Origin of the sequence: Flavobacterium beibuense F44-8 (assembly GCF_000769915.1) — a bacterium.
Lineage (GTDB): Bacteria > Bacteroidota > Bacteroidia > Flavobacteriales > Flavobacteriaceae > Flavobacterium > Flavobacterium beibuense.
Map to the genome: position 1 here is coordinate 57,672 of NZ_JRLV01000006.1, position 57,428 is coordinate 115,099.

Sequence of the window (57,428 nt, forward strand, 5' to 3'; positions counted from 1 at the left end):
TGCAGAAAATTTAAAGCGGTGAACTTAGCGCAATACACAAAAGAATTCTCTTATAACATTAGGCTGGCCTATCCGGTAATACTGGGTATGTTGGGCCATACCATTACAGGTATTATAGATAACATCATGGTAGGGCAGCTGGGTGCTGCCGAACTCGCTGCTGCCTCACTGGGTAACAGTATGGTGTTTGTAGCTATGTCTGTAGGGATTGGTTTCTCCACAGCAATTACACCTATTATTGCAGAAGGTGATGCCGAAAAGGATACCGCTAAGGTAAGGACGGTTTTCCATCACGGGCTGTTTTTATGTACCATGCTGGGCATAATGCTGTTTGCCGTGGTATGGTTTGCCAAACCACTTATGAATTTAATGGGACAGCCGGATGAGGTGGTTGCTCTTGCAGCTCCTTATGTGGACTGGGTAGCTTTCTCATTACTGCCTATGGTTATATTTCAGGGATACAAGCAGTTTGCCGACGGACTTTCGCTTACCAAATATGCCATGTATGCCGTTATAGCCTCAAATGTTATTAATGTAGTAGTAAACTACCTGCTTATATATGGTATTTGGATATTCCCTAAAATGGGTATTATAGGTGCGGCACTGGGTACGGTAGTTTCAAGGGTATTTATGCTTATTTATATGCATATTAGCCTTTACAGAAACTCTAAACTGCAAACCTATTTTAAAGGTTTTACTTTTAAGGAGATTACAAAACCTATACTAAAAAAGATTACTTCGCTTGGTGTACCGTCGTCAATGCAAATGTTGTTTGAGGTAGCCTTGTTTACGGGTGCGGTATGGCTTTCGGGCTCTATTGGGGCAAACAGCCAGGCAGCAAATCAAATAGCCCTGAGCCTTGCTTCCATGACATTTATGTTTGCTATGGGACTTAGCGTTACAGCTATGATTAGGGTAGGGAACCAAAAAGGACTTCAGGATTATAAAAAGCTGCAACTGGTGGCGCGTTCTATATTCCTGCTTGCTATTATACTGGAAATAGTGTTTGCATTATTCTTTGTACTGTTCCATGATTACCTGCCAATGTTCTTCCTTAATATGAAGAACCCCGAACTGGCGCTTGAAAACAGCGAGGTTATAAGTATTGCCTCTACCTTATTACTGGTGGCTGCCGTTTTCCAGATTACCGATGGTATTCAGGTTGTGGTACTTGGAGCACTCCGCGGACTGCAGGATGTAAAGATACCTACCTATATTACCTTTGTAGCCTACTGGGTTATTGGTTTCCCGGTGTCTTATTATTTAGGGTTACATACACCTTTAAAAGCCACCGGAATATGGATAGGACTGCTGGCAGGATTAACAGCTGCCGCAATATTTTTGTATATTCGCTTTCACGTACTTACCAAAAGGCTTATTGCTAATGCTGTTAGCAAAGCCGAAGTAGCGTAAAAACGATTTATTGTAAGACTTATATTTTATAAATTATACTATGGAACTACCTAAATTTTTATTGGGAGATAATACCGATCATCCGGAAGATATTTACATTATTCACCTTGACTATCCTCGATTTATTATCAATTTAAAAGATGATGAGGTAGAGTTCCTGGAAGAGCCGGAAGATCTTGACGAAAACGAACTTAACAGTGAAATGGAAGGCCTTATTGAAATGGCTAACAATTTTTACGACAGGGAAATGGAACGTTATGAAAACGAATAGGTAACTTTATTTACCAAAATATTTTTCTAACAATATATGAGCGGCTGCAAACGGTGATATTTCATTGTTTTGCACCGCTTTTTTATTTTGGCTAAGCAGTTCGGCAATATCAGGCCTGTTGTAAAAACGGTTTTTAAGCTGTTCGTTTATAGTTTCGGTAAGCCAGTGGCTGTTCTGCTCGCTGCGTCTGCTTTCAAAGTATTTGTTCTCTTTAGTAAGAGAGAAATATTCGTTCATTATCTGCCAAACATCATCTATGCCATCGTGTGTAACGGCGCTACAGGTACTCACCTTAGGTTGCCATCCTGAAGTTTTTGCAGGGAACAGGTGTAAAGCTCTATTGAATTCGGTTTTGGCAAGTTTTGCCTTTTTAATGTTATCACCATCGGCTTTATTGATTACAATTAAATCGGCCATTTCCATAATCCCGCGTTTAATACCCTGAAGTTCGTCTCCGGCTCCGGCAATTTTAAGCAGCAGGAAAAAATCAACCATACTGTGTACGGCAGTTTCACTTTGTCCAACCCCTACGGTTTCTATTATAATAGTATCAAAACCACATGCTTCACAAAGTATAATGGCTTCGCGGGTTTTGCGGGCTACACCACCCAGTGTATCACCCGATGCTGACGGACGTATATATGCGTTTTCATCTTTTACCAGTTCTTCCATACGGGTTTTATCGCCCAGTATACTACCGTGTGATAACGAACTGCTGGGGTCTACAGCGAGTACGGCAACCTTTCGCCCCTGTGAAGTTAGGTGTTTACCAAAAGCCTCAATAAATGTACTTTTCCCTACACCCGGTACTCCCGTAATCCCTATTCTAACCGACTTATTTGCATGCGGAAGGCAGGTAGCAATAACCTCGTTAGCTTTTTCAAGATGCGAGGGGTTAGTGCTTTCTATAAGTGTAATGGCACGGCTAAGCGCAATTTTATCTCCGTTAAGTATACCGTCAGACAGTTCTTTGGCAGAAGGCTGTTTTCTCCTAAGATTGGTAATATGCTCAATGGAAGATTTACTGATGCTTTCCGGCTGGTTAACACCTTCTTTTTCGTGCAGGGCAGTTTTATGGGCTTTCGGGTTATTCACTTGTAATTTCTTAGTAGGGTAAAATTACGTTTTTTTGTACAAAAAGCCATAGCTGTTGGGTTAAACATAAAAAGGAATGCATGTCCATTCCTTTTTAATATCCTGATCTGATAAGTTATTAGTAAGCTGCGGTAAAACGTTGCTGGTGGTGTTTTGGGTTTTCGGCCTCATCGGCAATAACAACGGCAACATCTTCTCCCGAAAGGATACTTCTTTTATCATCATTAAACACAGGATTTTCCAGTCCTAAGCGGTAGTTACCTGTACGACCTGTATCAATACCCTGGTGCATCTCTATAGCAGGACTAAAGAAAACCCAGTCAAGCTCTTTTTCGTCTCTAAGTATATTAAGGTAGTCTCTTGCAGCAGTAGCGCCTGCTTTGTAATCTTCAGGGAATTCAGGAGTATCTACAAGTTGTAGATTAGGAGCAATGTAAAGGCTTCCTGCACCACCAATAGTGATAAATCTTTTCACACCCGATTTCTTAACGGCTTCCTGTATAGACTGCGATCCTTTAATAAAATCATCATAAATGTTTGGGTTAGTCCATCCTGGGTTGTAAGCATTTACAACAGCATCGCTTCCTTTTAATGCTTCGGCAAGAGCTTCAGTATCAAAAATGTCTGTTTTTTTCCAGGTAACACCGGCAGTATCTTCTTTTGGGTTACGTACAATGGCTGTTACTTCATGATTTCTTGAAGTGAACTCTTTTACCAGATGAGAGCCTAAAAATCCGGTGGCTCCGATAATTGCTATTTTCATAATTTATATGTAATTAAAATTGTTACAGTTTAGGATAAAAAAAATCAGAACTTATCAGTGAATTCCATAAGGCTGATGTCTTTTAACTGAGCGCTTATTTTAATGTTTATACCATCATATAACGCATCCAGATTTTGGTTTATTTTTTTTCCTACAGGGCAGGCAGGATTAGGATCATTTTTTGCATAACCAAGGCTTACCTTTTGAAAAGTCATTTTGAAAATATCGTCAAGGGTAATATCCTTAACTGATTTTGCCAAACGGGTACCACCGTTTTTTCCTTCACGGCTTTCTACCATATTATGTTTTTTCAGGTTAGCAATTTCCTTGCGTACCAAAACAGGATTAATATTCATACTCCCTGCCAAAAATTCTGACGAAAGGTATTCGTCCGGAAATTTGGAAAGGAGTGTGAGTATATGTAATGTTATGGCAAACTTACCTGAAATCATACTGTAATAAAATATGTTACAAATGTACGACATTATTTGAAATAAACATAATTGAATGTTTTTATTTAAAAATTAGGTGAAAAAAAATTAAAGTTTATATTTGCTTTTAGCATATTCTAAAAACACTACCACCTATAAGAATGAAAGGAATACAAGGAATCGCCCCGTTTTTTGTATCAGGATTACGTTTTGGTTTTCCGGATATCACCTTACAGATTGTTTTAATTATTAGTTTTTACATAGCTGTAAGTTTCTCTGGAGATCCTGTTGTTTTTCAGTCGTCAGGATTTACATATTCCTTTTTGGTAGTACTACTTTTTGCATTGTGTTTCCGCAATATGCTTCCTCAAAAAATAAACATTTGCCATTTAACTAATACAGGTTTATAATGGGGAATGTTATATTGATTTTTATATGCCTGATGTTAGGGGTGGTACTGCAAAAAATTAAAGTATTCCCTAAAAACGGACATGTAACTTTAAATCAATTTGTGATTTATATCTCACTGCCGGCACTATCACTTTATTTTATACCTAAGGTAGTAATGCGTAGTGAACTGCTGTTTCCCTTATGTACTTCGTGGATAGGATTTATTCTTGCTTATATATTTTTTACCTTATTAGGTAAGTGGCTGGGCTGGTCCAAAAAACTAATAGGCTGTCTTATTCTTACGGGAGGACTGGGTAATACGGCATTTATCGGTTTTCCTGTGGTGGAGGCACTTTTTGGTAAGCAGGGACTTAAAACGGCTATAGTACTGGATCAGGCAGGGACCTTTGTGGTAATGGCTACACTGGGGATACTGGTTGCAACCACACATTCTGCCAGTTTGAAAGACAGCGGAGCAAGTGTGATTTTAAAACGGGTATTTACATTTCCGCCATTTGTCGCCTTTCTAATAGGTGCAGCAATGAATGTTAGCGGATTTGATTTTACGGAAGATATTCAGGAAGTTATTATGAATATATGCCGTACTACCGCACCGGTAGCATTGGTTGCGGTAGGGATGCAGTTAAAAATTGACAGAAAAAGCAAATATTGGAATTCACTATACATCGGATTGTTTTTTAAACTAATTTTGATGCCGGCTATAATATTTACCCTTTACAAGGTAATACTTGGGGGTAAAGGCCTTGAAACCAATGTCTCTTTAATAGAGGCTTCCATGGGACCCATGGTAACCGCGGCAGTGTTAGCATCGGCATATGGTTTAAAGCCTAAACTTGCCGGTATGATGATAGGGGTAGGAATCCCTGTTTCTTTTATAACACTGGACTTTTGGTATTGGTTAATACTGAATTACTAATTTTCTAGTCCGTTGTTTTTTTTATGGATAATGTTCTTACAGAGAAGCAAAAAGAAATTGCTTCTAAAACCGTTTATTCGATACTCTTTTCCATAAGTTTTGCCCATTTGTTAAACGATTTACTACAATCGGTTATTCCGGCATCTTATCCTATACTTAAAGAAAATTACAATCTTAACTTTACTCAGGTAGGACTTATTACCTTTTCCTATCAGGTAGCAGCGTCTATACTACAGCCTTTTGTAGGTTTTTTTACCGATAAAAACCCTAAACCGTTCTCTAAGGTTATAGGTATGCTGTTTACCCTTTCGGGTATCATTACGCTTTCCTATGCAGGGTCTTTCCCTGTTATACTACTTTCGGTAATTATGGTAGGTATTGGTTCATCTATATTCCATCCTGAAGCATCGAGGGTGGCTTATCTGGCATCGGGAGGTAAAAGGGGACTGGCACAATCCATTTTCCAGATAGGAGGTAATACAGGTACGGCAATTGGTCCGTTATTAATAGCATGGGTAGTGGTGCCAAACGGACAGCGTTACATTGTTTGGTTTGCTATTGTGGCTATATTGGCTATTATGGTATTAAGCCATATTGGGAGGTGGTACCAGGAACATTTGAACCTTACTGCCCGTAAGAAGAAGGTAGAACAATTGCCTGATTTAACGCAAACTCAGGTAGTGGTTTCGGTAATTATACTGCTGGTACTCATATTTTCCAAGTATTTTTATGTGGCGAGTATTTCCAGTTACTTTACCTTTTACCTAATGGATAAGTTTTACCTTTCGGTACAGGATGCACAGTTTTACCTGTTTATGTTCCTTATCTCGGTAGCTGCGGGTACATTACTTGGCGGACCATTGGGAGATAAGTTTGGGCGTAAATATGTAATATGGTTTTCAGTACTGGGGGCCGCACCGTTTACATTGATGTTACCATTTGCTAATTTGTTTTGGACAGCCATACTTATAGTGATAATAGGTGTAATAATCTCATCGGCTTTCCCGGCAATATTAGTATACGCACAGGAACTGCTTCCTAAAAAACTGGGAATGGTATCGGGACTTTTCTATGGTTTTGCCTTTGGTATGGGCGGACTGGGTTCTGCCTTGCTGGGTTACCTTGCCGATAAAACCAGTATTGAATATGTATATAACATTTGTGCCTTTTTGCCACTAATAGGTGTTATTGCTTATTTCCTTCCGAACCTAAAAAAGAAATAAATAAAATCAGTTATAATTTTAACAGGAGCCGGTAATATTGTTTTATTATCGGCTTTTTGTTCTTTTTTGTAGTATTTTAACTAAGTTTATGAAATCCATCTAAACTCAAAACAATATGTCTGTAATAAAGTTAACAGCAGGCCTTGTACTTAAGGTATTAAGGGCTGCAAGGCTGGTGATTTTTGAAATTATCGGCAGTAAGTATCTCCCCAAAAAAACACCTGCTATGGTACCTATACCTGTAGCGAATAAAAAGTTTCCCCCACAATGTATAAAGTAACTCCCCACTTAACATTTAAAGGAATTTTTCATTATGTGGATTTTTGATACTACGAGAGATAAAAAATTATACAATTTCGTTCTTTTTTTAATCAGGATTACAATAGCCCTTTTTATGCTTACGCACGGGTTAAAAAAAATAGAGCTACTGCTTAGTGACGAGCCTATACAGTTTGCCGATCCCTTTGGTATAGGGGCAACCGCTTCCCTTATGCTGGTGGTGTTTGCAGAGGTGGTGTGTTCTGCACTGTTAATATTAGGTTTGGCCACCAGACTGGCGGTATTACCGCTAATAATAACTATGGTAGTGGCAGTGTTTATGATTCATGGTTCTGATGGTTTTGAACGACAGGAGCTGGGAAGCATATACTTAATGGTTTACGTACTGTTACTCATTACAGGTAGCGGTAAATATTCGTTAGATCATTTGATATGCAGGAAGAAAAGGAAGATGTTTTATTAGTACTTTTATATTTTTCAGGCTGGTTTTTTGTAGTACTTTTGATGTAAACTTACATTAATACTATGATGACTAAGCCGCTAACACAAGAAATGATTGCCTCACTTGAAAACATAGTTGGGCAGTCATTTCTTTTTTTAGATACAGAGACCAGAAACCATTACGGACATGACGAAACTGAGGATTATGTTTTTCCACCCTCGGTTGTACTAAAGCCGGGCAGTACCCAAGAGGTGGCTGCCATTATGAAACTGGCAAACGAGTATGGTGTTCCTGTAGTGCCTATTGGCGGACGTACAGGCCTTAGTGGTGGTGCGCTTAGTATTTATGCGGGTATCGGCCTTTCAATGGAGCGCTTTAATAAGATTGAGATTGATGAAAAAAACCTTCAGGCAATTGTAGAGCCCGCTGTAATTACTCAGGTTTTTAGGGAAGCAGCTAAGGAGAAAGGACTTTTTTATCCGCCCGATCCAAGTAGTCAGGGGAGTTGTACCATAGGGGGGAACGTAGCCGAAAATGCCGGAGGTGCTCGCGCCGTTAAATATGGTGTTACTAAAGATTATGTGCTTAACCTTGAAGTGGTACTTCCTAATGGCGAAATTATATGGACAGGTGCTAATACACTTAAAAACTCTACCGGATATAATTTAACCCAACTTATGGTGGGTAGCGAGGGTACACTTGGTATTATTACCAAAATTGTAATGAAACTACTGCCTGACAATTCCCATAATATATTAATGTTAGTACCTTTCTTTAAGGCGGGACAGGCTTGTGAAGCTGTGGCACAAATATTCAGGGCCGGGGTAGTGCCCAGTGCGTTGGAGTTTATGGAACGTGATGCGATAGACTGGACCCTTAAATATGTAGATGGTGTGAGCCTTGATATTAAAGATGAAGTTGAAGCTCATTTACTTATTGAGGTAGATGGTAATTATCCTGATGTGCTTTTTGCCGAAGCTGAAAAGATAACTCAAGTACTGGAACAGTTTGATATTGACGAGATTTTATTTGCCGATAGCGAAGATCAGAAAAATGCACTTTGGAAACTTCGCAGGGCTGTAGGTGAAGCTGTGAAGTCGAACTCGGTTTATAAGGAGGAAGATACAGTGGTGCCGAGATACGAACTTCCTACACTTTTAGAAGGGATAAAAACAATAGGTAAAAAGTATGGTTTCCATTCGGTTTGTTACGGTCATGCCGGAGACGGTAACCTGCACGTAAATATCATAAAAGGCGATATGACCGATGAGAACTGGAAAACCGAAGTGCCTAAAGGGATACGTGAAATTTTTGAACTAACAGTATCATTAAAGGGAACACTTTCGGGAGAGCATGGTATTGGTTATGTACAGAAAAATCATATGGATATTGCTTTTAACGATCCCCAGCTTCAATTAATGAAAAGCATCAAAAAGATATTTGATCCGAATAATGTACTTAACCCGGGAAAAATTCTTCCTGATAGCCTGGTTTAATTATTTTTTGGATAGCAATTTTCCTGCAATCTTAGCGATAGACAGTCCCTGTACTAAAATGGAGAATACCACTACAAAGTACGTAATAGCGATTATATCATTTTTATAGGGTACATCATCTATTGATAAGGCAAGGGCTATGGATACACCACCTCTCAGTCCGCCCCATACCAGTATTTTTATGGTGCTGGAGTTGAATTTCTTTTTAAAGGGTACAATAAGGGTAGGCAACCATATAGATACATAGCGTGCCAGTAATACTACCACAACACAGGTAAGTCCCGGTAACCAATAACTGTTGATGTTGTTTACCATAAGTAGGTTGAAACCTATAAAAAGGAATAATACGGCATTTAGTATTTCGTCGTTAAGCTCCCAAAACTTCTCTAGGTAGTCTTTTGTTTCTGCCGACATGGCCGACTTCTTTTTGAAGTTACCTATAATCAAACCGGCAAACACCATGGTAAGCGGACCTGATATATGCATAGCCGAAGCAATTAAATAGCCTCCCATAACAACAGCCAGTGTTATTAGTACGGTTACTTTATAATCGTCAATTTTACGGATGGCAGTTGCAGCAACGGCCCCCAATAGTGTTCCCATTAAAAAGCCACCACCCGCTTCTCTTAAAAATAACCAAACCACATTAAAAACGGTAGGGGTGTATTCGTTGTCCTGAGCGATGTTCAGTATAACGGCAAAGGCAACAATTGCCATACCATCGTTAAAAAGGGATTCTCCGGCAATTTTTGTTTCCAGTGATTTACGCACTTTAACTTCCTTTAGTATACTTAGTACTGCTACAGGATCTGTAGGAGATATAAGTGCCCCAAAAAGCAGGCAGTACATATAAGGTATTTCAAGATGTAAAAAGGGTGTAAGGTAATACAAGAATGTTCCGACGGCAAACGTTGAGATTACAACACTTACGGTAGAGAATATGATTATGGGTAGTCGTTGTTCCCTAAGGTCTTTAAGGTTAATATGAATAGCTCCCGCAAAAAGCATGAAGTTAAGCATGGCACCCATTAGGAGTTCAGTAAAATCAAACTGGGAGATAAGTGTTGATATTCTGTGTAATGTATCGGGAACTACATGGCCAAACACTACCAGAAATATGGATACGGCCATTGCAATAACCATGATCCCAATAGTGGAGGGTAGTTTAAGAAAACGTACATTAAAATAGGCAAAAAAAGATGCTAATACTATCAGTACAGAGAGAGAATAGTATAATTCCATAGGTGTTTAAAGGTATATGAGTAATAAATGCGGGTTTCCCAAAAATACAGAAAACCAAAGGATTTACCTATTCTTTTAAAGCACAAAAGTCCTTTAACTAAAGGGCTTTTGTGTTAAATTTTTTATGCGTTTTATAATCCCAGTTCTTTTATTACTTCGGGATCCAGAATCTGGTTCATAACCTCAGGTTGTGCTGCGCCAATAAATCTCCATTTGTTATTGGTTAGATTGTTAGCAATGGCTATATAATCTATTCGCTTGATAATATTTAATGAATTGTCTTTTGCATTAAAGGTAACATCTTCGGTATTCAACATCTTTTTATACATATCAATAAACATTTCTGAACTATCTTCAGGTATTACATCTTTAAAGATCATTTTAAGGGCGTAGTTTTGTTTAAGTGTGGTATAATATCCGTTGTTTATTGTTTTGATGTCTCCAACTTCTATATCTAAAGCAGTGTTGGTTATTTCCATTTTAAAATCATCATTACCTTCAAGCATTTGCTTCATACCTTCAACCATTTGTTCTTTTGGAAGTATTTCAAAAAATTTAGGGTAAATAAATTCGGTTACGGCTTCAAAATCTTTGTTTACACTGTGCTTATACATTTCTTCAGCCGTAGTTTTTAGTGCTTTTACATCCTGAGAAAATCCTGAAATGGCTGTGAATAATAAAACAAAGGCGATAAGATGTTTTTTCATGGTTGTTTGGTTTTTGATAAAGATAAAAGGTTTGTTTTAAATAGCAGGTATAAAAAAATCCCGACTAATAAGTCGGGATTTTTATTTATGGAGCTAATATAATTACTCGTTTACTACAACCCATTCACCGGTTGAAATAAGGCTTTCTGCCTTTTTGAATTTCATGGTTTCGGTTTTACCGCTCATAACATGTTTAATAGTAACGTTGTCATTACGGTTAATTTTTGGAGCATCCCTTACAATGGTTTCAGTAACCTGAGGGCGGCTTTGGCTTTGTTGTGACACCTGACGTGCTTTTTCGGCCATCTCCTCAGTGTTTAAAACTTCTTCCTTGCTTTCAGTGTACTCTTCTTTTCTCTGAACCTGTTGTTCTGCATCCTGAATTTGCTGAGCGTTTTGAGCCGGAAGCTCTCCTTTAAACAGGAATGAGATTACATCTTTATTGATGCTGTCTACTGTCTTTTTAAACAGTTCGAATGCTTCAAACTTATAGATAAGCAGCGGATCTTTTTGTTCGTGTACTGCAAGCTGTACCGATTGTTTCAGCTCATCCATTTTGCGAAGGTGTTTCTTCCATGCTTCATCAACAATAGCAAGGGTGATGTTCTTCTCAAAATCACTGATAAGTGATTTACCTTCGCTTTGGTAAGCTTTTTCAAGGTTTGTAACCACATTAAGTGATTTCACACCATCGGTAAACGGTACTACAATACGCTCATACTGTCCCTGGTTGTTTTCGTAAACGTTTTTGATTACGATAAATGCTTCGGCAGCAGTACGCTCTGTTTTATCATGATAGGCCTGGCTTACAACTTTGTAAACTTTACCTGCAATTTCTATAGGGTTTAGTTTACCAAATTCGGCTTCGCTAATAGGAGAACTTATAGCAAAGTTACGGATAAGCTCAAACTCAAAGTTTTTAAAGTCGTTTGTGGCTTTGTTGTTTTCGGCAATAACCTCAGCAGTATCATACATCATGTTGGCGATATCCACTTTAAGACGCTCCCCAAATAATGCGTGTTTTCTACGCTTGTAAACTACCTCACGCTGAGCGTTCATTACGTCATCATATTCAAGAAGACGCTTACGTACACCAAAGTTGTTTTCTTCCACTTTTTTCTGTGCACGTTCAATAGACTTGGTCATCATAGAGTGCTGGATAACCTCACCCTCTTTAAGTCCCATTCTGTCCATTATCTTAGCAACTCTTTCAGAACCGAATAAACGCATCAGGTTATCTTCAAGAGATACATAGAACTGAGAACTTCCAGGATCTCCCTGACGACCGGCACGACCACGAAGCTGTCTGTCCACACGTCTTGAATCGTGACGTTCTGTACCAATAATTGCTAAACCTCCTGCAGCCTTAACTTCCGGAGTAAGCTTAATATCGGTACCACGACCTGCCATGTTTGTAGCGATGGTTACAATACCCGGTTTACCTGCTTCGGCAACAATTTCTGCCTCTTTTTTGTGAAGTTTCGCATTCAGTACATTGTGTGGTACATTTCTCATTTTAAGCATACGGCTTAATAACTCTGAAATGTCTACCGATGTTGTACCGATAAGCACTGGTCTTCCTGCCTGAGAAAGTTCTGTTACATCTTCAATAACAGCGTTGAATTTCTCACGCATTGTGCGGTATATAAGATCGTGTTTGTCTTTACGTGCAATTGGTCTGTTAGTTGGAATTTCAACAACATCCAATTTGTAAATTTCCCAAAACTCACCTGCTTCTGTAACAGCTGTACCCGTCATACCACCCAGTTTGTTATACATCCTGAAGTAGTTTTGCAGAGTAATGGTAGCAAAGGTTTGAGTAGCAGCTTCGATTTTAACGTTCTCTTTAGCCTCAATAGCCTGGTGTAAACCGTCTGAATAACGTCTACCATCCATAATACGACCAGTTTGCTCGTCTACAATCATGATCTTGTTGTCCATGATTACATACTCAACGTCTTTTTCAAACAGGGTATAAGCTTTTAAAAGCTGAGTAAGGGTATGGATACGCTCACTCTTAATAGAGAAGTCTTTAAATAATACTTCTTTCTCTTCTGCCTCTTCTTCTTTGCTTAATTTTTTCTTTTCAATGTTGGCAATCTCAGTACCGATGTCCGGAAGTACAAAGAAGTCATTGTCGGTATCCTGAGAAAGGAACTGAATACCGTTATCAGTAAGTTCTACCTGATTGTTTTTCTCTTCGATTACAAAGTAAAGAGCCTCATCAATTTTATGCATTTCACGGTTGTTGTCCTGCATATAGTGATTTTCGGTTTTTTGAAGCAGTTGCTTCACACCTTCTTCACTCAAAAATTTGATAAGTGCTTTATTTTTAGGTAAACCACGGTGTGCTCTTAGTAAAAGGAAACCACCTTCTTTAGTATTACCTTCTTTTATCAGTTTTTTAGCCTCTGCAAGTACACCGTTAATAAGTGTTCTCTGCATGTTGTAAAGGTTGTCTACCTTTGGCTTAAGTTCGTTAAACTCATGACGGTCTCCCTGCGGAACCGGACCGGATATGATAAGCGGCGTACGGGCGTCGTCAATCAATACCGAGTCAACCTCATCGACAATCGCATAGTTATGCTTTCTTTGTACAAGGTCGCTAGGAGAGTGAGCCATGTTATCCCTTAGGTAGTCAAAACCAAACTCGTTATTTGTACCATAAGTAATATCTGCAGCATAAGCTTTTCTTCTGGCGTCAGAGTTAGGCTGGTGGTTATCAATACAGTCAACCGTCATACCGTGGAATTCAAATAAAGGAGCTTTCCACGTACTATCCCTACGTGCAAGGTAGTCGTTCACCGTTACAAGGTGAACACCGTTTCCTGTAAGGGCGTTAAGGTAAAGCGGAAGGGTAGCCACAAGAGTTTTACCTTCACCCGTTTGCATCTCGGCAATTTTACCCTGGTGAAGTACTATACCACCAATAAGCTGAACATCGTAGTGAATCATGTCCCAGGTAATTTCCTTACCTGCGGCATTCCATGTGTTAGCCCATAAGGCATTATCGCCCTCAATGGTAATGTATGGTTTAGTTGCTGAAAGTTCAATATCTTTTGGAGTAGCTTTAACCGTAACAGAGCTGTTCTCTTTAAATCGGCGGGCTGTTTCCTTCACTACCGCAAATGCTTCCGGCAGTATATCCATTAATACTTTCTCACTTATCTCATATGCTTCTTTTTCAAGAGCATCGATAGATGCATAAATATCTTCTCTTGCATCAATGTCTTCTGTTTGTTCAACTTCCTGCTGGTAAGACGCGATTTTAGCATCTTTATCAGCACGGGCATCACGTATCTTCTCCTTAAAGTAGATAGTTTTAGCTCTAAGCTCATCGTTAGAAAGTTGCGCTAAAGCTTCTTCGTAGGTTTTAACCTTATTGATTAAAGGCTGGATTGCCTTTATATCCTTTTGCGATTTGTCACCTACAAAAGCTTTTAGAATGCTGTTTATTAAACTCATTATTATATAATTACTTTTGTTTGTTTTTCTCTGTTAGGTACAAATTTAACCAAAAAAAAAGCCTCATTGAAGAGACTTTTCAGTTGATTTTATTTTTCCTAATATTCATCCTCGTTCCAAAGATAGTCTTCGTCTGTAGGATAGTCAGGCCATATTTCTTCCATTGATTCGTAGATTTCTCCTTCATCCTCAATAGATTGTAGGTTTTCTACTACCTCAAGTGGTGCTCCTGTTCTGATGGCATAGTCAATCAGCTCATCTTTTGTAGCCGGCCACGGGGCATCACTCAAATAGGATGCTAGTTCTAATGTCCAATACATCTTATAAACGATTTAATTTTATGCAAAAATAAATTTTATACTGAAATAGTCAAGTAAAATTTTGTTTATTTTCTGTAAAAAGTTAAGAACGTTTTCCCGGTGCCCTATATACGGGGTTTACAGGCCGTTTAAGACTGCTTAGATCCCCCGATTTTACTGCTAACCGTAAGGGTTTGCCAACTAATACTTTTCAGGTATCCACTTCACTTCGTCAGCCTTAAGGTCATGGGACAACTTTCGTGCCAACACAAAAAGGTAGTCAGAAAGTCGGTTTAAGTATGTCAAAACCCTCTCATCTGTAGGTTCAAGCTCATGTAAATGTACCGATAAACGCTCTGCACGACGGCAAACACAACGTGCTATGTGACAATATGACACAGTTGTATGACCTCCCGGAAGCACAAAATGTGTCATTGGGGGTAATTCAGAATCCATAGCGTCAATCTCATTTTCAAGATATTGAATATTCTCCTCAGAGATTTTAGGGATGTTAAGTCTTTCTTTTCCGTTTTTCAGGATTAGTTTTTCGGGATCTGTTGCCAATATGGCACCTAAAGTAAACAGGCGATCCTGAATATGTTCCAGTACTTTTTTGTAATGGGGGTTCATATCCTGATCACGGATAAGCCCAATATGTGAGTTAAGTTCGTCTACCGTTCCGTAGCTCTCTATGCGTATATGGTGTTTTGGTACACGAGTTCCGCCAAAAAGGGCAGTGGTACCTTTATCTCCTGTTTTAGTATATACTTTCATTTTGTAATGCTATTGAAAGATTGAAAATTTAATGATTAAAAATTTAATGATTAAAAATATAGAGCGGTGTCATCCTGACGAAGGAAGGATCTCTTTTACTGATTTAGATTCTTCACTCCATTTGCATTTCGTTCAGAATGACAGCGTGTTTGATGAATATTGCCAACTGTTAACCGGATACTACTTAAATACTACCTGTGTGGATTAGGATTAATGTTGTCGCTTTCTATAACACCATCTCTAAGACGGATAACCCTGTGAGCATAAGCAGCAATGTCTTCCTCGTGGGTTACCAGTATAACGGTATTGCCGTTTGCGTGTATTTCGTTAAAAAGTTTCATTATCTCTACCGATGTTTTACTGTCCAGATTACCCGTAGGCTCATCGGCAAGAATGATAGATGGGTGGTTAACCAGTGCGCGGGCTACGGCAACCCTTTGGCGCTGTCCTCCCGAAAGCTGGTTGGGTTTGTGGTCCATGCGGTCTTCCAGTCCTACCTGTGTTAGTACCTGTGAGGCGCGCTCGTTACGCTCGGGTTTTTTGTAGCCGGCATATACCATAGGCAGGGCTACATTGTCTAGCGCGGTGGTACGAGGCAGTAGGTTAAAGGTTTGGAAAACGAAGCCTATTTCCTTGTTACGTATTTCGGCCAACTCGTTATCGCTCATTTTACTCACGTCCTTTCCGTTCAGGATGTAAGTGCCCCCGGTAGGGGTGTCCAGGCAGCCTAACAGGTTCATAAGGGTTGATTTACCAGATCCCGACGGACCCATTAATGCGACATATTCGCCTTTGTTTATGGTTAGATCAATGCCTTTTAAAACTTTTACCACCTCATTGCCCAGCGGAAAGTTTCGGGTTATGCTTTTTATATCGATAATTGGTTGTGCCATACTTTTATTTTGAGGCTTAAAAGTAAGGAATTTTTGTTGGAATGTAGAATGGTAATATTTGGATTATTATGTAGTGTGCTATTGTGGCGGTTTTCTAAAAGACCGATTTATGGATAATATGATAACCTGAAACGCAATCCTGATTTACGCCATAATCGTTTAGATACAGGTAGTAAGAAATGGTAGGCATTTCTTTTTCCATATTATTTTTAAAATGATAGGTGTCATCCGGTTGCTTTTTGCAATATCTGTTTAGGAAAGAGTCAAAAGAATATCTGTTGTAATATTGGGTTATTGAATCGGTAAGGGTGAAGCATTCGTTAGGGTAAAAGTAAAGTCCGGAGTCAAATATTGTTTTTTGGTTTATGGCGTTGTATATAAAATCTTCAAGAGTTCCTTTTTCAGCGTTTGAATGTAAAGAGCTATATACATAATGAAGGTTTAAAATATCTGTTTTACAGATGCTGTCACCTTCAATTTTCATATATATCCCTGAATGAGAAATAGGTGGTGGGGGGAGTGGGGAGTCTTTTTGTGAAAACTGTTGTACGAGTTCTTTTGAAATTTTTTTTGAAACCTCATGACTATAGTATTCCTTTTCTGTTTTTTGAGTACAGGAAACGATAAGTATGGCGACTATAAGTAAAAGGTGTGTTTTCATGGTTTAGTAAAAATAGTAAAATAAATAACTTGGGTGTCGCAGCCTGCGACTTTACAATTTCTTTACATAAAACTGCTGTCGAACATTTTTTTTACTATATTTATAATGTTGATAGTCAGTATATGAAAAATCATTTCCTACTCATACTTTTTATTATCAGCATGCCTGCATGCCTGGCACAAGATGGTTATCCTGAACCTCCCGATAGCCACAAACGTCTTTTTTATATTCAGCATAGTAAAAATCACAATACCTATGTTTATGATGCTAATATTATTAGCAATACCAACATAAAAGATAGTGATCCTATTGATGTGTACCAGATAGATTATAAAAAGGACGGTACCCGTGAAGAACTTACCGGACTACAGCGTAAAATGGCTTACGGGATTACTTTTAATAAAGTAGGGGAAAACAAGTTTGAGTTTACCCTTGCGGCTTATCCCGAAAAAATACTTACCCTTGCCATGCAATCAGGCAAACCTGTAGTTACCGTAAATATTAACGGTAAGGAAATGGTGCTGGAGCGTATGTTTTTACACTGTAATGCCCTTGGTACCAATGTTTCTAAAATTGACTTTTACGGCAGGGATGTAAAAACACACAGGGATCTTGCCGAAACCATGTACTTAAGCAGGTAATCTTTCTTCATTCTTAATGTTTAAAGTCCTCAAGTCGGTATGGGGTAATGGGATTTATGGCTTATAATCTTCAATTTTTGATTTTTACTTCGTTAAGTATTTCTTAAAAATCTTAATATATTCTTTAAGTGTATTAAACTATTCTTAATAATTTAACCAAAACTTTGAAATGTCATGATTGTGATGTTACCTTTGATCTATCAAGTAACGAAATAATTACAAGTAACAAATCAAATAATTAAATGACTATGAAAAGATTAAACTTATTATTAGGAGCAGTGTTAGTAGCAGCGGGTGCAACGTCTTGTAAGACTGATACCGAGCAAATGGCAGAAAAGAATATTGACCGTTATGAGTCGTATGTTGACTCAATAGGAAACCTTGATGCTACCGAAAGGTCGGCTAACTGGGCTCAGATTGAGGCTGAATACCAAGCCAGGCTTGCAGAGGCTGAAGCTGCACTAAGCGACGCTAAAGAAAGCCAAAATGCAGAAACTCGTATTAACGACACGAAAACTAAGTATGAGAACGTAAAAACTGAAACGGAGAAGGAAGCTAATGAAACAGCTGCTGATGCACTGGTAATTTCATACTTCGGTCCGGACAACATGGTTGGTGACGATCTTAACTTTAACTGGGTAAACAAGGATAACATTCTTAGTGTATACCAAAACTTTGTAGATACCTTTAATAAAAATAAAGATAGCTACTCAAGACAGGATTTTGATAAAATCAAAGCTTGGTATGAGGCACTTGATGCCAGAAAAAATACAGTAGAGAAAGAAGGTCTTTCGTCAGAAGATAACCGTAAAATTGCGGCTCTTAAGTTAGAGTTTGCTCCTAAATTTAAATGGGAGCGTATGACAGCTAAAAGTGAGGAAAACCAAGAAGCTAAAGAAGAAGCGACAGAGTAATATAAGGTTTTATATAAATTTGTGTTTGTGGAAAAAAGCCGGCTATATGCCGGTTTTTTTAATTTTATTGGGTTTGTTTTAACCGGGGTTTAACGTGTTGCTGTTTAATGGTTTGCTAACTTTATGTAGTAAAACCGATTAAAAATATATGTTATGCCAACAGGAAAAGATACTAGACCTCAAATAAAAAATGAAGAGCAGTATGAGGCGTTAAGAGACAAAGGTTACAGTAAAGAGAAATCGGCACGTATAGCTAACAGTGAAGGTGCTGAACACAGGGGCGGTAAAGCTAAAAAGTATGAAGACCGCACAAAGCAAAGCCTATATGATGAAGCTAAAAAAGTAGGTATTGAAGGGAGGAGCAAAATGACCAAAGCGCAACTGGCTTATGCTTTGCGACACAATTAAGCGAGTAATCCCCATAGGTTACGGATGCCTAAAACGGCATCGAGGAAAAAGGAGCGGTAAGGTCGGATAATAAAATCTTGTTTTGCCTGTCCTTTACGGAAAAAGATAAGGCCTAAATGGTATGTGTCTATAGTGATGGTAACATTCGGGTCTTTTTTTATGGTTTCCCAAGCCTTTTCCATTTCTGGTGTTTTATGGATATCAGGTAGTACAAACAGGTTTTGGTCGGTTACGTCTTTGCGGAGTTGTTCAAAGGCTTTCATAATACTTTGAGTATTGCTTCCGCAAATAAAACCAAGGTCGAGCCCGCCGGGTACAGGTGCCATAGGAGAAAAGAACCATAGTTTTGTTTTGGTTCTTTCGCCTACTTCACGAATGGTTTCGGTAACCTCATTAGAGTTTTCTCCATATACCACCAGTTTAAACGACTTGCAGTGGTTAATGGTTTTAAATAAAATGGTGAGTACCTTACTGCTGAGACCGTTTTTGTCATTTCCTGATATTTTCTTTCCGGAATAAAATCCTTCGGTTACCAACTCATATACAAAAGGCGAATGTATGCCGTGTGCATTGCTTGATTTTAAAAGAAACGTTAGGTATGACATAGTCTCAAAAGTGTGTTAGGGTTATTCTTCCATTTTAGCGCTTAACTCAAACCAGCGCTCTGTTTTTTCGTCTATTTTATCCAGTATCTCTTGTAGTTCATCGGCCTTTCCGGCAATTGCATCATCGGCTACCTTACCATCAGAGAAAAGCTGTTCGATGTCTTCCTTCTTTCTTTCCAGATCTTTAATTTCCTTTTCTATTTTTTGGTATTCCTTCTGTTCGTTAAAAGTAAGTCCGGCTTTTACCTGATTTTGTTTCCAGGCTTTTTTATCGGCTGCAGGTTTTGTTTCTTCCTTAACAGGTTCGGCACTGTCTTCATAAGCACGGAAGTCACTATAGTTACCAGGGAAGTCTTCAATAACGCCTTCACCGCGGAAAACAAACAGGTGGTCTACAATCTTATCCATAAAGTAACGGTCGTGCGATACTACAAGTAAACACCCCGGATAGTCCAATAAGAAAGCTTCCAGTACGTTTAGTGTAACAATGTCAAGATCGTTTGTAGGTTCATCCAGTATAAGGAAGTTTGGGTTTTGTATCAGTACGGTACACAGGTAAAGGCGCTTTAACTCGCCACCGCTAAGTTTCTCTACAAAATCGTACTGCTTTTTACGGTCGAATAAAAAACGTTCCAACAGTTGTGCTGCCGAAATGGTTCTGCCTTTTGTAAGCGGAATGTATTCGCCAAACTCCTTAATAATGTCAATAACCTTTTGTTCCGGTTTCGGGTTAATGCCCGACTGGGTATAGTAGCCCAGTTTTATGGTTTCTCCAATAACAACCTTACCGTTATCGGGCTGCATGCTTTGAGTAAGTATATTAAGGAAGGTAGATTTTCCGGTTCCGTTTTTACCTATAATGCCTATACGCTCGCCACGCTTAAAGTTGTAACTGAAGTTATCCAGTATGGTTTTGTCCTTAAATTTTTTAGATACATTATGTAACTCAACCACTTTGCTTCCCATGCGCTCCATGTTTATTTCGAGCTCAACTTGGTGCTCCTTGCGGCGGCTGTGTGCTTTTTCCTTAATTACATAAAAGTCATCCTGACGGGATTTTGACTTGGTGGTACGTGCTTTTGGCTGACGTCGCATCCAGTCCAGTTCTTTTACAAAAAGGTTTTTTGCTTTGTCAATACTTGCGTTTTCGGCAGCTACACGTTCCTCTTTTTTGTTTAGGTAGTACGAGTAGTTACCTTTGTATTGGTATAGGTTTCCGTTTTCAAGTTCTATTATTTCGTTACATACACGTTCCAGGAAAAAGCGGTCGTGAGTAACCATAAACAGCGTCATGTTCTCTTTGGCGAAATAATTTTCCAGCCATTCTATCATTTCAAGGTCAAGGTGGTTGGTAGGTTCATCCAGTATTAAAAGGTCGGGCTTATTGATAAGGATGATAGCCAGTGCCAAACGCTTTTTTTGCCCTCCCGAAAGGTTTTTAACCTTCAGTTTAAGGTCTTCAAGCTTTAGTTTAAAGAGAATCTGTTTGTACTGTGTTTCAAAGTCCCAGGCATTATTGGCGTCCATACGCTCAAATGCTTTTTGGTAAGCCTCTTCGTCTTCGGGGTTTTCAAGTGCTTTTTCGTACTGCTCAATTACTTTCAGTGTGTCGTTGTCTGATGCGAATATACTTTCTTCAATAGTAAGCTCAGGGTCAAGATTAGGTTCCTGTGAAAGGAAAGCCATTTTGATTTCTTTGCGTATCACTACCTGTCCGGTGTCGGGAGTGTCTTCTCCGGTAATTATTTTAAGTATGCTTGTTTTTCCGGTTCCGTTTTTGGCAACAAAGGCAATTTTCTGGTCTTTATTGATCCCGAAAGAGATGTTCTCAAAAAGTGTGCGTTCGCCAAATGATTTGGATATGTTTTCAACTGAAAGATAGTTCACTGCTGTATGATTTTGTGCAAAAATAGTCTTTTTGTGTCATGTATTTAAGGTTGTGAAATGATATTTTTTTAACTAAAACCGACAAAAAGTCATTTAAGCTGACAAAATGACATTGTTTTTTCTATTGGAACAGAACTTGACTATTACTAAGCAAATATTTGAAACTAAAAAATTAAACGATATGAACTTAGTAAAACGTAACAACACAAACAGCTTTCCATTTGTAATGGACGAATTATTTAAAGATTTAATGGGCGGTACACAGTATGTAAATAAAACAGCGCCTGTTAATATAAAAGAAACAGAAAATAATTTCCTTGTAGAGCTTATGGCTCCGGGATTTAAAAAAGAAGAATTTAATATTGAGTTAGATAATGATATCCTTACTATTTCTAACGAAGTGAAAACGGAGAAGACAGAAGGAGAAGAAGGTAAGTTTACCCGTAAGGAGTTTAGTTATTCTTCTTTCAAAAGATCGTTCACTTTGCCTGAAACAGTAAATCAGGAAGGTATTCAAGCTCAGTATGAAGACGGTATCTTAAAAATAATGCTTCCGAAAAAAGAGGAAGCACTTCCAAAAGAGAAAAAAGTGATTAGTATTTCATAATGATTTGAGTTAGTTGGTTTGAAAAGCGTCCTGATGAAGGACGCTTTTTTATTTTGGTGCATTAGGTAAATAACCAATTCAACATAATAATTATATTTGCGCTATGCAGCTATCGGTTATTATTCTTAATTACAATGTCCGCTATTTTTTGGAGCAGTGCGTGCTAAGTGTGCAAAAGGCTCTTAAAGATATTGACGGAGAGATAATTGTGGTAGATAATAATTCTCCAGATGATAGCTGTGTAATGATGAAAAGGCGCTTTCCTGATATTACCCTTATTGAAAGCAAGGAGAATTCAGGTTTTCCAAAAGGTAATAATATAGGTGTGGCTGCGGCTAAGGGTGAGTACATATGTATACTGAACCCCGATACGGTAGTGGCGGAAGATACTTTTACAAAAGTGCTACATTTTGCTGGAGGTAAACCTGATATTGGGATTACCGGAGTTAAACTGGTAGACGGTCGCGGTAACTTTTTACCCGAAAGCAAAAGGGGAGTGCCTACGCCTTGGGTGGCTTTTACCAAAATAGCCGGAATGTATAAGTTTTTCCCTAAATCATCAGTATTCAATAAATACTATGCCCAGCACATTACTCAAAATGAAACTGGCGAGGTAGATATACTGGTTGGCGCCTTTATGGTTATGAAGCGCGAACTGTATTTACAGGCAGGCGGTTTTGATGAGGGGTGCTTTATGTATAGTGATGATATCGATTTGTCGTATACTATACAGCAAATGGGTAAGGTTAACTACTACTTTCACGAAACTACGGTTATACATTATAAAGGAGAGAGTACGGTTAAAGATGGTACTTATATGAAGCGCTTTAGGGAAGCGATGCAGTTTTTTTATAAAAAACACTTTAGAACTTCTACGGTTTTTGATTTGTTTATGCGTACGGGGACTTTGTTTTTTGCTGTAGTAAAGCGCAGTAGAAAAGGAGAGGTAGTTGTTCCGGAAGAGTATGTGCTTTTCTCGGGTGATGAGAATTTACGTATTGCTCTGGAAGACAGTCTTGAAAAAAAAGTAACGCGTTATGCTAAACCTGATGAAAAATTATTAAATTCGCAATCGTTTTCCGGATACGGACAGGTTGAGGTGATTTTTGATAATAATTCGGTTGATTTTTTTGAGATAATTAAATTTATGGAAAAATTCAGCCAATCAGGACTTACCTTTAAGATCAGGCCGGAAGGCAGCCGTTTTATTATTGGTAGTAACGATAGTAACGACAGGGGGCAAGTAATTACAATTAAAGCTTAAATAATTGTAAAAGTGCTCACAAACCTGTTGTGAAACGGGCAAAAACTGATTTTTTTTAGTAATTTCGCAAGCGGAAAGATTAATTTTACCTTTAGGTTAACGATATGGCAAAATTTGAATTAACATTACCCAAAATGGGTGAAAGTGTTGCTGAGGCAACGATTACAAATTGGTTAAAAAATGTGGGAGACCGCATTGAAGCTGATGAAGCGGTTTTAGAAATTGCCACAGATAAAGTGGACTCAGAAGTTCCGTCGGAAGTTTCGGGAGTACTTACCGAGATTTTATTCCAGGTGGATGATGTGGTTCAGGTGGGGCAAACTATCGCTTATATCGAAACTGAAGGCGGTGCTGCAACCGAAGCTCCAAAAGCAACCGAAGCTGCTCCTGCTGCTGCAGAGGCTGTAGCCAAAACGGTTGAGGTGGCTCAGGAAACTGCTGCTACTGCTCAGGTAGACTTCTCTGAGTCTGACAAGTTTTTCTCTCCGTTAGTAAAAAACATTGCAAAAGAAGAAGGTATATCCCTAGCTGAACTTGAAGCCATTAACGGCACAGGTAAAGACGGAAGGGTAACTAAAAACGATATATTAGATTATATTAAGAACAGAGGTTCTCAACCAGCTGCACAACCGGCTCAAACTGCTGCTCCTGTTGCTAAGGCTGCTCCTGCAGCACAACCGGCGCAGGCTGCTAAAGCTGCTCCTGTATCTGTAAATGGTCAGGATGAGATTGTTGAGATGGACAGGATGAGAAAACTTATCTCAGGTTACATGGTACAGTCGGTACAAACTTCGGCACACGTACAGTCGTTCATCGAAGTAGACGTAACCAACATTGTAAAATGGAGAGATAAGGTAAAAGGTGCATTTGAGAAGAGAGAAGGTGAGAAGCTTACATTTACTCCTATATTTATGGAGGCTGTGGCAAAAGCACTTAAAGATTTCCCTCTAATGAACATATCTGTTGACGGTGAATACATCATCAAGAAGAAAAATATAAACCTTGGTATGGCAGCTGCATTACCAAACGGTAACCTTATCGTTCCGGTAATTAAAAATGCAGATCAGCTTAACCTTGTAGGTATGGCAAAAGCGGTTAACGATTTAGGTAACCGTGCAAAGGCTGGTAAACTTAAGCCGGATGATACTCAGGGAGGTACTTATACAGTAACTAACGTAGGTACATTTGGTAGCGTGTTTGGTACACCAATCATTAACCAGCCTCAGGTAGGTATCCTTGCTCTTGGAGCAATAAGGAAAGTACCTGCAGTTATCGAAACTCCGGAGGGTGACTTTATAGGTATCCGTCAGAAGATGTTCCTTTCTCACAGTTATGACCACCGTGTGGTAGACGGAGCGCTGGGAGGTTCATTCGTTAAGCGTGTTGCTGAATACCTTGAAGCATTTGATCCAAACAGAGATATATAAACTGTATATTATAAATAAAAAAAGCGGCTTTAAGCCGCTTTTTTTATTTAACCGAAACAGGTTTGTAATATAAACTTGTAACTCCTGATTTAGAAGGTTTTGCTTCAATGAGTTCAAGGTTTAATCGTTGTTTGATACTTTGAAATAATGGTTTGCCATCGCCCAATATAACAGGGTGGACCGCAAGTCGGTATTCATCAATAAGGTTATTATTGATAAAGTCTGTAATTAGTGAGGCACCTCCAAATAGCCAGATGTCTTTTCCTTTCTGGTTTTTTATTTGATTTACTTCCTTGATAATATTATCTCTTATTACTGTATGCTCCCCGGCATTCTTAAGGGTTGATGAAAAAATATATTTTTTCATTCGGTTTATCTTATCATAAAAGTCTTTAAAACCACTTTCTTTTTCTGGTTGGTAGTTACCATATAGTTCATAGCTTTTTCTTCCGTAAAAAACAGTATCTATTTCTTCAGGAAAGGTTTCCAAAAAACTTTTCTCTCCTGCTCCAATATCGGTATCCATAATGCACCAGTCAATCTCTCCGTTTAGCCCTTCAATGAAACCATCAAGCGTAACGGCAAGGTCTAAAATTACTTTTCTCATAATTAAAGTTCGTTTATTATCTCAGTTTATTCTCTTGCAAAAAAAACTCTGTTATGGCTATGTGATATTACTTTATTTGCTTCAATAGCATTTTTATTAGATGGCGTTGTATTCTGCTATAGTGTTAAGATAGCGTTCATTAATAATATTCATATGGTGGCGTGCATGTCCTATAAGGGCATAACCTACTGCTCTTGCAGAAACGGCATCCTCTCCGCTTCCTAAGCATAGTTGTAACTGCTTTTCGGTAAGTCCTGAAAAGAACTCTATACTGTAATTGCGAATTACATTAAACTCTTCCAGTAGCTCGTCAATATCATGGCGTTCCACTTCAGCATTTTTAATATATGCTTCATGGTTGGTGAATCCAAATGGGGTTTGGTTGTCTCCTCTGGAGGCTGCCAGGGCGCGGTACTGCATTATTCGTTCTACATAATTTATATGCATTAATACCTGCTTAATGGTCCATTTCCCTTCGGCATAGCGATAGTTTGCTATATCGGGGCTAATGTTTTTAAAAAAGTTGTACGTCTGTTTACGATCCTGTCTCATAAGCTGTATAAGCCCGTTTTCTTTAGTTAGACCTATATACATTTCTAATCTTGGCGGATACTCGTTTGTTTCGGGTTTGGTAATCATACTGTTTGTTTTTTGATTGATTGTTGAATGTTTAAACTAATTCCTCGCAGTTTAATCCGTTTGCCTTAAAGAGGTTGATAACCTTTGTTGCTATTTCCTTATTGCTTTCAATTCGTACAATGCGGTCGCAGTCTTCGGGGTCAAAATCGACCCTTAAAACCGAATCGATAGCAGCAAGTATACTGCTGGCAAAACGTATTTGTTTACTGGTACGGACAGAGGTTTTAAAAACGAACACTTTTTTCATAATTGTTGGTTTTTAGATGATGATTGATGATGATTATTAAGTAGTGTAAAGTTACAATAGAATCAATGATAAAAATTGTACATTAAAGTGTTATGCCTGTCATTTTATCTGGCAAAGCCATACAAAATTATTTTACAGCTGTTTATGGTGATAAATATCGTGTTGACAATAGTGTTGACAATACTATAAATAGTAGAAAACAGGCTTACTGGTCGTCCCTGTATTTATCTGAAGCCTTATGTAAACGGCGTGCAATTATATCCCTGAGTTTTTTTGGAGATAGTACTTCTATAGTTTCTCCAAATCCTAATATTTCTCTTTCCAGTTCAAAATTATGCACTACATCTATACGTATAGTTATACCGGTTTCGTTTTCGCTTAAAAGTTGTTGGGAAGCATGTATGGGCTTGGTAATAACATAAGGTGCGTTGTACTTGTTTACGTGTAATATTATTTTGTTGGGTCTGTCCTTGTGTGATTTGGTTACACCTAGCAAATCGTCAAAATAACGGTCAAAGTTAACCCCTTCATATTCTACATATAGTTCTTTAGGTAACGGGTGAAACTCAATAATCCTGTCGAGCGCCAGGGTTAGCAGGTTTGGGTTAGATTTTGGCCTGCAAACCAAAAACCATCTGTTCCTGTATTCCTTTAAAAGGTATGGGTAATATATTTCCTTGCTTGGCTTTAATGCTTTAAACGATTTGTATTCTAAAAACAATGGCGTTTTATTAAATATAGCCTGATACAAAGGGGTTATGTGTTCCCTGCCTTTCAGTTCCTTGTTGTCTTCAAACTGTATAAAGTTCTTATTACTGTCGGCCGATTTGTTTACGTTGTTCTCCAGTTTTGCAATCAGGTCACTCATCTCGTCAAAATAGTTAAACCCGTTAAGCTGTTTGAGTACACTTACAATCTCCTTCATTTTGTCCATATCGGCAGTATTGATAGGGGAATTGGTAATGCTGTAATCAGCATCCTCATACGTGTAAAAGCGTTTATCGGTAACTATTATGGGGGCATTATAACCCAGCTTGTCACTACGCATGGTTTGTATGTCTGACTGAATCGTACGTTTGCTTACTCCTGTGGTGATGCCTTCATATTCGTACAAAGCATCTGATACTTTTTCAATAAGATCTTCCAGTGTCCATTTCCTAAACCTGTTTTTAAGGCATTGGTCAATGGTTTTGTATCGCAAAAGGGCAAGCTTATTTGTAGCCATATTGATGGTTTTGTCGGTTTTGGCAAAAATTGATACTTCAAATGTAGGTAAAATTCATTTTACTGCGCAGTGTAATTGCGTACATTTTATTTTTTGATAATTTTTAAAAATTATTTAAAGTTTTAATTTGTTTAAAATCAGTTTTTTATATAAAATTTTTCAAAAAATATTTTACTGCGCATATTCATTGCGTATATAGGTAGCCATCTTTGCAATGTCAGGATGAGACATTAAAACCACACCTTACCAATTTTAAGTTTAACCATAAAGATTTGTATTATGAAATTCAATTTTTTAGCCAAAACCAAAAACACAACTGTGAATTACCAAGGGGCAAAAGCTTATAAAGTTACTCCCGAAATAGAACTGTATACAGCGGTGGTTACAACCGGGCTGAGTAATACATTTTACGAATCGGGTGATGACAGACTTAAAAGGATTAAAAACCTGATAACCCAATGTGATGCTGAGTTTGTTGCAAAGTTAGCCGTTTATGTGAGAACACAAATGTATTTAAGGAGTATACCACTGGTGCTTTCGGTAGAGCTTGCAAAACAGGCATCGGGCACATCAATAGTGAGTCAGACTATAAACGGTGTAGTGCAGCGTGCAGATGAGATAGCCGAGCTTTTGGCTTACTATCAAATAGCAAACCAGCGTAATGGTGTAAAAAAACTGAACAGGCTTTCTAAGCAGGTACAAAAAGGACTTGCAGCATCATTTAACAGGTTTGATGAGTATCAGTTTGCGAAGTACAGCAGGAAAACAGAGGTAAAACTAAAAGATGCCCTTTTCCTGGTGCACCCAAAAGCAAAAGATGAGAGCCAGCAGGCAGTATTCAATAAAATTGCTGCCGATACTCTGGCTACGCCTTATACATGGGAAACAGAGCTTTCTGAACTGGGTAAAGCCAAATTTGAAAACGAACATGTTAAGCAGTTAGCGATAGCCCAAAAATGGGAAGAGCTTATAGAAAGTAAAAAAGTAGGTTATATGGCAATTATGCGTAACCTGAGGAATATACTTGATGCTAATGTTTCGGCAAATCATTTATATATGGTTTGTGATTATATAGCAAACGAACAGGCTGTGGCAAATTCAAAACAATTGCCTTTCAGGTTTCTTGCAGCATACAGGGAGGTTAAAAAGCATGACTCTAAATATGCCTCTGTAGTACTGGAAGCTCTTGAAGATGCTGTGATGCACAGCGCACGTAATGTAAAGGGTTTTGATGCAGATACTTCGGTAGTTATTGCCTGCGATGTTTCGGGTTCCATGCAGCAACCTGTTTCAGCAAGAAGTAGTGTAATGCTTTATGATGTGGGGCTTATGCTGGGTATGTTGCTACAATCGCAATGTAAAAACGTGGTTAGTGGTATGTTTGGCGACAAATGGAAAATAATAAACATGCCACGTAGAAATGTACTGGCAAATGTACAGGAGTATTACAGGAGAGCTGGTGAGGTAGGTTATTCTACATACGGTTATCTGGTTATAGACGACCTTATAAAAAGAAAACAGGTTGTAGATAAGGTGATGCTGTTTACCGATGTACAGATGTATAGTAATGATGGATTTAATTCGTTTGAAAATTCATGGAAAATGTACAAGCAACTGGCACCAAAAGCTAAGCTGTATATATTTGACCTTGCAGGGCATGGTAGTATGCCTCTGGATATAAAAAGAAATGATGTGTATTTGATTGCAGGCTGGTCTGACAAGATCTTTGATGTTCTTAATGCTGTAGATGATACGGCGATTGCTATGGAAAAGATAAGCCAAATCAAATTGTAGACCGCTCCCGCAGCCGGGGATGCTGCGGGAGCTTAATAAAAGTTCATAAAATATTGATAATATAACAGGTGTCGTTGATAAGAGTTACTTCGTCCAGTTCTGTGTCACAGGTTCGAATCCTGTCATTGTAAAATGTAGCTCAGTCCGGTAGAGCAAGAAAAATAGTCTCTTTTCGTTTGTAACCCTGTTTTAAGAAAAAAGGATGCCGTAGGTAAGGGATACTTCGTCACAACTTTGGGGAGGAATAGCGTAGTCATTTTTATATGGCAAGGTTATCCGGTTCGACTCCGGCTAGACATGCCCTGTTCTCTTACCGCTTTTTGCTTCTTTGTTCTTTTAAAATCTGTCGGGTGCCGTAGTGAAGTGTTACTTCGTCCAACTGATTAAGGCGGGGCCAAACCCTGCCAATCACTTCACGATTTAGCCCCGGTAACAAAAGAGTGCCGTTGTTAAGTGTTACTTCGTTTCTCCAAAAATTCAGTCACTTTACGCTTATTGCCTCTTTTTATAAAAAAAATAAATTTTAGTTTAAACGCATGTATTTGCATACATAATAAAATTATGGAACGATTAATTACCGGAACCGATTTGTTAAACATAGGTTTTAAAGAAAATGCAGTTTTAGGGATGACACTTGATCTGGTGAACAGAAAATATGCTTCGCAGGATAAAGAAGAAGTATTGGTTTTACTGAAAAACCTGAATGATGCTCCCGAAAGTTTTCTTGAAGATGAAGCGTTAGGGAACCTGGCTCAGGCTATAATTGATGAAGCTAACAAGCCGAAAAATGAAGTGATTCCGCTGGTTGAAAACGCTAACGGATATACCATATACGGAGAGCAGAATATTGAAGAAGGCGCAAAAAACCAGATGAAGGTGGCTATGAAGCTTCCGGTAACGGTAGCAGGTTCATTAATGCCCGATGCGCATCAGGGTTACGGATTGCCGATTGGTGGTGTGCTGGCTGCAAAAAACGCCATTATTCCTTATGGAGTAGGTGTAGATATCGGGTGTAGAATGGCTTTGTCTATATATGATATTCCTGAAAGTTTCTTTATGGAGAATCAGGCAAAATTTAAAAGGGAGTTAATTGCCCAGTCTAAATTTGGTGCCGGACAGGGATTTAAGGGTAAGGAAAAAGCAAACCACGATGTGCTTGACCGTGATGAGTTCAATATAAATCCGTTATTAAAAAACTTAAAGGATAAAGCATGGTCGCAATTAGGTACATCGGGTGGAGGTAACCACTTTGTGGAATTCGGTATTATAGAATTTGAACATAGGGATGAGATGCTTAATATTGATAAGGGTAGATATCTTGCCCTGTTAACCCATTCGGGTTCGCGAGGATTGGGAGGTATTGTTGCGGGTCACTATACTAAGCTGGCAAAAAGTATCTGTAAACTGTCAAGAGAGGCAGAGAACTTAGCTTATCTTGATATGAACTCGCAGGAAGGTATGGAATACTGGATAGCCATGAACCTTGCCGGAGATTATGCATCGGCGTGTCATCAGGTTATACACGATAAAATGACGAGGGCTGTGGGAGGTAAAGTACTGGCTAAGGTAGAGAATCATCATAATTTTGCCTGGAAGGAAATTTTAAACGGTGAAGAGGTAATTGTACACCGTAAAGGAGCAACTCCTGCAGGGAAAGGTGTTATGGGTATTATACCGGGGAGTATGACCGCGCCCGGATTCCTTGTTAGAGGTAAAGGTGAGGAAAACGCGATTAATTCGGCCTCACACGGTGCCGGAAGGTTAATGAGCCGAACACAGGCCATTAAGAATATTACAAGAGATGATATGAGGCAGGTGCTTAAAGATCATGGTGTGACCCTTATCGGGGCTGGAAAAGATGAAGCGCCAATGGCTTATAAAGACATCAATACAGTGATGGCTTCTCAAAAAGACCTGGTGGATGTTGTGGCTAAGTTTACCCCGAAAATGGTAAGAATGGCAGACGACGGAAGTCGGGAAGATTAAACAATGCGGTGCTAAGGGAGACAGTTTTTTTCTGTCTCCCTTTTTTATTTGTCTTTGGTCATTAATTCAATTCCCTATCTTTGTGATATAAAACAAAAAACCGGTGAAAACTATTTTGACTATATTAGGTGTTTTGGTACTGTTGGTGCTTGGTACAAGTACGGTTACAGATCAAAAGCGTACAAATGATTTTCATCAGGAATTAGTTATGAAAGACAGTAGCGACTGGCAGGAAATAAATATGGATGCTAAAGGCATGGTCAATAAAATGGCTTATGCTGATACGGCTAACTTTATGAGGCAGAAAATTTATCCCTGTGCCAAATGTTTCCTTAGGCCGGAAGTTGCTCAGGCTTTAGAAAAAGCTAACACACTGGCTAACCAAAAAAATCTTAAATTGGTTATTTTTGACTGCTATCGTCCTTATGGGTATCAGCAAAAAATGTTTGAAATAGTAAACAATCCAAAATATGTAGCGCCTCCGGGTAAAGGTTCAAACCATAACAGGGGGGCTGCCGTAGATTTGTCTCTGGCAGATAATGAGGGGAATTTACTGGATATGGGGAATGAGTTTGATGATTTTTCGAGTCTTTCTCATTATATTTCCGATAAGATATCGGCGAAAGCCCAAAATAACCGCAAACAGCTGCGCGATATTATGAAGGAAGCGGGATTTACTCCCTATGATAATGAATGGTGGCATTTTGATTACAGAAAGAAACGATATGAAACTTCCGACTTTAGGTGGGAATGCGACGAAAAAACACAACAATAAATAAAAGAAATGGAACTAAAACTGAACAGGCCTATCTGTTTTTTTGATCTGGAAACAACAGGAACAGATATAACCAAAGACAGAATAGTTGAAATATCTATATTAAAGGTATTCCCAAACGGAAACAAGGAAAGTAAAACATGGCTGGTAAACCCTGAAAGACCTATCCCGCCACAGTCTACTGCTTTTCATGGTATAGATGATGCTAAGGTGGCAAACGAACCTACGTTTAAGGAACTTTCTCATCAGGTATATAATATGATTAAGGATTCTGATTTAGCAGGATACAATTCAGACCGATTTGATATTCCGTTACTGGCAGAAGAATTATTAAGGGCTGATGTTGACTTTGATATGAAAAACAGGGTAACGGTAGATGTGCAAACCATTTTCCATAAAAAAGAGGAACGTACCCTTAGTGCGGCTTTTAAATTTTACTGCGGACAAATACTTGAAAATGCCCACAGTGCCGAAGCCGATGTGAATGCAACATACGAGATACTTAAATCGCAATTGGACAGGTATGACGATTTAGAGAATGATATGAAATTACTTTCGGAATTTACCACACGTAAAAAAGCGGTCGATTTTGCCGGTTTTATAGCGCTTGATGATGACGGTAATGAGATATTTACCTTTGGCAAGCACAAGGGTGCAAAAGTGGAAGAAATACTGGAAAAAGAGCCGGGTTATTTCGGGTGGATACAAAATGCCGATTTTCCTTTGTACACAAAAAAAGTGCTTACGGCTATTAAATTGAGAAAATTAAACAATAAATTAGTATAAAATAATCCCCGTTTATATAACGTTACAAGAATGAAAATAATCTGCATTGGCAGGAATTATGCCCGCCATATAGAGGAGCTTGCAAACGAAAGGCCGGAAGAGCCGGTTATTTTTTTAAAGCCGGACACAGCGCCTGTTCTCAGAAAGTTTCCTTTTGTTATCCCTGAGTTTAGCAACGATGTGCATTATGAGGTGGAAATACTTGTAAAAATTAATAAGGTAGGTAAGTATATAGATGCTAAATTTGCCCACAAGTATTACAGCGAGATAGGGCTTGGTATAGATTTTACCGCCCGCGATTTGCAGTCCAAACTAAAGGAAAAAGGATTACCTTGGGAAAAAGCAAAAGGGTTTGACGGTTCGGCAGTAATAGGGGAAGAGTTTATTAATAAGTCGGAGTTTGCCTCGGTAGATGATATTAACTTTGAGCTTGTTAAAAACGGAGAAGTAGTGCAAAAGGGCAATACGCAAAACATGCTATGGAAAATAGATGGACTTATTGCTTATGTTTCTCAGTACTTTACGCTTAAAAAAGGAGATATTATATTTACAGGTACGCCCGAAGGAGTAGGTAAAGTAAATCCGGACGATGTGCTGGAAGGTTCGATTGAAGGAAAAAAAATATTCAGGATACAGGTAAAATAATGGCATTACACTATAATTTATCTAAAGTTTATGCAATTTCTGATAACGATGTGGAATTTGCAAAACAAATAATGGTACTTTTTACGGAAGAGGTTCCGCCAGAGGTGAAAAACATAAGACGCGGGCTTAAAGAAAAGGATTATGAAATGGTATACCATGCAGCACATAAAATAAAGCCAACGCTGGATATGCTGGGTATGGATCTGGCTTATGAAGACGTACTCTCTATAGAAACATGGAGCCGAAGCGAAGGAAAGAAAAAAGAAATTAAAGAGGTTTACAAAAGCCTCAAAGATAAAATAGAACACGCGCTTAAAGAGATAAAAAAAGATTACAGCCTTTAATAAAGTATGAAAGCAGCAGTTGTTACCGTAGGTGATGAGATTTTAATAGGACAGATAGTAGATACTAACTCAGCCTTTATAGCTAAATCGTTAGATAAGATTGGAATAGGAGTAATAGAGATGCTTTCCATAAGTGATGACCGCGAGCATATACTGGAAACGCTTACTTCACTCCAAAATCGCGTAGACCTTGTTATTATGACAGGGGGGCTTGGGCCTACAAAAGATGATATTACCAAAAAAACACTTTGCGAGTATTTTAATGACGAGCTGGTGGTTGATGAAGCTGTACTGGAACACGTAACAGAACTTATTGAAAAGGTAATGAAACGCCCGGCTTCACAAATGAATAAAGATCAGGCGTTGGTGCCATCAAGAGGTACGGTGCTGTTTAACAGGGTGGGTACTGCACCGGGTATATGGATGGAGAACCAAAATACGGTTTTTGTATCGCTTCCGGGAGTGCCTTATGAAATGAAATACCTAATGGATAATGAGGTTATCCTGAGGCTTATTTCAAAATTCAAACGTCCTTTTATAGTTCATAAAACCATACTTACATACGGGCAGGGTGAAAGTCTTATTGCTGAGCGTATAGAGGAGTGGGAAGACAATCTTCCGGAGTTTATTAAGTTGGCTTATCTGCCAAGTCCGGGCAGGGTAAGGTTGCGCCTAACCGCAAGGGGTATAGACGAAGATTTTTTACGCAAAAGTATTTTAGAAGAAGCCGAAAAGCTGAAAGCAATTATAGACGATATTATTGTTGGTTATGATGAAGATGAGACCCTTGAGGTGGTTTTAGCTAAACTTTTAACCGAAAAGAAGTTTACCATATCGGCAGCTGAAAGCTGTACCGGCGGAAGAATAGCACAAATGCTAACGACACAACCGGGGTCTTCGGCTTATTTTAAGGGTAGTGCGGTGGCTTATGCAACCGAAGCCAAAGTGAATATGCTGAAGATAGACCAGCAACTCATAGATATATTTAGTGTAGTTAGTGCTAAGGTAGCCGAAGCTATGGCATCGCAGGCAAAGAAAATTTTCGGTACTGATTATGCTGTTGCCACTACCGGAAATGCTGGGCCAACAAAAGGTGACTCTGATGCCGAAGTAGGTACTGTTTTTATAGGTATAGCTACTCCAAAAGGAGTTTATAGTGAGAAGTTTGACTTTGGTCAACCGCGTGAAAAGGTCATAGAACGTGCGGCAAACAAAGCTTTAGAAATTATTTATCAGGAAATTTTAAAAAACTGATTGATTATGTTTGTGTAATAGTTTTATTTTTTGTTACTTTGCACCCTGATTTTGAATAACGATATAAAAGCGATAAATAATGTCAAGAGTTTGTGCCCTTACTGGTAAAAAAGCGATGGTAGGAAATAACGTTTCCCACGCGATGAACAAGACTAAAAGAAAGTTTAGTGTAAACTTAGTGAAGAAGCGTTTTTATCTTCCTGAAGAGGACAGATGGATTACTCTTAGGGTGGCTGCTTCTACTATCAAGACGATTAATAAAAAAGGTTTAGCTGCAGTTCTTAAAGACGCTAAAGCTAATGGATTTATTAAATAATATCCTTACCTAATAAATATATAGCAAGATGGCAAAGAAAGGTAACAGAATACAGGTAATTTTAGAGTGTACTGAGCATAAGGCTTCAGGTGTACCGGGAACTTCTAGGTATATTACTACTAAAAATAAAAAGAATACTCCAGACAGACTAGAGATTAAAAAATTCAACCCTGTCCTTAAGAGAGTAACTGTACATAAAGAAATCAAATAATTATACGTCATGGCAAAGAAAACCGTAGCAACGTTACAAACATCTTCAAAAAGGCTTACTAAAGCTATAAAAATGGTAAAGTCTCCAAAATCAGGAGCTTATACATTTGTTGAGGCTGTTATGGCACCAGAACTTGTGGATGAATTTCTAAAGAAGAAATAATAATCCAATACATATATAGAAAAGCTACTTTCAGTAACGGGAGTAGCTTTTTTATTTTCTATATTTACCATCGGAAAAACGAGACTTAAAAGCATATGAACTTCTTTAAAAAAATATTTTCTTCTGAAAAGAAGGAGACTTTAGATAAAGGGCTTGAGAAAACAAAAACTTCTTTCTTCTCTAAGCTGTCAAAAGCTGTTGCAGGTAAATCTAAAGTTGATGATGAGGTACTTGATAATCTTGAGGAAATACTTGTATCGTCTGACGTTGGTGTAAATACTACCTTAAAAATAATAGAGCGTATTGAAGAGCGTGTGTCTAAAGATAAATATCTGGGTACAGATGAGCTTAACCAGATATTAAGGGAAGAGATTGCCGGATTATTATCTGAAACTAATACGGGAGAAGCTACCGATTTTGAAATTCCTGCTAATAAAAAGCCTTATGTGCTTATGGTGGTAGGAGTAAACGGTGTGGGTAAAACCACAACAATTGGTAAGCTGGCATATCAGTTTAAAAAAGCGGGACACAATGTAGTACTTGGTGCTGCCGATACCTTTAGGGCTGCTGCTATTGATCAGTTACAGGTTTGGGCAGACAGGGTAGGTGTTCCTATTGTAAAACAACAAATGGGAAGTGATCCTGCTTCTGTTGCTTTTGATACGTTACAGTCGGCTGTTACTCAAAATGCCGATGTTGTGATTATAGATACTGCGGGAAGGTTACATAATAAAGTAAACCTGATGAACGAACTTTCTAAAGTGAAAAGGGTAATGCAAAAGGTAGTGAGCGATGCTCCGCATGATGTGTTGCTTGTACTGGATGGTTCTACAGGGCAAAATGCCTTTGAACAGGCTAAGCAGTTTACGGCTGCTACCGAGGTTACTTCGCTTGCGGTTACTAAACTTGATGGTACTGCTAAGGGAGGTGTGGTAATTGGTATATCAGACCAGTTCCAAATACCTGTAAAATATATTGGTGTTGGTGAAGGGATAGAGGATTTACAGGTATTTAATAAATATGAATTTGTAGATTCATTCTTTAAATAAAAACCAAATAATCAATATTAACTAATTAATCACCTTACGAACAAATGAAATTTTACGTTCTTTTGGTAGCATTTTTCTTTGCTGCCATGGCTTGTTATGCTCAGGAAAATAAAGGCTACTACGTTACTAATGGCGACGTGAGAATTAACGGCTATTTTAAATCGGATGATTTTTCTAATCCAAAAGATATTGAATTTAGAAAAGATGATTCAGACTCTTTTGAAAAATTAGAGCTTCAAACCATAAAAGAATACGGTATTGATAATCGTAGCAGGGTGATTAAGAAAACACTTGAAGTGGATAGGTCACGATCTTCATCGGTGAAATTTTATTCTAATTTCAAAGATCCTGACTGGCAAAAAGCTACACTGTTTCTTAATGTGGTAGTGGATGGAGATGCTTCTCTGTATTCTGGTGTCTTTAACGGAGAAAATAAATTTTTTTACGAGATTAAGTCAAAACAAATACGACTTAATCAGTTAGTGTACAAAAAATATTTTTTTAACAATAACAATGTAAAAGAGAATATTACTTACAAACAGGATTTGTATAATAATGTTAAATGTGATGATTCTGATATTAATTATAATTCTTTAAGTTATACCGAAAGCTCGCTTAAAAAAGTATTTGTTGCCTATAATGAATGTTATAAAGGAGATTATGCGGTGTATGAAAATAAAGTGGCTTCAAAAATTGTACTCTCAGTTAGTGGTTATGCAGGTCCAACGCTTAATATGTTGTCTACTGAAACACAAGGAGGAAGTGCTGATGATAGTGGCTTTGGACTTAACATAGGTACTGAAGTTGTTGTTTTGACATCTTCGGGTAATTTAGGTGGTTTTTTAAGGCTTGAGTATGCAATGTTGGCATCTGAACTTGAAACAATTACACCTTCTGCAAGTACAGATAGGCTTGAAGAAGAGTCTAAACTTGACGTTAGTTATTTTAGTATTGTATTAGGCCCACGATATTATTTTAACGAAAAGAAAAGCAATAAAGGATTTTTTCTGGATGCAGGTTTTGGGATGGGTTTTGCTTCGGGAGAGTTAGTGAAAACCAGGTATGGAACAGCAGAGTATTTTGTAGGTTCTATAACAAAGTATGATTTAGCACATAATTTTTACCTGAGTGCTGGGTTTGGTTATGCTTTTTCAGATAAAATGGGGGTAGAAGTAAGATATGATACTCCAAGAGAAGTTGTAGATTATAATAGTAACTACAAGTTTAGTAAATTAGGAATGAATTTTAAATATAGATTCTTATAAAAAAAGAGCCGCTTAGTAAGCGGCTCTTTTTTTATTCAATCACATCGTTTATTTTTTGCCAAAGTTCGTTGTCAAATCCCGATAGTGCAAAGTTTTCACCATCGGCAGCATTACCCATTCTTATAACTACCATTTTTTTGGACGGGATTACATAAATCTTTTGATCATTTTTTCCAAGTGCCATGTACATATCGGCAGACCCCGACGGTATAACCGAACCGTTAAACTTAAACTGTGTTTGTGGCAGGTGATAGCTTTCCTTTCCGTTTAACCACCATAGGTATCCGTAGGCTTTGTTGATGTCCTGAGAAGTGTTTATGGCGTTGTTAAAATAACTGCTGTTTATAATTTGTGTTTCTTTCCATTTACCATTATTAAGTGCCAGTAGGCCAAAACGTGCCATACTGCGTGTAGTACTCCAATATACACTAAGGTCTTCTCCGCTTTCCAGCCATGCTCCTGTCATTCCTATTGGATTCCTTAGTTTGCTGTTAAAGTAAGTGCTCCAAGATTGTCCGGTAGCCTGTGCTACAACATCCTGTAGTTTTACATATACATTATGGTATGCCCAGCGGCTACCGGCATCTGCAATGTATTCAAGGTTTGCGGGAGAAACATCGTCACCTAAAGAGTCGTCTAACCCTGATGTCATGGTTAGTAAATGTTTGCAGGTAATAAGGTTTTCTTTTTCTAACGGTGCACTGGTCCATCCGGTACCTAAGTAGTCAGAAACTTTATTGTTAGTATTGATAAAACCTTCCTGTTCCACAATACCCGTTAGTGTTGCTGTAAGGGTTTTGCCGGCGCTGGCCCAATACCACGGAGTAGTTGCTGTGTGTCCGTTAAAATAGTTTTCCATTACAATACGCCCGTTAACAAGTATCATAAAAGATTTGGTGTTTTTGGTTTCTAAGTATTCCAGGAGTGGCGGAATATTACTTTCGTTCCACCCCAGTGTGGCGGGAGACTTGGTTTCCCAAGTATCGGTTCCGTTATCAGGGAAGTACATGGCTTCCTCTGTGGGAGGGTTAGTTGTTCCTCCCGATTCGGTTTTACTGTCGTCTGATGAGCTACAGGCGAAAACCAAAAAGGAACTTAATGCTATAAGTGATAATTTTTTCATACGGTTATAGTAACTGATGCTAAAGATATTAAATACTTGTTTTCGTTAAACTCGCGTTTTAAAATTTGCAGACATTTTTAAATGCTTAAATTTGCTTGTTCATAACTAAAAACTAATCATGAAAAAATTATACCTTTTTTTGTTTGTAGCGATTGCTGCTGTATCATGTTCGCAAAAAATTGAGAAAGCTGATTTAATAAAATTAAACGGTTACTGGGAAATTGAAGAAGTTGTAATGCCAGACGGGGAGAAGAAGGAATATAAAGTAAATTCAACTATTGACTTTTTTATGTTAAGCGGCGAGAAAGGTTTTCGTCAAAAAGTAATGCCGTTGCTTGAAGGAGGTTACAGGACTAATGGATTGCGAGAAAAAATGACTATTACAGAAGAAGAAAATAAAACTTATATTGCTTACAAAACTGAGCATGCTGAATGGAAGGAGCAGATACTTGAGTTGAACGAGGAGAAGCTTGTTGTTAAAAATGAGCAGGATATAGAATATCATTATAAAAGAGAGAAACCTTTTAGTAATAAGAAATAATGGCAAAACGATTAAACGATTACAGTTCTGTAAGCGATGTGCTGAAACAGTTTGTAGAGTCTAATAACCTGCAAAAAGGTATTGATAAGATAGATGTTAGGGATGCATGGAAAAACCTTATGGGTAATGGTGTAAATAACTATACCCGTGAGATAATGCTAAAGGGTACTACACTTTATGTAGAGCTTACATCGGCAGTGTTGAGGGAAGAGCTTAGCTATGGTAAGGAGAAAATCGTTAAGATGATTAATGAGGAAATGGGAAGGGAAGTAATTAAGGAAGTTATATTGAGATAAATAAAAAAGCCGCTTATAAAGCGGCTTTTTTTATATGTTGTCAGTTCAGGATATTTATTAGAACTGCTCTCTTCCTGCAAAGTGGAAGTTGCTCTCGATAGCAGCGTTTTCGTCGCTGTCTGAACCGTGAACTGCGTTTTCACCTACAGAAGTAGCATATTTTTTACGGATTGTACCTTCTGCAGCGTCAGCCGGGTTTGTAGCACCAATTAATGCTCTGAAATCTTCAACAGCATTGTCTTTCTCAAGGATCGCGGCTACGATTGGTCCTCTTGTCATGAATTCAACTAGCTCACCAAAGAAAGGTCTTTCTTTGTGTACTGCATAAAATGCCTGAGCATCAGCTAAAGTAAGTTGAGTTAATTTCAGAGAAACGATTCTGAAACCAGCTTCAGTTATCATAGATAAAATACCACCGATGTGTCCGTTTTCAACAGCATCCGGCTTAATCATTGTAAATGTCCTGTTAGTTGCCATAGTCTTTTTAAATTTTGTGCAAAAGTAGTAGTTTTTACATAAATAACTTTAATAAATTATTAATGTTTTTTACTTTTTTACAGCACAACGATATTAAAGTCGTGTTCCAGTGGTTTAAGGCTACTAAACAGTTTGTCAATAAGTTTACCATCGTACTCCAGGTAAAACTGTGAGAAGTTGGCTTTTCGTTCCTGCAGGCTCCTGCCGGGGAACAACTCATTTTGAATTTCGGTTATACGCTCCAGCTTATCGGCATGATTTTGTTTCTCTGCCCTGCGGAGTTTTTTTTCTAAATTATCCAGTCCTTTTAACTGCTTTGTTTCCTGTGCTTTTACGGCTCCGCCAAAAGTAGCGTCTGTTTTGGTAGCCATAGCATGGAGCTTGGCAAACTGTTGCTGTAAAAATTCTCTTTGCTCACTAAAGTCAAGGCTTAGTTCTGAAAATTCTACTGTTTTTTTATTTACTAGCTTATCCTGTTTCATAAACACATCGGCCCAGCTTAGGTTAAGCCTGTCCAGTTTTTCGGCTTGTTTTTCGGTGGCAATCAGTACCGAGTTACGCAATAACAGCATAGGGAAAGTAACTCCAGCCGACTCAAAGTAGGATTTAAGTTCCAGCCAGTAAGCCAGTTCTCCGCCTCCGCCTATGTAGCATAGGTTAGGCAGTATCACCTCTTCATAAAGCGGACGCATAATTACATTAGGACTAAACTTCTCAGGGTTAGTTTCCAATAGAGCCAGTATTTGTGCTTCGCTAAATTTAACCTCGGTATTGTTTACATAGTAAACGCCATCCTGTAAAATGATGCGCTCTCTTATGCTATCTTCTATATAAAACAGGTTTATTTCCCTTGGGTTTACCTGTATGTTATAATCTGTAAGGTTATCGGCTGTTTCGGCTACTTTAGTGTGCGATGTTTGGTTTAAAAGCTCTTCTTTAACATGAGGAGCAAACATCTTTTTCAGGTTAGCGTTGTCCCCGTCAATAATTACCAGTCCGTTTTTACCGAATATTTCATTTGCCAGATAACGGGTAGCGTCGGCAAGGTTGCTGTGTTTTATATAGGCTTCCCTAAAAAGTTCTTTTAGCCATGCAGCATTGTTTCCCGGACCAAGTTCTTTTTCAAAAACCTCTAAAACAGCTTTAAGCCCCAAGGTAGATAATCTCCCTACCGGACCCGTGCTTTCCCTGTTCCAGCTTATTTTTTTATCCTTAAAGTTAAAGTAGTTTATTTCGTCAAAATCATGATCCTCTGTAGCCATCCAGTATACCGGTACAAAGTTGTACTCAGGGTAGGTTTCGCTAAGCTGTTTGCTAAGGTTTATGGTGCTTACAATTTTGTATAGAAAGTAAAGCGGACCCGTAAACAGATTTAATTGGTGACCCGTGGTTATGGTAAAGGTGTTTTCCTGTTTTAGTAAATCAAGGTTATGTTTTGTGGCTTCGGTAGCATTGAAGCCTGTATATTGTTTTTCTAAAGCATTGATTAAAACACTGCGTGAATCACTACTGTAGTTTTGCTGTTTTTCCTGTATTTGCTGCTTAAAGTTTTGCAGGGTAGGGAAGCGGTTGTATAACGGCTTCAGGTTTTCTTTTTGGTTAAGGTAATCGGTAATAAGCGGGGTGAAATATCCTGAACTTTGGAAGCTAATACAGTCTGACGGCATTGTAGTAATTTATTTTCCTGTAAAGTTAGGGAAAAAAGGAATACAAACTGTATTATTGATTGTGCCAGTTTTGAGAGGAATAGAGGGATAATACTAAATGTTTTATTAGTTAACTTTTTTGAAATATTCTCCATTAAATTTATAGCTGTTAAAGCTGTTCGTTACATTACCATCATCATCAGTTTTGGCAAAACGGAGTATGAATTTTTTTGGATCAAAATCAATGAGTTCATCCGGTGCATTGGGATTATCAATAGTGCTGAGAAAATTATATTCAATGCCCGGAGTGTCTCCGTTTTCATCGGTTTCTATAAGTGACGGTATTTCAGTGAGACTGTCATTTTCTGTTGTAAAGAACAGTACAGTTGTGTAGCTGTATATACTGGAGAGTTTGGCGTAAATAACGGCTATGTATATAGTTTGCTGTTTGGTTTTAAACGAATGTATGGCATTACACCAGTATATAGCGTCTTCAGGTTCATTATCTTTTCCGGTAAGTTTTTCTGCTTTTACTCCATTTTTTGTTTGGTACTGAAATACGGTTTGAAAATCCCGCATAGTACCACCCATATTAGTATCCCAGCTGTAGGCTCTAAGCTTTTTGTCGGGTGAGGAAACTGTATGTATTATAGTGTCAAAATTATGATATAAAGTTTCCGGATTGTTATTTAATACTTTTAGCAGGTGTTTTTCAAACTGAATGTTTGCTGCTTCCAGCGAATCATATTTACTGTTTGCCGAAGCTTCATAATACCAGTAGTTAATCTGTTTTATGTCGGATTCTAATTGTTTATTAATCTCCTCTAGGCTTTGAGCCTGTAACGCAGAGTAAGACAGGAAGAATAAGATTGCCAGTAGTTGCCTCATGCTTAGATGTTACTTGTATAATTACATTACAATTTAATCTCAAATATTTTTTTGATGGCATTATAAAGAACATCCAGTGCAGCATTAGCCGCTTTTTGCGCTATGGCTTTAGATATTATGGCTATAGCATGCAGTTCGGCCTCAAAAACAAGTTTTTCATCTTCAAGCCTTGATTTGAGTTTTTCTATAGGGAGGTCGCCTGTAAGGGTAAGTTCAGCTAAAAGCTCCAGCCTTTCCTTACGTCGGTTTAAAAACTCATTAGCTACTGATTTTACTTCTTCCCAGTTATCGGTTACCGTATCTTTAACGGTGCCCAGCATTTGAGCCAATACTTCGTTGATATCAAATATAGGGTCGTTGGTTTGTAGGTTTGTCATTTTTATTCGGGTGGATTGTTTGCTATTTGTTTTCCTTTTTCTGCCGAGAGCATGGCGAAGAACAAGTCGTCAAAGGTTTTACGGTTCAGTTTGATTTCGCCGTCACTTAAATAGTCCTGTTCCTTATGTTCGGCTTTGTATTTCCTCCAAAGCTGCAAAGTGATTTCGCATATCCTGGCAGAGTGTTCGTTAACCGGCTTTACCTTGTTTTTGGTTAGTAAGGAATTCAACTCAACTTCAAAGTTAATGTACTGCTCCTGGAATGTTGCGTAAGCCCTTCCGTTTTCTTCTTCCGGTGTAACTTCAAGCATAATCAGGTAAAATCGGTCTATCTCTTTTGCGGTGGTTTCAATCTGTTGTACCATTCCGTCGTCATAGGGAGCTACAAGCTGTACTTTGCAGGAGATAAACGACAGACTTAATGCCAAAAGGATAAGCAACGACTGTATTTGGAGTCTGGATTGTAATAACATGGTTTTGATTTGCGGTTGGTTTAAGTAAATATACTTAAATTAGAGAGTGTAATAAAAATAAAAAACCAAAAATATCTCCTACTTTTGCAGGCTAAACCATTACTGTTTTGAGTACTAAAGTATTATTAATAACACCACCTTTTACCCAGCTTAATACGCCTTATCCGGCTACAGCATACCTTAAGGGATTCCTTAATACTAAAGGTATTAGCTGTGTTCAGGCCGATTTAGGTATTGAAGTGATATTAAAACTTTTCTCAAAACAGGGACTGTCAAATCTTTTTACCCGTATAGAGGAGGGGCTGGAAGCAGGGAGCCTGCAACCATCGGCCAATTCAGAACGTATTATTGCGCTTAAGGATGAATACCTTAAAACCATTGATGCGGTAATGCTGTTTTTGCAGGGTAAAAACCCTACACTTTCCCATCTTATATGTCAGGAAGATTTCCTGCCTGAGGCGTCGCGCTTTGCACAGCTTGAGGAGCTTGATTGGGCTTTTGGTAGTATGGGAACTCAGGATAAGGCCAAGCACCTTGCAACGCTTTATCTTGAAGATATATCTGACCTGATTGTAGACTGTATAGATTCTCATTTTGGGTTTAGCCGTTATGCAGAACGACTGGGGCGTTCGGCTAATTCGTTTGACGAACTTTACGAGAGCCTGCAACAGCCTTACACCTACATTGACGAACTGCTTATAGATTTACTGCACGAGCGTATGCGTGATACTAACCCTATGCTGGTTGGTTTTTCGGTGCCTTTTCCGGGTAATTTATACTCAGCTTTCAGGAGTGCGCAGTACATCAAAAAAATATTCCCTGATGCAAAGGTGAGTATGGGAGGTGGTTTCCCAAATACCGAACTCCGTTCGCTTACTGATGCCCGTGTAATGGAGTTTTTTGATTTTATTACTCTTGATGACGGGGAGGCTCCGGTGGAATGCCTTGTGGAGCATCTTGAAGGGAAAAGAGAGGTAAAACAACTGAAACGTACCTTTACTCTTATTGAAGGTAAGGTTGCTTATATAGATAATTCAGGATGTAGGGACTACAAGCAAAGCGAGGTAGGTACACCTGATTATTCTGATTTATTACTGGACGATTATATTTCGGTCATAGAGATTGTAAACCCTATGCACCGTATGTGGAGTGACGGCAGGTGGAATAAACTTACTATGGCACACGGCTGTTACTGGGGTAAATGTACTTTTTGTGACATATCGTTAGATTATATAAAGATATACGAACCCATTGCAGCAAAACTACTCGTAGACCGTATGGAAGAACTGGTAGAGCAAACTGGTCAAAACGGTTTTCATTTTGTAGATGAGGCTGCGCCGCCGGCATTAATGCGCGAACTGGCACTGGAAATTATACGTCGTAAACTGGCTGTTACCTGGTGGACCAACATCCGTTTTGAAAAAAGTTTTACGGCAGATTTATGCAGACTGTTAAAAGCATCGGGCTGTATAGCGGTTTCGGGCGGACTTGAAGTGGCTTCCGACAGGTTGCTGGAACTTATTCAAAAAGGGGTAACTGTAGCACAGGTGGCTAGAGTTACGCGTAACTTTACCGAAGCTGGTATTATGGTGCACGCTTACCTTATGTATGGTTTCCCTACGCAAACGGCTCAGGAAACTATCGATTCACTTGAAATGGTGAGACAGATGTTTGAGTTGGGTATATTACAGTCGGGCTTTTGGCATCAGTTTGCCATGACGGCTCATAGTCCTGTAGGGATGTATCCCGAAAAGTTTGGTGTGCTAAAGGAAACCGAAGCCATAGGGGCTTTTGCTAATAATGATATTGTGCATATTGATAAAACGGGAGCTAACCACGATAAGTTTAGTTACGGACTAAAAAAATCACTGTTCAATTTTATGCACGGCATTTGTTTTGACTATCCGTTACAGGATTGGTTTGAGTTTAAAGTGCCACGTACTAAGGTGAGTGATGATTATATATATAACGTACTTCATGAAGATGATACGTTTACCGTTAAACCTACTGCAAAAGTAGTATGGATAGGGGGTAAGCCTATAGTATCTTACTTTACCAAAAATAAAAAGGGGAGAACTTTTGAAACCGCTTCACTAACTTTTCATGATAAAAAGGAAAGTTACAGTATACAGGTAAACCGTGAGCAGGGAGAATGGCTGGTTAAATTGCTAAACCAAATTACTGCTAATCCTGAAAATAAGGTAATGGGTTTCCAGCAGGTAAAACAAAGTTATGAGGCTGAAGAAATGGATGATTTTGAACTGTTTTGGTATAGTAAACCCGTAAACACTTTACGTGAATACGGGCTTCTTATATTGTAAATTATAAATGAGTAATTATTTCTTATTACGCTCTTCTATAATTTTTTGATAGGCTGTTTTTTGTTCTTCAGAAAGTAGCGGAATAATCTCTTTATCAATTTCTTCGCTTATTACCCTGAATTTATCTGTTATAACATCTCTTGTGTCGGATTGATTTTGTGAAAGTGCCAAAATCTCATCTTTACGTTCGTCATAAACTGATTTAACTGCGGCTTTTTGGAAATCGTCCAGTTTAAGTTCCTTAGCTAAATAGTCAGACATTACTACCGATAGGTCTTTAGGTTTTTCGTCTTTATTTTTCCTGATGCTTTTTTTGCCTCTTTGGGTAGCTATCCTTCTGTCTACACCCGGGCTGTAGCCTGAACCATAATAAGGATCGTAGTAACTGCCGTAGCCATACTGTGCCATAGACTCATATCCTGACAAAAGAAGGAAGGCAAAAACCAAAAGCTTAAAATATTTCATAACTGTATTGCTTTTAAAGAAATTCAAACTTAATCATTTTTTAAACAAAAAAGCTAAAGTTCAACAACTTTAGCTTTTTAGGTATTATTCGGCAGTTGCATTTGCCGGAGCGCCATACAGGTCGAACTCTGTAGCGTCGGTAATTTTTATATCAACAAACTCTCCTGTTTTAAGGTAGGTAACGGTAGCATCAATAAGTACTTCGTTATCTACATCAGGGCTGTCAAACTCGGTTCTTCCAATAAAATAGTTTCCTTCCTTACGGTCAATAATACAACGGTATACCTGCCCGATTTTTTCCTGATTAAGTTCCCATGAAATTTGGGACTGTAACTCCATGATTTCATTAGCGCGCTGTTGTTTTACATCGGCAGGAACATCATCTTCAAGAAGGTAGGCATGGGTGTTTTCCTCGTGAGAGTAGGTGAAGCATCCTAAACGCTCAAAACGCATTTCTTCTACCCAGTTTTTAAGTATCTGGAAGTCCTCTTCGGTTTCTCCCGGATATCCTACAATAAGAGTAGTCCTGATAGCCATTCCCGGTACCATTTCCCTAAAGTCTCTAAGTAGCTTAGTAGTCTTCTCGTAGGTAGTACCACGGCGCATTGACTTTAATACATTGTCACTAATATGCTGAAGCGGAATGTCTATGTAGTTACATATTTTAGGTTCGCGTTTCATTAGCTCCAATACGTCCATAGGGAATCCGCTAGGGAAAGCATAGTGTAATCTAATCCATTCTATACCTTCAACCTTAGCAAGGTTTTCAAGTAATTCGGCAAGGTTACGTTTTTTATAAAGATCAAGACCGTAGTATGTAAGGTCCTGAGCGATAAGTATAAGTTCTTTAACTCCGTTTTTAGCTAAACCTTCGGCTTCTTTAACCAGTTTTTCAATAGGCTGGGAAACGTGTTTACCCCTCATTAAAGGGATGGCACAAAAACTGCACGGGCGGTCACAGCCTTCGGCAATTTTAAGGTAAGCGTAGTTTTTTGGAGTAGTGGTTAAGCGTTCCCCAAGAAGTTCGTGTTTATAATCGGCTCCTAATGCTTTAAGCAGTAATGGTAGTTCGGTTGTACCAAAATACTGGTCGATATTAGGGATTTCCTTCATCAAATCAGGCTTGTATCGTTCAGAAAGGCATCCTGTAACAAAAACCTTGTCTACAATTCCCTGTTCCTTTTTATCAGCATAATTAAGGATCATGTTAACCGATTCCTCTTTTGCATTATCAATAAAACCGCAGGTGTTTATTACAATGATGTTTCCTTCCTCTTCAGCCGGAGCTTCGTGGGTAACATCTTTGCCGCTTGCTTTAAGCTGCCCCATAAGCACTTCGCTGTCATAAACGTTTTTAGAACAGCCCAGGGTTATTACATTGATTTTATTTTTCTTTAACGATTTGGTTCTCATGTATTTGAAAATTGGAGTGCAAAATTACGCTTTTTATTGATAAACAGGAGTATATAGCGTTAAAATTTATGGGAGGGAGCAGTAATAAAAAAACCGCCCTTTATAAAAAGAGACGGTTTTTTCAGTATAAAGCAAGATGAAATTATAAGTCAAGCGTGTAAGACAGCGTTACGTTATTATTGCTACTGTTTATCCTTGCCGAATCGGTAAGACCTGCAGTTAGTAACGGTGCGTTTGATTTTCTTTCAAAATAAGAATAAGCAAGGTCAAGTCTTGAATTGTTAAAAGCAAAACCTAGACCTGTAGACCAGCCTGTAAGGTCGCCTACGGTATAGCCGTTTTTATACGGACTTTGCTCGTATCGGTAACCACCCCTTAGACTAACGAATTTAATGCGGTACTCAGCACCTACACGAAATTCGCTTGCCATGTCAAGGCTGTTTTCCAGTTCACTGTTTAGGGAGCCGTAACCACTACTGGTGTATTTTGTTTGGCTGTAATCTTTAAGAGAGTAGTCGAAACTTATTAACCCCGATCCGCCAAATATATAAGCTAAACTACCGGTGTATTTACCCGGGGTTTTTAATCCGTAATCGTCAAGAATAAATGTTATTCCGGGGTCGGTAACAATATTGCTGCCATTATTGCGGGCAATTATATTTTGAGTTATCTCGTCCTGTAATCTGTACCATGTTGGCGATTCGTAAGCTAAACCAAAGCGAAGTGATTCGGTAGCCTTAGCAATCGCACCTACGTTAAAAGAGAAGCCTCCGCCATAGGTGTATCGTCTGTTATTAAAACGAACAGCCTCAAGCCCTGTGGTAGGGTTGGCATAGTCTTCATACAGTGATGATGTTTTAATATAATCGGTAAAATGTGCGTTAAGGTTAGCGCCAAGGTAAAGCCAGTTTTGAATTTGCATTGCAAAGTTAAAGGCTACCTTGCCGTTATATCCTCTTGTAGAAATACTGTTTTCGTTGTAGTAAGGTCCTGCCGGTACATTACTGGAATAGGTAGTATTGTCTGGCGATGAGGTGTCCGGGTTAAACATATAAGCATTATACCCTAAAAAAGCCTGTTGGTCTATAAAGCTTAAATCTTCATAGTATGAATTGTTTAGGGTGCTCAAATAAATTCCGCCTTCATTGCCAATACCGTTAGCGTAACGTAAAAAGTACTGGTCTATAGAGTTGTTTGGATTGTATCCGGCAGAAAAGAAACTGTTATCCAGATTATCGGTATTCTCGTAGTTAAATGCTATGGCAAACTTTTTAACTGTAGCATTCTCTTTAGTGTTGTTGTATACAAAAACAGCTCCCAGTTGGTTTAATTCCAGTGAGCTGTCGTTATCTTTAGTTCCTGTTCCAAAGTAATCAGATTTGTTCCTGATGTTGTAATTGGTAAGCGATATGGTAGCTGTGTTGTAATTGAAAACAGCCGAACCTGCAGGGTTTACATTAATTGCAGACATGTCTCCGCCCAGTGCTCCAAATGCACCACTCATTGCTCTGAAACGTGCTGTACCGTTAAGATTTCCGGTGGCATATCTTACAGCATCTTCGGGAGTATTAAGGTTTTGTTGCGCATGTAGTGCTGCTGCTGTTAGCGAAAAAGCAGCTATAAATAAATATCTTTTCATAGTCTAGTGGTTTTTTTAAGCCCCGCGTTACCACGGGGCTATGTATTGTGTAGTAATTAGCCTCTTCTTCCGCCGCCGCCGGATCTTCCACCTCCGCCACCGGATCTTCCGCCGCCAAATCCGCCACCAGAACTTCTGGAAGGCGATGGGCTGTATGATCTGCTAGGTGAGCTTGATCTTGTAGAAGGAGTATAACTTCTTGTACTTCTTGTATTTGTAGAGTTTGTAGAAGGAGAGTAGTTCCTTGTGCTTCTTGTTCTTGAAGAGTTGTTGTAGTAAGAGCTTCTGTCGGAAGCATTTCCTCTGCTTCTTACTGTAGCGCTGTTTCTTGATTGTGTTGTGCCTCTTCCAGGGGTATAGTTGCGTCCTGAAACATTATTTCTTCCAGATACATTGCTTCTTCCGGCTACGTTACTTCTTCCGCTGTATGGGCTTCTTCCTGCAATTCCGCTTCTGTTACCACCATATGAAGCATTAGATCTGCCTCTGTTATTATAGTAACCATTGTGATTGTAGTAATATGAGTGTCCGTAAGGGTAGTAATACCAGTTGTTGTAGCCATAGCCTCCCCATCCGTAGTATGGAGAACCCCAGCCCCAGCCACCGCCGTAGTACGGGTATCCCCATCCGCCGCCGTAACCCCAGCCCCATCCAAGGCCAACGTTCCAACCGCCCCAGGAGTTCCATCCAAGGCCTATGCTCCAGCCCGGTCCACCCCATCCGCCATAACCCCACCAAGGGTTATACCAGTTGTTGTAGTAGCCGCCATATCCGCCACCATAATAGTTAACGGTTACATCGCTAGGGTTTTCACCCCATCCGGCATAAGAGTTTCCGTTGTAATTGCTGTTGTAATTTGTAACACTAACAACAGAATCGTTATCATAATAAGCATCATTTTGCTCATCGTATATAGGGAATTCGTCTTCAAGAGAACTGAAATATCCCTGATAATTCATATTTTGACCAGAAACTTCGCCGTCCCTGTACTGTTGTACGTTGCCGTCGTTGTATGTGTATACAGGATTATTATTGCTGTCTCTGGGTACAGATCCGTAAATGCCGTCGTTGTATGATGAGTTGTTCTGGTAAGAACTGCACGACGATGCAGTTATCGCCAGAAGTCCCAATACAGAGTATAAGGAGATTTGACGTAATGTAAAGTAGTTAGTTTTCATAACGCTGCATTTTTTTTTATTGTTGGACTACACAAAAATAGTTAGTTTTGCCAAACATAATTAGTAATACATTTATAAAAACAATATTTGTGCCAATTTATTAGAAATGAGTAAGAATTTAACTAAACGGTCAGAAGATTATTCCAAATGGTATAATGAACTGGTTGTAAAAGCAGACCTTGCTGAGAATTCAGGGGTTAGGGGATGTATGGTGATCAAACCATACGGCTATGCAATTTGGGAAAAAATGCAGGCAGAATTAGATAAGAAGTTCAAAGAAACCGGACATCAAAACGCTTATTTCCCCTTATTTATACCCAAGTCTTACTTTAGTAAGGAGGCAAGCCACGTAGATGGGTTTGCTAAAGAATGTGCAGTGGTTACTCATTACAGGCTGAAAACCGGTGAAGACGGAAAAACAATAGAAGTAGATCCTGATGCTAAGCTGGAAGAAGAGCTTATTGTAAGACCTACCTCTGAAACCATTATATGGGATACCTACAGGAAATGGGTACAATCGTACCGTGACCTGCCTATACTTGTTAACCAGTGGGCTAACGTAGTGCGCTGGGAAATGAGAACACGTTTGTTTTTAAGAACTGCAGAGTTTTTATGGCAGGAAGGGCACACCGCTCATGCTACAAAAGCGGAGGCAATAGCTGAGGCAGAACAAATGATGAACGTGTATGCTGATTTTGCCGAGAACTTCATGGCGATACCGGTAGTAAAAGGGGTTAAAACTGCTAACGAGCGTTTTGCCGGGGCAGAAGAGACTTACTGTATCGAAGCGCTTATGCAGGATGGTAAAGCATTACAGGCAGGTACTTCGCACTTCCTTGGTCAAAACTTTGCTAAGGCTTTTGATGTGAAATTTGCCAATCAGGAAGGGAAGCAGGATTATGTTTGGGCTACATCATGGGGGGTATCTACCCGTTTAATGGGAGCGCTTGTAATGACGCATAGTGATGATAACGGACTTGTGTTGCCGCCTAATCTTGCGCCTATACAGGTTGTAATCGTACCGATACATAAAACAGACGAGCAGCTTGCCGAAATTAGTGAGGAGGTAAATACACTTGTTACTAAACTAAGAAAGTTAAATATATCTGTTAAGTTTGACGACAGGACCACGCACAAGCCGGGATGGAAGTTTAACGAGTATGAGCTTAAGGGCGTACCTGTAAGAATCGCTATGGGGCCAAAAGATCTTGAGAACGGAACTTTTGAGGTTGCCCGTCGTGATACCCTTACCAAAGAGGTGGTTGCTAAGGACGATATCGTAAATTACATACAGGACCTGCTGGAAAAAATCCAGTCTGAACTGTTTAATAAGGCTCTTGATTACAGAAATTCGCATATTACCGAAGTAAATTCTTTTGAAGAATTTAAAGATATTTTAGACAATAAAGGCGGTTTTGTAGCGGCTCATTGGGACGGTACAAGTGAGACTGAAGAGAAGATAAAAGATCTTACTAAGGCTACAATCAGATGTATAGCTCTAGACAGGGTAGAAGAGGAAGGTAAATGTGTACTTACAGGCGCGCCATCAAAGGGACGAGTGCTGTTTGCTAAGGCCTATTAAAAAAAAATAAAAAATTTTGTTTCAGCTATTGCGTAAATGAAAAATAGTTGTACATTTGCAACCGCAATAACGAAACAAAACGGTCCGTTCGTCTAGGGGTTAGGACGCCAGGTTTTCATCCTGGTAACAGGGGTTCGATTCCCCTACGGACTACAAAATTGAAGTTCTAAATTTATTTACTGAGAATAATCCAAAAAAAAGGACTTCAGAGTAACAAACAATGGTCCGTTCGTCTAGGGGTTAGGACGCCAGGTTTTCATCCTGGTAACAGGGGTTCGATTCCCCTACGGACTACAAATTTTATATAACAAGATATTTAAGTTAACAAAATGGCAAATCACAAGTCAGCTTTAAAAAGAATCAGAAGCAACGAAAAGAAAAGAGTGTTGAACAAGTATCAGCACAAAACTACTCGTAATGCTATTAAAGCAATACGTATAGCTACAGATAAGAATGAAGCTTCAGGAAAATTATCTACTGTTATTTCAATGATTGATAAATTAGCTAAGAAAAATATCATCCACGCTAACAAGGCTTCAAACTTAAAGTCAAAACTAACTAGACACGTAGCAGCTCTTTAATAAAAGAATAACTACTTGTTAAGATATAAAGTTAAAGCTCCCGACAACGGGAGCTTTTTTTGCTATGTTGTTTTTTGTTTCTTTTCATTAGCTTCAGCTATATCATCGCTATCAGGTTTTTCAACATGTTGTTTAAACTGCGCCTCTTTGTTAAGCTGTAGGCTTACATTTATAGGGAAATGATCTGAACCGCAGTTATTAAGCCGTTTCATATATACAAATTTAAAGTGGGGAGACGCAAATGCATGGTCTAAAGGAAACCGCATAAAAGGGTAGTGTGCATGGAAGGTGTTAAAAAAACCTCTCCCTATCCTTGGGTCTAGCATGCCGCTCATTTTTAAAAACAGTTTTGTTGTATAACTCCATGCTACATCATTTAGATCACCCATTACAATTACCGGAAGTTTACTCTTTTTGCATAAATCTGCTGTAAGCAAAAGTTCCTTATCCCTTTCGGTAGATTGCACGTTTTCGTTAGGTACTGGTGGTGTAGGGTGTAACGCATATAACTGAATTTCTTCACCGCTTTGCAATATTACTTTGGTGTGTATAGAGGGTATATCGTCCTCAACCATATATTTTACTTCAGTATTTTTAAGTTCCAGTTTTGAGTATAAAATCATTCCATATGTGTTTTCAAGCGGTATAAGTCTGTTGTAAGGATGAGTTTCTTTTAACTGCAATGTAGCATTAGCCCAAAAATTATCGGTTTCTATAAGCAGTACAATATCAGGGTCTGCATTTTTTATTTCTGTAAGACATCCCCTTGCATTACGGTTTTCCTGATATACGTTTGCAATCACTATATTTATAGTATTAGCTTTATCTGTACGTTTGGCTGTAAGCATCTGTTTTTTTGAAAGAGGCGTAAACGGTAATATATGATAAAGCAGGTAAATAATATTAAGGGATATTATAGAAAGTATAATTGCATATTCTATTACCGGACCATCATAATAAAATATTATTAGGATCATGCAGATAAGAGAAAGAGTTAGCTTTTGCAGCCGCGGATAATCAAAAACCCTGAAAGTCCAGTAATCATTTCTTATAAGTGGTATAATGGTGAAGAGGATAATTAAGGCTGTAAAAATTATTAAAAAAGCATTCATTTAGTATGCGATAAGTTATGTTAAAACACTGAGCTTTTTCAAATATACTTATTTGCTTTTGTAATAAGAGGACTGTTAATTGTAATTTAACTATGTTAATTTTGGGTGTTATAAAGATTATGAGAATCTTAAGTGTCTCGTTTTTAGTGTTTTTTATATCAAAATAAAGTGTACCTTTGCACCTTCAAAAAAATAAAAATGGCGTCTATAAGAAACATTGCAATTATTGCTCACGTTGACCACGGTAAGACTACTCTGGTTGACAAAATTATGTACCATTGCCAGTTATTCCGTGAAAACGAGAATACGGGTGACCTGATACTTGATAACAACGACCTAGAGCGTGAGAGAGGTATTACCATTACTTCTAAAAACGTTTCGGTTAACTACAAGGGAACTAAGATTAACATTATCGATACTCCTGGTCACGCCGACTTTGGTGGTGAGGTAGAGCGTGTGCTTAATATGGCCGATGGCGTACTTCTTTTAGTAGATGCCTTTGAAGGACCAATGCCGCAAACACGTTTTGTACTTCAAAAAGCGATTGATCTTGGACTTAAGCCTTGTGTGGTTATCAATAAGGTAGATAAGGAAAACTGTACCCCGGATGAGGTTCATGAAAAAGTATTTGACCTTATGTTTGAACTTGGTGCAGAAGAATGGCAGCTTGATTTCCCTTCAGTATACGGTTCTGCTAAGCAAAACTGGATGAGTACCGACTGGAAAAACAAAACAGAAAATATAGAGCCGCTTCTTGATATGGTTATTGAGCACATCCCTGCTCCTAAAGTATCAGAAGGTACTCCGCAATTGCTTATTACTTCACTTGACTTTTCAAGCTTTACAGGACGTATCGCTATCGGTCGCCTTCAAAGAGGTAACCTTACAGAAGGTATGAACATATCTCTTGTTAAGCGTGACGGGAAAATAGTGAAATCAAAAATAAAAGAATTACATACTTTTGAAGGTCTTGGACGTAAAAAAGTAGACAGAGTTGAAGCAGGTGATATTTGTGCGCTTGTAGGTCTTGAAGGTTTTGAGATTGGTGATACTGTTGCTGATTTTGAAAATCCGGAAGCTCTTGCAACCATTGCAATCGATGAGCCTACAATGAGTATGCTTTTCACTATTAACGATTCGCCATTCTTTGGTAAAGAGGGTAAATTTGTTACTTCAAGACACATTAAAGAAAGATTAAACAAGGAGCTTGAGAAAAACCTTGCTCTTAGAGTGAATGAAACCGACAGTGCCGATAAGTTTATGGTATTTGGTCGTGGTGTACTTCACTTATCTGTACTTATCGAAACGATGAGAAGAGAGGGGTATGAGCTTCAAATCGGTCAGCCACAGGTTATCATCAAAGAAATTGACGGTGTTAAATGTGAACCGGTTGAGGAACTTACTATCGACTTACCTGAAAACCTTTCAGGACGTGCAGTTGAGTTTGTAACTGTTCGTAAAGGTGAGATGATTAGTATGGAGCCAAAAGGTGAGCGTATGATTGTTAAATTCATCATTCCTTCACGTGGTATTATAGGTTTAAGAAACCAGTTGCTTACAGCTACTGCAGGTGAGGCTATCATGTCACACCGTTTCTTAGAGTACCAACCGTTTAAAGGAGATATACCAGGACGTATTAACGGTTCTCTTATCTCTATGGAAAACGGTAAGGCTATTCCTTACTCTATTGATAAATTACAGGAGCGTGGTAAATTCTTCGTAGATCCTAACGAAGATATTTATGAAGGTCAGGTTATTGGTGAGAACTCTCGTGGAGACGATATGGTTGTAAACGTGACTAAAACTAAAAAACTTACTAACGTTCGTTCATCGGGTGCAGATGATAAAGCAAGAATTATTCCTGCTATCAAATTCTCTCTTGAGGAGGCACTTGAGTACATCCAGAAAGATGAGTATGTAGAGGTAACTCCTAAGAGCTTACGTTTACGTAAAATCTACCTGAATGAAAATGACAGAAAGCGTTTTAAAATCGCTTAATGATATATAAAATTAAAGCCCCGCATTTGCGGGGCTTTTTTTATTGGTATATATATTCTGTTTCTTCTTCCAGTTCGTTGTAATAATAACTACTGCGTTTAACAGGTAATCCGGCATCGTTAAAAATATATTCATACCTTATTTGTTCTACGCCATTTTGGTTAACCTTTTTATAGGGGTACTTTGTAGCAAAATCCTGAGCATAGGCATCTAAAGCTCCGTCCCGAAGCACATTATTTGGTTTGTAGTTCCCAAACATATTTTGTTTGATATTGATATAAGCAGGGGTGTCATGATAGCTAAATGTACTTCGTGTTCCGTTTATCATAATACTTACCGGATTAAAACCATCATATTCAACTTCTATGGTATAATTTCCCTCAACTTCTTTATAGACCAAGTCGTTTTCGTTTATATAATAAGTAGTAACAGTACCATTAGATTGTATGGCTGTTACTGTTCCGTCTTCATTGTATGTTATATCCTTGTTATAAGAAGTTCCGTTGTCATCAAATTCACGTTTAATAACTCTGCCCAGGTTGTCATAATAATATTTGGTAGTACCTATCTGGATATTGTCATTGTTATAAATAAATGAATTTTCCAGTGCGCCATTAGTGTTATAAGTGTTACTGTAATAGTAATTCAATATGCCTGAAGAGTTGTAATTACTCTCTTTTGCAATTTTTCCGTCACTATATTCTATAATTGTTTGTCCGGTTGTTTCACCCTGATAGTAGCCGGTAATAACTTCTTTAGAAAGTGATGAAGTTGAGTTTTCATTGTTTGTGGCATCATCGCCTGAGCAGGAGATAATAGTAAAAATTGTAAGAGCAGATAGTAAAATCTTTTTCATATTAAGGTGTTAAAATTAAAGGCGCAAAGATATACTATTTGTTATCTTATCATACTAAAATGTCCTTTAACTACTCTGCCGTCATCAAGGGTAACCACATACCAGTAGTCTGTTGAAGGTAACGGTTCGCCATTATAGGTGCCATCCCATCCTTTGCTTTTAGGATCTATACTGGCTAATAGCTTACCATACCTGTCATAAATAAATATAGTGCTGTTTTGATAGAATTTTAAATTCATGCCTATAATATCCCAGGTGTCGTGTACACCATCTCCGTTTGGAGTAAAGAATTTTGGGATAGAAAGAACGGAGAATTGTTTAAAAACGGTGCCACATCCATTTACGTCGGAAACATAAACGGTATGTATGCCCGGCTGTACTCTTTCAAAAAAGTTAGATTCCTGAAACGGACCGTTAGGCATATCTATACTGTATCCGTAAGTGGTATTAACTCCTCCGGTAGGTGTAACATGTACAGTTACCGTATTATTGTCTACAAGATCAACTACATCTACACTTTCTATTTGGGCAACATCAGAGGGTGTTACCATTATAACCTGAGTTTTTTTACAGCCATTTTCGTTGGTTAGGGTAACGGCATAGGTTCCCGAACGGTTTACATT

General features: G+C 38.5%; 61 protein-coding genes and 2 tRNA genes (1 of these 63 only partly in view). 34 read left to right on the plus strand and 29 right to left on the minus strand.

Annotation, left to right across the window (positions count from 1 at the left end):
* Positions 1–18: 18 nt before the first annotated feature.
* Positions 19–1,413, plus strand: coding sequence for an MATE family efflux transporter (locus tag Q763_RS06435; RefSeq protein WP_035132378.1), 1,395 nt, complete (start codon positions 19–21; stop codon positions 1,411–1,413).
* A 40-nt stretch (positions 1,414–1,453) separates the two neighbouring features.
* Entirely contained in the window at positions 1,454–1,684 is a 231-nt protein-coding gene (locus Q763_RS06440) for a hypothetical protein (protein ID WP_035132380.1), read from the plus strand.
* Positions 1,685–1,690: 6 nt separating this feature from the next.
* On the opposite strand, the gene meaB is transcribed toward Q763_RS06440, so the two are convergent.
* From meaB to Q763_RS06455, 3 genes are all read right to left on the minus strand, one after another.
* Positions 1,691–2,779, minus strand: a complete 1,089-nt coding sequence (gene meaB / locus Q763_RS06445) for a methylmalonyl Co-A mutase-associated GTPase MeaB (protein WP_035132382.1) — start codon at positions 2,777–2,779, stop codon at positions 1,691–1,693.
* A 118-nt stretch (positions 2,780–2,897) separates the two neighbouring features.
* Entirely contained in the window at positions 2,898–3,542 is a 645-nt protein-coding gene (locus tag Q763_RS06450) for an NAD(P)-dependent oxidoreductase (RefSeq protein WP_035132384.1), read from the minus strand.
* 44 nt (positions 3,543–3,586) lie between these two features.
* Positions 3,587–3,994, minus strand: coding sequence for an RrF2 family transcriptional regulator (locus Q763_RS06455; RefSeq protein WP_035132386.1), 408 nt, complete (start codon positions 3,992–3,994; stop codon positions 3,587–3,589).
* 140 nt (positions 3,995–4,134) lie between these two features.
* On the opposite strand from Q763_RS06455, the gene Q763_RS06460 reads away from it, so the two are divergent.
* From Q763_RS06460 to Q763_RS06480, 6 genes are all read left to right on the plus strand, one after another.
* Positions 4,135–4,383 carry a hypothetical protein gene (locus tag Q763_RS06460; RefSeq protein WP_035132388.1) on the plus strand — a complete coding sequence of 83 codons (249 nt, stop codon included), beginning with the start codon at positions 4,135–4,137 and terminating at the stop codon, positions 4,381–4,383.
* Positions 4,383–5,300 carry an AEC family transporter gene (locus tag Q763_RS06465; RefSeq protein WP_035132390.1) on the plus strand — a complete coding sequence of 306 codons (918 nt, stop codon included), beginning with the start codon at positions 4,383–4,385 and terminating at the stop codon, positions 5,298–5,300. The genes Q763_RS06460 and Q763_RS06465 overlap by 1 nt, the downstream gene beginning before the upstream one ends.
* Before the next feature lie 23 nt (positions 5,301–5,323).
* The gene (locus Q763_RS06470) at positions 5,324–6,523 is read left to right on the plus strand and encodes an MFS transporter (RefSeq protein ID WP_035132392.1); all 1,200 of its coding nucleotides are present in this window, start codon (positions 5,324–5,326) and stop codon (positions 6,521–6,523) included.
* Positions 6,524–6,638: 115 nt separating this feature from the next.
* Positions 6,639–6,803, plus strand: coding sequence for a hypothetical protein (locus Q763_RS17800; protein WP_157499355.1), 165 nt, complete (start codon positions 6,639–6,641; stop codon positions 6,801–6,803).
* A 33-nt stretch (positions 6,804–6,836) separates the two neighbouring features.
* Positions 6,837–7,265, plus strand: a complete 429-nt coding sequence (locus tag Q763_RS06475; protein ID WP_035132394.1) for a DoxX family protein — start codon at positions 6,837–6,839, stop codon at positions 7,263–7,265.
* 65 nt (positions 7,266–7,330) lie between these two features.
* Positions 7,331–8,740: an FAD-binding oxidoreductase gene (locus Q763_RS06480; RefSeq protein WP_084596022.1), complete on the plus strand. Its 1,410-nt coding sequence runs from the start codon at positions 7,331–7,333 to the stop codon at positions 8,738–8,740.
* On the opposite strand, the gene Q763_RS06485 is transcribed toward Q763_RS06480, so the two are convergent.
* From Q763_RS06485 to Q763_RS06515, 7 genes are all read right to left on the minus strand, one after another.
* Entirely contained in the window at positions 8,741–9,982 is a 1,242-nt protein-coding gene (locus Q763_RS06485) for a cation:proton antiporter (protein ID WP_035132398.1), read from the minus strand. It abuts the gene before it with no gap.
* 131 nt (positions 9,983–10,113) lie between these two features.
* Positions 10,114–10,689 (minus strand): hypothetical protein, encoded by a 576-nt coding sequence (locus Q763_RS06490; protein WP_035132400.1) that lies wholly within the window; start codon positions 10,687–10,689, stop codon positions 10,114–10,116.
* 102 nt (positions 10,690–10,791) lie between these two features.
* Positions 10,792–14,154, minus strand: coding sequence for a preprotein translocase subunit SecA (secA, locus tag Q763_RS06495; RefSeq protein ID WP_035132402.1), 3,363 nt, complete (start codon positions 14,152–14,154; stop codon positions 10,792–10,794).
* A 98-nt stretch (positions 14,155–14,252) separates the two neighbouring features.
* Entirely contained in the window at positions 14,253–14,474 is a 222-nt protein-coding gene (locus tag Q763_RS06500) for a DUF2795 domain-containing protein (protein ID WP_002986941.1), read from the minus strand.
* A 180-nt stretch (positions 14,475–14,654) separates the two neighbouring features.
* Positions 14,655–15,227 (minus strand): cob(I)yrinic acid a,c-diamide adenosyltransferase, encoded by a 573-nt coding sequence (locus Q763_RS06505; protein ID WP_035132404.1) that lies wholly within the window; start codon positions 15,225–15,227, stop codon positions 14,655–14,657.
* 191 nt (positions 15,228–15,418) lie between these two features.
* Positions 15,419–16,120 carry an ABC transporter ATP-binding protein gene (locus Q763_RS06510; RefSeq protein WP_035132405.1) on the minus strand — a complete coding sequence of 234 codons (702 nt, stop codon included), beginning with the start codon at positions 16,118–16,120 and terminating at the stop codon, positions 15,419–15,421.
* Between the two features lie 94 nt (positions 16,121–16,214).
* On the minus strand, positions 16,215–16,781 hold the full coding sequence (locus tag Q763_RS06515) for a hypothetical protein (RefSeq protein ID WP_035132407.1): 567 nt from the start codon (positions 16,779–16,781) through the stop codon (positions 16,215–16,217).
* A gap of 122 nt (positions 16,782–16,903) precedes the next feature.
* Between Q763_RS06515 and Q763_RS06520 the strand changes: the two genes are divergently transcribed.
* From Q763_RS06520 to Q763_RS06530, 3 genes are all read left to right on the plus strand, one after another.
* Positions 16,904–17,422 (plus strand): DUF4833 domain-containing protein, encoded by a 519-nt coding sequence (locus Q763_RS06520; protein ID WP_035132409.1) that lies wholly within the window; start codon positions 16,904–16,906, stop codon positions 17,420–17,422.
* A 248-nt stretch (positions 17,423–17,670) separates the two neighbouring features.
* The gene (locus tag Q763_RS06525) at positions 17,671–18,336 is read left to right on the plus strand and encodes a hypothetical protein (RefSeq protein ID WP_035132411.1); all 666 of its coding nucleotides are present in this window, start codon (positions 17,671–17,673) and stop codon (positions 18,334–18,336) included.
* A gap of 153 nt (positions 18,337–18,489) precedes the next feature.
* Positions 18,490–18,744 (plus strand): DUF7218 family protein, encoded by a 255-nt coding sequence (locus tag Q763_RS06530; RefSeq protein ID WP_035132413.1) that lies wholly within the window; start codon positions 18,490–18,492, stop codon positions 18,742–18,744.
* Here Q763_RS06530 and Q763_RS17920 read toward each other — a convergent pair.
* Positions 18,741–19,349: a hypothetical protein gene (locus Q763_RS17920; RefSeq protein ID WP_035132415.1), complete on the minus strand. Its 609-nt coding sequence runs from the start codon at positions 19,347–19,349 to the stop codon at positions 18,741–18,743. The genes Q763_RS06530 and Q763_RS17920 overlap by 4 nt on opposite strands.
* Before the next feature lie 21 nt (positions 19,350–19,370).
* Positions 19,371–21,236, minus strand: a complete 1,866-nt coding sequence (locus Q763_RS06540; protein ID WP_035132417.1) for an ABC-F family ATP-binding cassette domain-containing protein — start codon at positions 21,234–21,236, stop codon at positions 19,371–19,373.
* A 181-nt stretch (positions 21,237–21,417) separates the two neighbouring features.
* Here Q763_RS06540 and Q763_RS06545 point away from each other — a divergent pair, with 181 nt between their 5' ends.
* From Q763_RS06545 to Q763_RS06555, 3 genes are all read left to right on the plus strand, one after another.
* Complete coding sequence (locus tag Q763_RS06545) at positions 21,418–21,843, plus strand: Hsp20/alpha crystallin family protein (RefSeq protein ID WP_035132668.1); 426 nt, start codon at positions 21,418–21,420, stop codon at positions 21,841–21,843.
* A 103-nt stretch (positions 21,844–21,946) separates the two neighbouring features.
* On the plus strand, positions 21,947–23,107 hold the full coding sequence (locus Q763_RS06550; RefSeq protein WP_035132425.1) for a glycosyltransferase family 2 protein: 1,161 nt from the start codon (positions 21,947–21,949) through the stop codon (positions 23,105–23,107).
* A gap of 104 nt (positions 23,108–23,211) precedes the next feature.
* Positions 23,212–24,534, plus strand: coding sequence for a dihydrolipoamide acetyltransferase family protein (locus Q763_RS06555; protein ID WP_035132427.1), 1,323 nt, complete (start codon positions 23,212–23,214; stop codon positions 24,532–24,534).
* A gap of 43 nt (positions 24,535–24,577) precedes the next feature.
* Here the strand turns inward: Q763_RS06555 and Q763_RS06560 are convergent, their stop codons facing one another.
* From Q763_RS06560 to Q763_RS06575, 4 genes are all read right to left on the minus strand, one after another.
* On the minus strand, positions 24,578–25,141 hold the full coding sequence (locus Q763_RS06560) for a dihydrofolate reductase family protein (protein WP_035132429.1): 564 nt from the start codon (positions 25,139–25,141) through the stop codon (positions 24,578–24,580).
* Positions 25,142–25,237: 96 nt separating this feature from the next.
* Positions 25,238–25,780: a DinB family protein gene (locus Q763_RS06565; protein WP_035132431.1), complete on the minus strand. Its 543-nt coding sequence runs from the start codon at positions 25,778–25,780 to the stop codon at positions 25,238–25,240.
* A 31-nt stretch (positions 25,781–25,811) separates the two neighbouring features.
* A complete protein-coding gene (locus tag Q763_RS06570; protein ID WP_035132433.1) occupies positions 25,812–26,027 on the minus strand; it encodes a hypothetical protein in 216 nt (71 codons plus the stop codon).
* Positions 26,028–26,232: 205 nt separating this feature from the next.
* A complete protein-coding gene (locus tag Q763_RS06575) occupies positions 26,233–27,252 on the minus strand; it encodes a helix-turn-helix transcriptional regulator (protein WP_035132435.1) in 1,020 nt (339 codons plus the stop codon).
* A 279-nt stretch (positions 27,253–27,531) separates the two neighbouring features.
* Here Q763_RS06575 and Q763_RS06580 point away from each other — a divergent pair, with 279 nt between their 5' ends.
* The 12 genes from Q763_RS06580 to Q763_RS06630 all read left to right on the plus strand — a co-directional run bounded on the left by Q763_RS06580 (position 27,532) and on the right by Q763_RS06630 (position 37,839).
* Positions 27,532–29,046, plus strand: coding sequence for a TROVE domain-containing protein (locus tag Q763_RS06580; protein ID WP_035132437.1), 1,515 nt, complete (start codon positions 27,532–27,534; stop codon positions 29,044–29,046).
* Positions 29,047–29,607: 561 nt separating this feature from the next.
* Entirely contained in the window at positions 29,608–31,032 is a 1,425-nt protein-coding gene (locus Q763_RS06585; protein WP_035132439.1) for an RtcB family protein, read from the plus strand.
* Between the two features lie 103 nt (positions 31,033–31,135).
* Complete coding sequence (locus Q763_RS06590; RefSeq protein WP_157499357.1) at positions 31,136–31,807, plus strand: M15 family metallopeptidase; 672 nt, start codon at positions 31,136–31,138, stop codon at positions 31,805–31,807.
* Between the two features lie 9 nt (positions 31,808–31,816).
* Positions 31,817–32,593, plus strand: coding sequence for a 3'-5' exonuclease (locus Q763_RS06595; protein WP_035132441.1), 777 nt, complete (start codon positions 31,817–31,819; stop codon positions 32,591–32,593).
* 30 nt (positions 32,594–32,623) lie between these two features.
* Positions 32,624–33,238, plus strand: coding sequence for a fumarylacetoacetate hydrolase family protein (locus Q763_RS06600; protein ID WP_035132443.1), 615 nt, complete (start codon positions 32,624–32,626; stop codon positions 33,236–33,238).
* Positions 33,238–33,582, plus strand: coding sequence for an Hpt domain-containing protein (locus Q763_RS06605; protein WP_035132445.1), 345 nt, complete (start codon positions 33,238–33,240; stop codon positions 33,580–33,582). Before Q763_RS06600 ends, Q763_RS06605 begins: the two co-directional genes overlap by 1 nt.
* Before the next feature lie 6 nt (positions 33,583–33,588).
* Entirely contained in the window at positions 33,589–34,836 is a 1,248-nt protein-coding gene (locus Q763_RS06610; RefSeq protein ID WP_035132447.1) for a competence/damage-inducible protein A, read from the plus strand.
* Positions 34,837–34,915: 79 nt separating this feature from the next.
* Complete coding sequence (gene rpmB, locus Q763_RS06615) at positions 34,916–35,152, plus strand: 50S ribosomal protein L28 (protein WP_035132449.1); 237 nt, start codon at positions 34,916–34,918, stop codon at positions 35,150–35,152.
* A 28-nt stretch (positions 35,153–35,180) separates the two neighbouring features.
* Positions 35,181–35,363: a 50S ribosomal protein L33 gene (rpmG, locus tag Q763_RS06620; protein ID WP_035132451.1), complete on the plus strand. Its 183-nt coding sequence runs from the start codon at positions 35,181–35,183 to the stop codon at positions 35,361–35,363.
* Positions 35,364–35,372: 9 nt separating this feature from the next.
* Entirely contained in the window at positions 35,373–35,525 is a 153-nt protein-coding gene (locus Q763_RS17695; RefSeq protein ID WP_084596023.1) for a DUF4295 domain-containing protein, read from the plus strand.
* Positions 35,526–35,620: 95 nt separating this feature from the next.
* Positions 35,621–36,574 (plus strand): signal recognition particle-docking protein FtsY, encoded by a 954-nt coding sequence (ftsY, locus tag Q763_RS06625; RefSeq protein WP_035132453.1) that lies wholly within the window; start codon positions 35,621–35,623, stop codon positions 36,572–36,574.
* A gap of 44 nt (positions 36,575–36,618) precedes the next feature.
* Entirely contained in the window at positions 36,619–37,839 is a 1,221-nt protein-coding gene (locus Q763_RS06630; RefSeq protein ID WP_035132455.1) for an outer membrane beta-barrel protein, read from the plus strand.
* A gap of 31 nt (positions 37,840–37,870) precedes the next feature.
* Here Q763_RS06630 and Q763_RS06635 read toward each other — a convergent pair whose 3' ends face one another.
* Positions 37,871–38,962: a serine hydrolase domain-containing protein gene (locus Q763_RS06635; RefSeq protein WP_035132457.1), complete on the minus strand. Its 1,092-nt coding sequence runs from the start codon at positions 38,960–38,962 to the stop codon at positions 37,871–37,873.
* Between the two features lie 118 nt (positions 38,963–39,080).
* On the opposite strand from Q763_RS06635, the gene Q763_RS06640 reads away from it, so the two are divergent.
* Both Q763_RS06640 and Q763_RS06645 read left to right on the plus strand, forming a co-directional pair.
* Positions 39,081–39,503, plus strand: coding sequence for a hypothetical protein (locus Q763_RS06640; protein ID WP_035132460.1), 423 nt, complete (start codon positions 39,081–39,083; stop codon positions 39,501–39,503).
* On the plus strand, positions 39,503–39,799 hold the full coding sequence (locus Q763_RS06645) for a DUF721 domain-containing protein (RefSeq protein WP_035132462.1): 297 nt from the start codon (positions 39,503–39,505) through the stop codon (positions 39,797–39,799). The genes Q763_RS06640 and Q763_RS06645 overlap by 1 nt, the downstream gene beginning before the upstream one ends.
* Positions 39,800–39,856: 57 nt before the next feature.
* Here the strand turns inward: Q763_RS06645 and Q763_RS06650 are convergent, their stop codons facing one another.
* The 5 genes from Q763_RS06650 to Q763_RS06670 all read right to left on the minus strand — a co-directional run bounded on the left by Q763_RS06650 (position 39,857) and on the right by Q763_RS06670 (position 43,660).
* A complete protein-coding gene (locus tag Q763_RS06650) occupies positions 39,857–40,276 on the minus strand; it encodes a nucleoside-diphosphate kinase (protein WP_035132464.1) in 420 nt (139 codons plus the stop codon).
* A gap of 77 nt (positions 40,277–40,353) precedes the next feature.
* Positions 40,354–41,943 carry a bacillithiol biosynthesis cysteine-adding enzyme BshC gene (bshC, locus tag Q763_RS06655; protein ID WP_035132466.1) on the minus strand — a complete coding sequence of 530 codons (1,590 nt, stop codon included), beginning with the start codon at positions 41,941–41,943 and terminating at the stop codon, positions 40,354–40,356.
* Between the two features lie 105 nt (positions 41,944–42,048).
* Positions 42,049–42,810 (minus strand): hypothetical protein, encoded by a 762-nt coding sequence (locus Q763_RS06660; protein WP_035132468.1) that lies wholly within the window; start codon positions 42,808–42,810, stop codon positions 42,049–42,051.
* A gap of 26 nt (positions 42,811–42,836) precedes the next feature.
* On the minus strand, positions 42,837–43,187 hold the full coding sequence (locus tag Q763_RS06665; RefSeq protein WP_035132470.1) for a hypothetical protein: 351 nt from the start codon (positions 43,185–43,187) through the stop codon (positions 42,837–42,839).
* Between the two features lie 2 nt (positions 43,188–43,189).
* A complete protein-coding gene (locus tag Q763_RS06670; RefSeq protein WP_035132472.1) occupies positions 43,190–43,660 on the minus strand; it encodes a hypothetical protein in 471 nt (156 codons plus the stop codon).
* A 107-nt stretch (positions 43,661–43,767) separates the two neighbouring features.
* Between Q763_RS06670 and Q763_RS06675 the strand changes: the two genes are divergently transcribed.
* Positions 43,768–45,981 carry a B12-binding domain-containing radical SAM protein gene (locus tag Q763_RS06675; RefSeq protein ID WP_035132474.1) on the plus strand — a complete coding sequence of 738 codons (2,214 nt, stop codon included), beginning with the start codon at positions 43,768–43,770 and terminating at the stop codon, positions 45,979–45,981.
* 15 nt (positions 45,982–45,996) lie between these two features.
* Here Q763_RS06675 and Q763_RS06680 read toward each other — a convergent pair whose 3' ends face one another.
* The 4 genes from Q763_RS06680 to Q763_RS17415 all read right to left on the minus strand — a co-directional run bounded on the left by Q763_RS06680 (position 45,997) and on the right by Q763_RS17415 (position 50,676).
* A complete protein-coding gene (locus Q763_RS06680) occupies positions 45,997–46,446 on the minus strand; it encodes a hypothetical protein (RefSeq protein WP_157499359.1) in 450 nt (149 codons plus the stop codon).
* Between the two features lie 84 nt (positions 46,447–46,530).
* Positions 46,531–47,859: a 30S ribosomal protein S12 methylthiotransferase RimO gene (rimO, locus tag Q763_RS06685; RefSeq protein ID WP_035132479.1), complete on the minus strand. Its 1,329-nt coding sequence runs from the start codon at positions 47,857–47,859 to the stop codon at positions 46,531–46,533.
* Positions 47,860–48,001: 142 nt separating this feature from the next.
* Positions 48,002–49,498, minus strand: a complete 1,497-nt coding sequence (locus Q763_RS06690; RefSeq protein WP_035132481.1) for an OmpP1/FadL family transporter — start codon at positions 49,496–49,498, stop codon at positions 48,002–48,004.
* 56 nt (positions 49,499–49,554) lie between these two features.
* Complete coding sequence (locus Q763_RS17415; RefSeq protein WP_052123271.1) at positions 49,555–50,676, minus strand: hypothetical protein; 1,122 nt, start codon at positions 50,674–50,676, stop codon at positions 49,555–49,557.
* Between the two features lie 106 nt (positions 50,677–50,782).
* Between Q763_RS17415 and proS the strand changes: the two genes are divergently transcribed.
* From proS to rpsT, 4 genes are all read left to right on the plus strand, one after another.
* Positions 50,783–52,258 carry a proline--tRNA ligase gene (gene proS, locus Q763_RS06700; RefSeq protein ID WP_035132482.1) on the plus strand — a complete coding sequence of 492 codons (1,476 nt, stop codon included), beginning with the start codon at positions 50,783–50,785 and terminating at the stop codon, positions 52,256–52,258.
* A gap of 81 nt (positions 52,259–52,339) precedes the next feature.
* Positions 52,340–52,411, plus strand: a tRNA-Glu gene (locus Q763_RS06705).
* Between the two features lie 69 nt (positions 52,412–52,480).
* Positions 52,481–52,552: transfer RNA gene (locus Q763_RS06710), tRNA-Glu, on the plus strand.
* Between the two features lie 35 nt (positions 52,553–52,587).
* Positions 52,588–52,839, plus strand: a complete 252-nt coding sequence (gene rpsT, locus Q763_RS06715; RefSeq protein WP_035132483.1) for a 30S ribosomal protein S20 — start codon at positions 52,588–52,590, stop codon at positions 52,837–52,839.
* Between the two features lie 62 nt (positions 52,840–52,901).
* Here the strand turns inward: rpsT and Q763_RS06720 are convergent, their stop codons facing one another.
* Entirely contained in the window at positions 52,902–53,951 is a 1,050-nt protein-coding gene (locus Q763_RS06720) for an endonuclease/exonuclease/phosphatase family protein (protein WP_035132484.1), read from the minus strand.
* A 198-nt stretch (positions 53,952–54,149) separates the two neighbouring features.
* On the opposite strand from Q763_RS06720, the gene typA reads away from it, so the two are divergent.
* Positions 54,150–55,949, plus strand: a complete 1,800-nt coding sequence (gene typA / locus Q763_RS06725; protein ID WP_035132485.1) for a translational GTPase TypA — start codon at positions 54,150–54,152, stop codon at positions 55,947–55,949.
* Positions 55,950–55,989: 40 nt separating this feature from the next.
* Here the strand turns inward: typA and Q763_RS06730 are convergent, their stop codons facing one another.
* Entirely contained in the window at positions 55,990–56,805 is an 816-nt protein-coding gene (locus Q763_RS06730) for a hypothetical protein (RefSeq protein WP_035132486.1), read from the minus strand.
* Between the two features lie 41 nt (positions 56,806–56,846).
* On the minus strand, positions 56,847–57,428 hold the 3' portion of the coding sequence (locus tag Q763_RS06735) for a T9SS type B sorting domain-containing protein (protein ID WP_035132488.1). 1,914 nt of this gene lie beyond the right edge of the window; 582 of the gene's 2,496 nt are visible here — the last part of the coding sequence; the start codon falls outside the window, past its right edge; its stop codon occupies positions 56,847–56,849.

Coding starts and splice junctions, on each gene's coding strand:
- rpmB (WP_035132449.1), top strand. CDS start 34,916: ATGTCAAGAGTTTGTGCCCTTACTGGTAAAAAAGCGATGGTAGGAAAT.
- Q763_RS06665 (WP_035132470.1), bottom strand. CDS start 43,187: ATGACAAACCTACAAACCAACGACCCTATATTTGATATCAACGAAGTA.
- Q763_RS06530 (WP_035132413.1), top strand. CDS start 18,490: ATGCCAACAGGAAAAGATACTAGACCTCAAATAAAAAATGAAGAGCAG.
- Q763_RS06475 (WP_035132394.1), top strand. CDS start 6,837: ATGTGGATTTTTGATACTACGAGAGATAAAAAATTATACAATTTCGTT.
- Q763_RS06580 (WP_035132437.1), top strand. CDS start 27,532: ATGAAATTCAATTTTTTAGCCAAAACCAAAAACACAACTGTGAATTAC.
- Q763_RS06515 (WP_035132407.1), bottom strand. CDS start 16,781: ATGAAAACACACCTTTTACTTATAGTCGCCATACTTATCGTTTCCTGT.
- Q763_RS06640 (WP_035132460.1), top strand. CDS start 39,081: ATGAAAAAATTATACCTTTTTTTGTTTGTAGCGATTGCTGCTGTATCA.
- Q763_RS06645 (WP_035132462.1), top strand. CDS start 39,503: ATGGCAAAACGATTAAACGATTACAGTTCTGTAAGCGATGTGCTGAAA.
- ftsY (WP_035132453.1), top strand. CDS start 35,621: ATGAACTTCTTTAAAAAAATATTTTCTTCTGAAAAGAAGGAGACTTTA.
- Q763_RS06490 (WP_035132400.1), bottom strand. CDS start 10,689: ATGAAAAAACATCTTATCGCCTTTGTTTTATTATTCACAGCCATTTCA.
- Q763_RS06720 (WP_035132484.1), bottom strand. CDS start 53,951: ATGAATGCTTTTTTAATAATTTTTACAGCCTTAATTATCCTCTTCACC.
- Q763_RS06570 (WP_035132433.1), bottom strand. CDS start 26,027: ATGAAAAAAGTGTTCGTTTTTAAAACCTCTGTCCGTACCAGTAAACAA.
- Q763_RS06520 (WP_035132409.1), top strand. CDS start 16,904: ATGAAAAATCATTTCCTACTCATACTTTTTATTATCAGCATGCCTGCA.
- Q763_RS06470 (WP_035132392.1), top strand. CDS start 5,324: ATGGATAATGTTCTTACAGAGAAGCAAAAAGAAATTGCTTCTAAAACC.
- Q763_RS06440 (WP_035132380.1), top strand. CDS start 1,454: ATGGAACTACCTAAATTTTTATTGGGAGATAATACCGATCATCCGGAA.
- Q763_RS06575 (WP_035132435.1), bottom strand. CDS start 27,252: ATGGCTACAAATAAGCTTGCCCTTTTGCGATACAAAACCATTGACCAA.
- Q763_RS06610 (WP_035132447.1), top strand. CDS start 33,589: ATGAAAGCAGCAGTTGTTACCGTAGGTGATGAGATTTTAATAGGACAG.
- bshC (WP_035132466.1), bottom strand. CDS start 41,943: ATGCCGTCAGACTGTATTAGCTTCCAAAGTTCAGGATATTTCACCCCG.
- Q763_RS06595 (WP_035132441.1), top strand. CDS start 31,817: ATGGAACTAAAACTGAACAGGCCTATCTGTTTTTTTGATCTGGAAACA.
- Q763_RS06670 (WP_035132472.1), bottom strand. CDS start 43,660: ATGTTATTACAATCCAGACTCCAAATACAGTCGTTGCTTATCCTTTTG.
- Q763_RS06505 (WP_035132404.1), bottom strand. CDS start 15,227: ATGAAAGTATATACTAAAACAGGAGATAAAGGTACCACTGCCCTTTTT.
- Q763_RS17920 (WP_035132415.1), bottom strand. CDS start 19,349: ATGTCATACCTAACGTTTCTTTTAAAATCAAGCAATGCACACGGCATA.
- Q763_RS06550 (WP_035132425.1), top strand. CDS start 21,947: ATGCAGCTATCGGTTATTATTCTTAATTACAATGTCCGCTATTTTTTG.
- Q763_RS06565 (WP_035132431.1), bottom strand. CDS start 25,780: ATGATTACCAAACCCGAAACAAACGAGTATCCGCCAAGATTAGAAATG.
- Q763_RS06585 (WP_035132439.1), top strand. CDS start 29,608: ATGGAACGATTAATTACCGGAACCGATTTGTTAAACATAGGTTTTAAA.
- rpsT (WP_035132483.1), top strand. CDS start 52,588: ATGGCAAATCACAAGTCAGCTTTAAAAAGAATCAGAAGCAACGAAAAG.
- Q763_RS17695 (WP_084596023.1), top strand. CDS start 35,373: ATGGCAAAGAAAACCGTAGCAACGTTACAAACATCTTCAAAAAGGCTT.
- Q763_RS06465 (WP_035132390.1), top strand. CDS start 4,383: ATGGGGAATGTTATATTGATTTTTATATGCCTGATGTTAGGGGTGGTA.
- rpmG (WP_035132451.1), top strand. CDS start 35,181: ATGGCAAAGAAAGGTAACAGAATACAGGTAATTTTAGAGTGTACTGAG.
- Q763_RS06730 (WP_035132486.1), bottom strand. CDS start 56,805: ATGAAAAAGATTTTACTATCTGCTCTTACAATTTTTACTATTATCTCC.
- Q763_RS06600 (WP_035132443.1), top strand. CDS start 32,624: ATGAAAATAATCTGCATTGGCAGGAATTATGCCCGCCATATAGAGGAG.
- Q763_RS06510 (WP_035132405.1), bottom strand. CDS start 16,120: ATGGCACAACCAATTATCGATATAAAAAGCATAACCCGAAACTTTCCG.
- Q763_RS06680 (WP_157499359.1), bottom strand. CDS start 46,446: ATGAAATATTTTAAGCTTTTGGTTTTTGCCTTCCTTCTTTTGTCAGGA.
- Q763_RS06650 (WP_035132464.1), bottom strand. CDS start 40,276: ATGGCAACTAACAGGACATTTACAATGATTAAGCCGGATGCTGTTGAA.
- Q763_RS06485 (WP_035132398.1), bottom strand. CDS start 9,982: ATGGAATTATACTATTCTCTCTCTGTACTGATAGTATTAGCATCTTTT.
- Q763_RS06480 (WP_084596022.1), top strand. CDS start 7,331: ATGACTAAGCCGCTAACACAAGAAATGATTGCCTCACTTGAAAACATA.
- Q763_RS06455 (WP_035132386.1), bottom strand. CDS start 3,994: ATGATTTCAGGTAAGTTTGCCATAACATTACATATACTCACACTCCTT.
- Q763_RS06690 (WP_035132481.1), bottom strand. CDS start 49,498: ATGAAAAGATATTTATTTATAGCTGCTTTTTCGCTAACAGCAGCAGCA.
- Q763_RS06630 (WP_035132455.1), top strand. CDS start 36,619: ATGAAATTTTACGTTCTTTTGGTAGCATTTTTCTTTGCTGCCATGGCT.
- Q763_RS06545 (WP_035132668.1), top strand. CDS start 21,418: ATGAACTTAGTAAAACGTAACAACACAAACAGCTTTCCATTTGTAATG.
- secA (WP_035132402.1), bottom strand. CDS start 14,154: ATGAGTTTAATAAACAGCATTCTAAAAGCTTTTGTAGGTGACAAATCG.
- rimO (WP_035132479.1), bottom strand. CDS start 47,859: ATGAGAACCAAATCGTTAAAGAAAAATAAAATCAATGTAATAACCCTG.
- Q763_RS06555 (WP_035132427.1), top strand. CDS start 23,212: ATGGCAAAATTTGAATTAACATTACCCAAAATGGGTGAAAGTGTTGCT.
- Q763_RS06525 (WP_035132411.1), top strand. CDS start 17,671: ATGAAAAGATTAAACTTATTATTAGGAGCAGTGTTAGTAGCAGCGGGT.
- Q763_RS06660 (WP_035132468.1), bottom strand. CDS start 42,810: ATGAGGCAACTACTGGCAATCTTATTCTTCCTGTCTTACTCTGCGTTA.
- Q763_RS17800 (WP_157499355.1), top strand. CDS start 6,639: ATGTCTGTAATAAAGTTAACAGCAGGCCTTGTACTTAAGGTATTAAGG.
- Q763_RS06460 (WP_035132388.1), top strand. CDS start 4,135: ATGAAAGGAATACAAGGAATCGCCCCGTTTTTTGTATCAGGATTACGT.
- Q763_RS06560 (WP_035132429.1), bottom strand. CDS start 25,141: ATGAGAAAAGTAATTTTAGACCTTGCCGTTACGCTTGATGGTTTCATT.
- Q763_RS06635 (WP_035132457.1), bottom strand. CDS start 38,962: ATGAAAAAATTATCACTTATAGCATTAAGTTCCTTTTTGGTTTTCGCC.
- Q763_RS06605 (WP_035132445.1), top strand. CDS start 33,238: ATGGCATTACACTATAATTTATCTAAAGTTTATGCAATTTCTGATAAC.
- Q763_RS06450 (WP_035132384.1), bottom strand. CDS start 3,542: ATGAAAATAGCAATTATCGGAGCCACCGGATTTTTAGGCTCTCATCTG.
- Q763_RS06500 (WP_002986941.1), bottom strand. CDS start 14,474: ATGTATTGGACATTAGAACTAGCATCCTATTTGAGTGATGCCCCGTGG.
- typA (WP_035132485.1), top strand. CDS start 54,150: ATGGCGTCTATAAGAAACATTGCAATTATTGCTCACGTTGACCACGGT.
- proS (WP_035132482.1), top strand. CDS start 50,783: ATGAGTAAGAATTTAACTAAACGGTCAGAAGATTATTCCAAATGGTAT.
- Q763_RS17415 (WP_052123271.1), bottom strand. CDS start 50,676: ATGAAAACTAACTACTTTACATTACGTCAAATCTCCTTATACTCTGTA.